Annotated in this window: 31 protein-coding genes and 1 tRNA gene; 10 read left to right on the plus strand and 22 right to left on the minus strand. The window is 66.1% G+C overall.

Features of this window, described 5'->3' with window-relative positions; all coding sequences use genetic code 11:
* The first annotated feature begins 310 nt into the window (after positions 1-310).
* A tRNA-Ser gene (locus AWJ14_RS14880) sits at positions 311-400 on the plus strand.
* Positions 401-629: 229 nt separating this feature from the next.
* Positions 630-920 (plus strand): putative quinol monooxygenase, encoded by a 291-nt coding sequence (locus tag AWJ14_RS14885; RefSeq protein ID WP_066180743.1) that lies wholly within the window; start codon positions 630-632, stop codon positions 918-920.
* A 94-nt stretch (positions 921-1,014) separates the two neighbouring features.
* Here the strand turns inward: AWJ14_RS14885 and AWJ14_RS14890 are convergent, their stop codons facing one another.
* Positions 1,015-2,472, minus strand: coding sequence for an MFS transporter (locus tag AWJ14_RS14890; RefSeq protein WP_083220294.1), 1,458 nt, complete (start codon positions 2,470-2,472; stop codon positions 1,015-1,017).
* A gap of 84 nt (positions 2,473-2,556) precedes the next feature.
* Between AWJ14_RS14890 and AWJ14_RS14895 the strand changes: the two genes are divergently transcribed.
* Positions 2,557-3,432: a helix-turn-helix transcriptional regulator gene (locus tag AWJ14_RS14895; protein ID WP_245304291.1), complete on the plus strand. Its 876-nt coding sequence runs from the start codon at positions 2,557-2,559 to the stop codon at positions 3,430-3,432.
* Positions 3,433-3,525: 93 nt separating this feature from the next.
* On the opposite strand, the gene AWJ14_RS14900 is transcribed toward AWJ14_RS14895, so the two are convergent.
* Positions 3,526-4,434 carry a LysR family transcriptional regulator gene (locus AWJ14_RS14900; protein WP_066180750.1) on the minus strand — a complete coding sequence of 303 codons (909 nt, stop codon included), beginning with the start codon at positions 4,432-4,434 and terminating at the stop codon, positions 3,526-3,528.
* 99 nt (positions 4,435-4,533) lie between these two features.
* On the opposite strand from AWJ14_RS14900, the gene AWJ14_RS14905 reads away from it, so the two are divergent.
* Positions 4,534-5,424, plus strand: coding sequence for an SDR family NAD(P)-dependent oxidoreductase (locus AWJ14_RS14905; RefSeq protein ID WP_210183554.1), 891 nt, complete (start codon positions 4,534-4,536; stop codon positions 5,422-5,424).
* A 126-nt stretch (positions 5,425-5,550) separates the two neighbouring features.
* Here the strand turns inward: AWJ14_RS14905 and AWJ14_RS14910 are convergent, their stop codons facing one another.
* Positions 5,551-6,105 carry a GNAT family N-acetyltransferase gene (locus AWJ14_RS14910; protein ID WP_066180753.1) on the minus strand — a complete coding sequence of 185 codons (555 nt, stop codon included), beginning with the start codon at positions 6,103-6,105 and terminating at the stop codon, positions 5,551-5,553.
* A gap of 22 nt (positions 6,106-6,127) precedes the next feature.
* Positions 6,128-7,648 (minus strand): MFS transporter, encoded by a 1,521-nt coding sequence (locus tag AWJ14_RS14915; protein WP_210183555.1) that lies wholly within the window; start codon positions 7,646-7,648, stop codon positions 6,128-6,130.
* Positions 7,649-7,732: 84 nt separating this feature from the next.
* Between AWJ14_RS14915 and AWJ14_RS14920 the strand changes: the two genes are divergently transcribed.
* The gene (locus AWJ14_RS14920) at positions 7,733-8,275 is read left to right on the plus strand and encodes a TetR/AcrR family transcriptional regulator (protein ID WP_066181696.1); all 543 of its coding nucleotides are present in this window, start codon (positions 7,733-7,735) and stop codon (positions 8,273-8,275) included.
* A gap of 183 nt (positions 8,276-8,458) precedes the next feature.
* Here AWJ14_RS14920 and AWJ14_RS14925 read toward each other — a convergent pair whose 3' ends face one another.
* From AWJ14_RS14925 to AWJ14_RS14935, 3 genes are all read right to left on the minus strand, one after another.
* Complete coding sequence (locus AWJ14_RS14925) at positions 8,459-8,779, minus strand: YciI family protein (RefSeq protein ID WP_066180761.1); 321 nt, start codon at positions 8,777-8,779, stop codon at positions 8,459-8,461.
* 13 nt (positions 8,780-8,792) lie between these two features.
* Positions 8,793-9,374, minus strand: a complete 582-nt coding sequence (locus AWJ14_RS14930; protein ID WP_066180764.1) for a TetR/AcrR family transcriptional regulator — start codon at positions 9,372-9,374, stop codon at positions 8,793-8,795.
* 291 nt (positions 9,375-9,665) lie between these two features.
* A complete protein-coding gene (locus AWJ14_RS14935) occupies positions 9,666-10,064 on the minus strand; it encodes a winged helix-turn-helix transcriptional regulator (RefSeq protein ID WP_066180767.1) in 399 nt (132 codons plus the stop codon).
* Positions 10,065-10,116: 52 nt separating this feature from the next.
* On the opposite strand from AWJ14_RS14935, the gene AWJ14_RS14940 reads away from it, so the two are divergent.
* Positions 10,117-10,710, plus strand: coding sequence for an NADPH-dependent FMN reductase (locus tag AWJ14_RS14940; protein ID WP_066180770.1), 594 nt, complete (start codon positions 10,117-10,119; stop codon positions 10,708-10,710).
* 168 nt (positions 10,711-10,878) lie between these two features.
* On the opposite strand, the gene hutU is transcribed toward AWJ14_RS14940, so the two are convergent.
* From hutU to hutI, 4 genes are read right to left on the minus strand one after another with little or no spacing between them, the layout of a single operon-like run.
* Entirely contained in the window at positions 10,879-12,561 is a 1,683-nt protein-coding gene (hutU, locus tag AWJ14_RS14945; protein ID WP_066180773.1) for a urocanate hydratase, read from the minus strand.
* Positions 12,562-12,578: 17 nt separating this feature from the next.
* Positions 12,579-13,385, minus strand: coding sequence for an N-formylglutamate deformylase (gene hutG, locus AWJ14_RS14950; RefSeq protein WP_066180777.1), 807 nt, complete (start codon positions 13,383-13,385; stop codon positions 12,579-12,581).
* Entirely contained in the window at positions 13,382-14,926 is a 1,545-nt protein-coding gene (gene hutH, locus AWJ14_RS14955) for a histidine ammonia-lyase (protein WP_066180779.1), read from the minus strand. Before hutH ends, hutG begins: the two co-directional genes overlap by 4 nt.
* Positions 14,923-16,086: an imidazolonepropionase gene (hutI, locus tag AWJ14_RS14960; protein WP_210183558.1), complete on the minus strand. Its 1,164-nt coding sequence runs from the start codon at positions 16,084-16,086 to the stop codon at positions 14,923-14,925. The genes hutH and hutI overlap by 4 nt, the downstream gene beginning before the upstream one ends.
* A gap of 106 nt (positions 16,087-16,192) precedes the next feature.
* Here hutI and AWJ14_RS14965 point away from each other — a divergent pair, with 106 nt between their 5' ends.
* Both AWJ14_RS14965 and AWJ14_RS14970 read left to right on the plus strand, forming a co-directional pair.
* Positions 16,193-17,557, plus strand: a complete 1,365-nt coding sequence (locus tag AWJ14_RS14965; RefSeq protein ID WP_066180787.1) for a formimidoylglutamate deiminase — start codon at positions 16,193-16,195, stop codon at positions 17,555-17,557.
* Positions 17,554-18,255, plus strand: coding sequence for a histidine utilization transcriptional repressor HutC (locus tag AWJ14_RS14970; protein WP_066180790.1), 702 nt, complete (start codon positions 17,554-17,556; stop codon positions 18,253-18,255). The genes AWJ14_RS14965 and AWJ14_RS14970 overlap by 4 nt, the downstream gene beginning before the upstream one ends.
* Before the next feature lie 129 nt (positions 18,256-18,384).
* Here AWJ14_RS14970 and AWJ14_RS14975 read toward each other — a convergent pair whose 3' ends face one another.
* Positions 18,385-28,011, minus strand: a complete 9,627-nt coding sequence (locus AWJ14_RS14975; RefSeq protein WP_066180793.1) for a tandem-95 repeat protein — start codon at positions 28,009-28,011, stop codon at positions 18,385-18,387.
* 328 nt (positions 28,012-28,339) lie between these two features.
* On the opposite strand from AWJ14_RS14975, the gene AWJ14_RS14980 reads away from it, so the two are divergent.
* Complete coding sequence (locus AWJ14_RS14980; protein ID WP_066180796.1) at positions 28,340-29,281, plus strand: transglutaminase-like cysteine peptidase; 942 nt, start codon at positions 28,340-28,342, stop codon at positions 29,279-29,281.
* Between the two features lie 22 nt (positions 29,282-29,303).
* Here AWJ14_RS14980 and AWJ14_RS14985 read toward each other — a convergent pair whose 3' ends face one another.
* The 8 genes from AWJ14_RS14985 to chvE form a co-directional block, all read right to left on the minus strand.
* Positions 29,304-29,900: a ribbon-helix-helix domain-containing protein gene (locus AWJ14_RS14985; protein WP_066180800.1), complete on the minus strand. Its 597-nt coding sequence runs from the start codon at positions 29,898-29,900 to the stop codon at positions 29,304-29,306.
* Between the two features lie 631 nt (positions 29,901-30,531).
* Entirely contained in the window at positions 30,532-32,040 is a 1,509-nt protein-coding gene (locus AWJ14_RS14990; RefSeq protein WP_066180803.1) for an aldehyde dehydrogenase (NADP(+)), read from the minus strand.
* 48 nt (positions 32,041-32,088) lie between these two features.
* Positions 32,089-33,006 carry a dihydrodipicolinate synthase family protein gene (locus tag AWJ14_RS14995; RefSeq protein ID WP_066180806.1) on the minus strand — a complete coding sequence of 306 codons (918 nt, stop codon included), beginning with the start codon at positions 33,004-33,006 and terminating at the stop codon, positions 32,089-32,091.
* A gap of 88 nt (positions 33,007-33,094) precedes the next feature.
* Positions 33,095-34,036, minus strand: a complete 942-nt coding sequence (locus AWJ14_RS15000) for a Gfo/Idh/MocA family protein (protein WP_425349649.1) — start codon at positions 34,034-34,036, stop codon at positions 33,095-33,097.
* Positions 34,033-35,775, minus strand: coding sequence for an L-arabinonate dehydratase (gene araD, locus AWJ14_RS15005; protein ID WP_066180813.1), 1,743 nt, complete (start codon positions 35,773-35,775; stop codon positions 34,033-34,035). Before araD ends, AWJ14_RS15000 begins: the two co-directional genes overlap by 4 nt.
* Positions 35,776-35,828: 53 nt before the next feature.
* A complete protein-coding gene (gene mmsB / locus AWJ14_RS15010; RefSeq protein ID WP_066180816.1) occupies positions 35,829-37,052 on the minus strand; it encodes a multiple monosaccharide ABC transporter permease in 1,224 nt (407 codons plus the stop codon).
* A 4-nt stretch (positions 37,053-37,056) separates the two neighbouring features.
* On the minus strand, positions 37,057-38,577 hold the full coding sequence (gene mmsA, locus AWJ14_RS15015; protein WP_066180818.1) for a multiple monosaccharide ABC transporter ATP-binding protein: 1,521 nt from the start codon (positions 38,575-38,577) through the stop codon (positions 37,057-37,059).
* Between the two features lie 94 nt (positions 38,578-38,671).
* Complete coding sequence (gene chvE / locus AWJ14_RS15020) at positions 38,672-39,739, minus strand: multiple monosaccharide ABC transporter substrate-binding protein (RefSeq protein ID WP_066180821.1); 1,068 nt, start codon at positions 39,737-39,739, stop codon at positions 38,672-38,674.
* 164 nt (positions 39,740-39,903) lie between these two features.
* Here chvE and AWJ14_RS15025 point away from each other — a divergent pair, with 164 nt between their 5' ends.
* Entirely contained in the window at positions 39,904-40,842 is a 939-nt protein-coding gene (locus tag AWJ14_RS15025) for a LysR family transcriptional regulator (protein ID WP_066180824.1), read from the plus strand.
* Between the two features lie 27 nt (positions 40,843-40,869).
* Here the strand turns inward: AWJ14_RS15025 and pbpC are convergent, their stop codons facing one another.
* The gene (gene pbpC, locus AWJ14_RS15030; protein ID WP_066180828.1) at positions 40,870-42,981 is read right to left on the minus strand and encodes a penicillin-binding protein 1C; all 2,112 of its coding nucleotides are present in this window, start codon (positions 42,979-42,981) and stop codon (positions 40,870-40,872) included.
* A partial coding sequence (locus AWJ14_RS22870) for an alpha-2-macroglobulin family protein (RefSeq protein WP_245304292.1) occupies positions 42,978-43,167 on the minus strand: 190 nt, incomplete at its 5' end. The genes pbpC and AWJ14_RS22870, both read right to left, overlap by 4 nt.

Consider the following 43,167-nt stretch of genomic DNA (forward strand, 5'->3'; position numbering starts at 1 on the left):
CATCATCCGGGACGAAAAACCATGGCAAAACGCTTGACGAACAAGACAGTCGCTCCCCCTTGCCTCTTCCCGATGTCCCCCGCCTCATCTGCCGCTTGGCATCGACCCTCCGACCCGGCGCCGCAACCGTGCAGTCCTTCCGCTTTCCACCCAAAGCCGGCGGTTTGCCCGACACGCCCGCCCGCCGCTCAAAACAAGTTGACGCTGGCCGCGCCCCGGCGCTAAAACCGCGCAATCCGCATCGGGACCCGATCCATCCGCCGCAAACCCGCCAAAGGGCGCGCACCGGAACCGGATTGCCCGATCGCCCGGAGGGGTGGCCGAGCGGTTTAAGGCACCGGTCTTGAAAACCGGCGTGCGGGAGACCGTACCGTGGGTTCGAATCCCACCCCCTCCGCCATCGCGCCAGTTGTCCGCCCGGGGACAGGGTTTGCTTTTGATGCCGGAGACTGGTTCACACCCTTTTCGATGTTAAGTGGCTGCAGAGCGGTAATTGCCATCGTTCCCTGCCTTGCCGTCGCCACGCTTGACGCCAGACCTTCATGACAGCGGATGTTCCTCTCATTGCCCCATGGACGAGCGGGCATTGAGATCAGAGGCAGCGCTCCAATCGGGAAAGGAATACGCCCATGCTCAAGGTCATCGCCCAGGATTTCATCAAGCCGGAGTCCATCGCGGTCGTCCTGCCGCTCTATCGCGAACTGGTCGACAAGACCCGGCAGGAAGAGCTTTGTATCGCCTATGATCTGTTCATCGACCAGAAGGACCCCGGTCACTTCATCTTCATCGAGGAATGGCCGGATCGGGCGGCGCTGGACGCCCACTGTGCCAGCGAGCATTTCACCCGGCTGGTTCCGCTCATCAACGCTCATCAGCGGCAGGATGCGACGTTCATTCTGATGGATGGCTTTCCGGAATGACCCTGCCAGGACGGTCCCGACGATCGGCGGCAACCGGTGGAAACGCCGGCTGAGCGCGCCTGGATCTTGCCAACCGGACGCAAACGCGGCCCCATCAGGCCCCGCTCCGTCGCGTGATCCAGACAATGAGAGCGGCGGCGGCCAGGACAGCGACGAGGTTGTAGATCATCGCATTCGCAAACGCGTCGGCATAGCGCACCACCTGCGGCACGCCCTGGGCCATGTCGCTGTCCAGGATGCGGACGAAGAAGATGCCGACGATGGAAACGCCGAACGCACCGCCGACCTGCTGCATCGTCGAGATCAGTCCGGCGGCCATGCCGGCATGTCGATCTTCCACGAAGCCGATGACGAGATTGAGCAGCGGTGTCATCGACAGGCCCTGCCCGAAGCCGAACAGGATCAGCGCCGGAAGCAGGGAAAATGCGCCGTCCTTGCCGGAAAGACCGGTTGCCGAGAGGATCAGCCAACCGATGCCGGCCGCATAGGTCAGCGCGCCGCCCGCGATGCCGATCGTACCGAGCCGCGCAACCAGCCGGGGGGCCAGCAAAGACGCCGCGACGAAGCCGACACTCGCGGGCGCGAACAGCAGCCCGGCCTCGAAGGGTGTCAGCCCCAGTCCCGACTGGACGAGCAAGGCAAAGCACAGGAACAGGGAGGTCGACGTCGAATAGATCAGCAGGACCACCAGGGACCCCGCCGAAAAGCCCCCGTTGCGAAACAGGCCGAGGTCGATCGCGGGATGACCTCCGTTGCGGCTTTCGCGGCGTTCCCAGACCAGGAAGGCGCAAAGCAGGGCGGCGGATGCCGCCATGCTGGCCCAGGTCCATGCGGCCCAGCCTACGTTCGGCCCTTCGAGCAGCGGCAGCAGAAGAAGCAAAAGCCCGGCCGTCGCCAGGCCAATGCCCGGCCAATCGACGCGCACCGCATCGGCGGCGCGGGATTCCGGGACGCTCCGGGCCAGGAGTGCCGCGCCGATGCCGATGGGCAGGTTCACCAGGAAGATGATGCGCCAGCCAAGGCCGAAGAGATCGCTTTCGACGATCAGCCCGCCGAGCACCTGGCCGGCGATGGCTGCAAGCCCCAGCGTCATCCCGAGCAGGCCGAAAGCCCGCATCCGGCCCGCCTCGTCATACATCACCCGCAGCAGGGCATAGACTTGCGGGAACAGGATTGCGCCCGCAGCGCCTTGCAGCAGCCGTGCGACGATCAGGCTGGTTGTGTCCGGGGCGATGCCGCAGAGGAAAGATGTCACGGCAAAGCCGAGCATCCCGAGGGAAAACAAGCGGCGGCGTCCGTGCCGGTCGCCCAACCGGCCGCCTGCGATCAGCAGCACGCCGAAGGCCAGTTCGTAACCGGCGATGACGAAGCCGATCTCGGCGAAACTCGCACCGAGATCCGCCTGCATCGACGGTATGGCGACATTGACGACGAACAGATCGAACACGGTCATGAACCCGCCGAGCAGCAGGATGGCGAGGGCAAGCGCGGACGGGCGCTGCGATGCGGTGCAATTTTCCGGTTCGGGAAGCGGTTGGGACATCTGCGACATGACGGCTCCTTTTCTTGATGCCATCGGATATCGCGTGCATAATCCTGTTACTATGGAACAAGTTATGGTGTTACTATGAGCAATATGCAGGCGGCGCGGCTTGATCGGACCCGCACCGAACTCGCGGATTTCCTGCGTCGTCGCCGCGAGGCGGTGTCACCGATGGATGTCGGCCTGCCGGCCGGCAAGCGCCGCCGGACACCGGGCCTGCGTCGCGAGGAAGTGGCGGCGCTCGCGGGCGTCGGCCTCACCTGGTACACCTGGCTCGAACAGGGCCGTGATATTTCGGTATCGTCGGCCTTTCTCGACAATGTGGCCCGCGTCCTCAAGCTCGACGAGACCGAGAGGCGGCACCTGTTCCTGCTCGCCCATCACCGCCCGCCGACGATCGCCGGACGCCAATGGTGCGTCCTGCCGCCGCTGGTGCGTCGCATGATCGACGATCTGGCCGCGCATCCGGCCTATGTGATGAACCTGCGATGGGACGTGATCGGCTGGAACGCGGCGGCGCAAGCGCTGTTCGGCTTCGAGGAACGGGAGGAAACCGAACGCAACATGCTGTGGATGCTGTTTGCCGATGGTCGACTCCAGGACCGGATCGTCGAATGGGAGGCGCAGGCGCCGCAGATCATCGCCAGTTTCCGGCGCGACTACGCCCAGGCGCCGCAGGACGACGACATGACGGGCCTTGTCGAGATGCTGGAGGAGCAGTCCCCTTCGTTCCGGGAGCTCTGGCGCCGCCATGACGTGCACGGGGTATGCGAGGGACGGCGCAGTTTTCGGGTCGATGGCATCGGTCCTGTCGCCTTCGATCATACGACCCTGATCGTCGACGCGGACAAACACCTTCGGCTGGTGTTCTACGCTGCGATGCAAGGCCGTGAAGCCTCGGAGCGTTTCACGGCACATCTTCGGCTCGCGCCTCCGGACGGGGGGCGCGCGTCCAGCCCCGGGTCGTGAAAGATCGAAGCGAGGACCGCGCGCGGCCCTTCCCGCAAGCGGGCCAAATTCCACACCCGGATCGGCGCCCTGCGCTCGTGGTTGCCGGTCGACCTACCCGCGAGGGCTCGTTGCCGATCCATCCCGGGACCGATCGGCCATCTCCAGGAATGCCCTGGCCGCGGGGGTCGGGTCTCGCGCCGCCAGGCACAGTCCGAATGCCGCCTCTTCGGCGTCGATCCGGCGATAGGCGATGCGGTCGCTGCGGAAGCTTGCCATGCTCGCCGGAACGATGGAGACGCCGGCGCCAATGGCGACGAGCGACAACACGGCATGCATGCCGTAGGCCTCCTGAGTAATCCGGGGGGAAAAGCCGGCGCCGGCGCAGAGCCTGACAACCTGCAGGTGGAAACCGCGTCCCTCGGCCACGGGCCAGAGGATGAAGGGTTCGCCTGCGAGATCGGTCACTGTCAGCCCGGGCCTTGCCGCCAGCGGATGATCGGCTGGCAGGGCCATGCAGAGACGGTCCCGGTCGAAGGTGTGCAGCTCAATCCCCGCGGCATCCGGCAAGGGAGGGATCAGAACGCCCAGGTCCAGCGTGCCGTCCCTCAGGCTGGCGACCTGGCTTGCGGTGGTCGCCTCACGCAATTCAAGCCGCACGTCGGGGCGCGCCTTGCGGAAGGCGCCGATCCTATCGGGCAGCCGCCCGTAAAGTGCGCTTCCGACATAGCCGAGCCGGACAAGGCCGGTGCGGCCGGCCGCGGTCTCGCGCGCCACGAAGATCGCGTGATCGGCCTGGCGCAGCGTTTCGCGCGCCTCGCGCAGGAATGCCTGGCCCGCCTCGGTCAAGCCGTTGATGCGGTTGCCGCCGCGGGCAATCAGCGACACGCCGAGATCGTCCTCAAGCCGGCGGATCGCCACCGTCAATGGCGGCAGCGACATGCCGAGGCGCAGCGCCGCCCGGTGGAAGTGCCCTTCCTCGGCAACCGCAACGAACTGCTCGAGTTTGCGCAGGTCGATCATCCCGCGTGCAGGACGCCCCGGCTCTGATACTCCAGACATATCGCAGGCCCTCAACTTTGGTATTGGATGTATCGTAGGCGAACTGCCATCTTCCATGCAATGGAGGATGCCATGACCATCACACAACCGGATTTTACCGGGCGCACGGTGCTGATAACCGGCGCGGGACGAGGCCTCGGCCTCGCTTACGCGCGGGAAACCGGTCGCCTCGGCGCCACCGTTCTTCTGCACGATGTCGGCGCCAATGCGGACGGAGCCGGAACCGATCCGGCCATCGCGGAAAACGCCGTTGCCATGCTTCGCGGGGAGCGGATCGACGCGCACCCGTTTCATTGCCGGATCGATACACGCGATGCCTGTCATGGCCTGGTGAGTGACTGCCTGGCGGTGAACGGTCGCCTGGATGCGGTGATCCACAATGCCGGCTGGGTCGGCTATCAAGGGATCGAAGCGGTGGAGGAGACATCCTTCGATCACATGATGGCGGTCATGGCGAAAGCCCCGCTCTGGATCGCACAGGCCGCCTGGCCTGCCATGCGGGAAGCGGGGTATGGCCGGATCGTGCTGACGACCTCGTGCCGCGCTCTTTATCCGCAATATGTGCAGAAAGGGCTCGCCTCCTACGCGGCCGCCAAGATGGCCGCCGTCGGTATCGTCCATGTGCTGGCGGATGAAGGGACCGAGCATGGAATCATCGTCAACGCTGTCTCCCCCGTGGCCAAGACCCGGATGTGGGGCGTCAAGGGAGAGCCCGACGATCTCAGGCCCGAGGCGGTCGCGCCGGGTGTTGCCTTCCTGGCCTCGAATGCCTGCACGCAAGGCGGCTGGATCCTGCGCGCCGCGAACGGGCAGTTTCACGCCACCCGCGCGGTCGAGGCTGAGGGCGTCGACTATCCTTACGACCTGCGGGCCGTTCCGGTCGGCACGGCTGCGGCGGTGGCTTCGGCCTGGGACCGGATTGCGATCGCCGCGCGTGAAGCTCGGGGATGACCGCCCTGTCCGGGAGGCGTCCAATCCCAAGGCAACCACCGGCGAAGGCGCGGCGCGGAGCGGTCAGGGCGCTGCCCCTCCCCCTTGCGCGGTGAGCCGGGCGGCAGGCCCGGCCCCGCGCCGGCATCAGGGCTTCGGCGCAGCGGAGATCCATTCGCGGCGCAGGATGGCGTATTGCATGGTGTTTTCGTAGATCGGATCGCCCGCCGCGTCCCGGGTGAACGAGATGAACTCGATGAACAGCCCTTCCCTGCGCATGCCGAGCTTTTCGCACAGGCGCTGCGAGGACGTGTTGTGATCCTCGACATAGGCATAGAGCCGCCGAAACCCCATGTCGCGGAACAAATGGTCGAACAGCGCGCGCGCCGCTTCGAAGGCATATCCCTTGCCGCTGAACCGGGGATTGAGGTTCCAGCCGACGGAGGTGGTGCCGTCGTCCTCCTCGTCCTCGCCGCCGCCGAACAGGTCGCCGATGACCTGGCCGGTCTGTTTCAGGCAGATCGCCACGCTGCCCGCGTCCCGGGCGCGCTTTTCGACCTCGGTCTCCGCCGCGGCCAGATCGGCGAGCTTGAGCTCGAGGAAACAGGTGGCGGTGGGCGCGTTGAGATAGGCGAACAGATCGGCTGCGTCGCCTTTCCGGAAGGGTCTCAGGATCAGCCGTTCGGTTTCGATGATCCGCATGGGCGATACTCCGCAATTGTCGTCAGGAATGGGCGCGCGACAGCGCCCGCTGGCCGGCGAGGGTGAAAAACACCAGAACAGCCAGTGCGGCGATCACCGCGGCAGCCGTCATCAGCAGCGCGGTGTGGGTATGGATGAAGGCCGCCTTGCCGGCTTCGAGCAGCGCGGCGGCCTCATCGCCGCCCAGTGCCCGCGCGACGATATGGACATCGCCGATCGACCGGGCCGCCTGTTCGGCCAGGGGCTGCGACAGGCTCGCCGGCAGTTCGATCGCGCGGCTGAACGCGGACGACATGAAGACCCCGAACAGGGTGATGCCGAGGCCGGTGCCGAGTTCATAGCCCGTCGCCTCCAGAGAGCCCGCCGCCCCGCCGCGGCTGGCATCGACGGAGCCCATGATGGCGATCGAGGAGGCCGTCAGCCCGATGCTGAGCGTGAGCCCGAGAACGGCGAGTGCCACGGGGACCGAAAAGCCCGGGTCGCCGAAATCGCTCCGGCCGAGAAACACCAGCGCCGCCGCCGAGACCGCAAGCGAGAGGCTGGCAACCGCCCGCAACCCGAACCGGTTGGACAGATGGCCGGCGACCGGGCCGCCGACGGCCGCGGCTGCCATGATCGGGATCATGAAGATGCCCGCCTGCAGCGGCGTCTTGCCGAGCACATATTGCAGTTCCTGCGCCAGCGTCAGTTCGACGCCGGCCAGCGCGCCGGACGCGATGACGGCCATCATCAGGCCGGCGACGACCGCGGGATGGGACAGCAGCGACAGGTCCAGCATCGGCTCCGGCGCGGTGAGCTGCTTGCGGACGAACAGGGTGAGCGCGCCCACGCCGAAGCCCAGCGTCGCGACGATGGCCGGCAGGCTTTGCCCCGTCCCGAACCCGGCCTTGATCCCGTAGACCAGCGAGATCATGCCGGCGATCAGCAGCAGCGCCTGACCGATCGGCCACCGGCCCGGCGTCACCGCCTCGCCGCGCGGCACCAGGGCGTAGCAGGCCGGTGCCACCACCAGCATCACCGGCACATTGACCAGGAACACCGAGCCCCACCAGAAATGCTCGAGCAGGGCGTCGCCGGCAAGCGGGCCGACGGCAGCGCCGGCGGCCCCGACCATGCCCCACAGGCCGAGCGCCATGGCGCGCTCGCTCTCGTCCTCGAAGGTCTTGCGGATCAGGCCGAGCACGCAGGGCATGATCATCGCGCCGCCGACGGCGAGAAGCAGCCTTGCGGCAATCAGCATGGCGGGGCTTTGCGCGAAGGCGGCCGCCACCGAGGCGAGCGCGAAGATGATGAGGCCGACGAGCAGGATCCTGCGGTTGCCGACCCGGTCGGCGAGCGTGCCCATCGGCACCAGAAGCCCCGCCATCACGAGCGGATAGATGTCGATGATCCACAGCACCTGGGTGCCGGACGCGTTCAGCGCTTGCGTGAGCGTCGGGATCGCGACATGCAGGATCGTCATGTCCAGCACCACCGGCAGGAATGCGAGCATGACAGCGACGAGCACGAGCCAGCGGCGGGCGGGAAGAGAAACGGACGGCATCATTCACCTGAAAGAGATTGCGTCCGTCGATATAAATACATACGTATGGATTTCAATAACAATCCGGAAGGAAGGAGCCAGCAGGTGGGCAGAAAACCGACGATCACGCGCGAGGGGCTGCTCGAAATCGCGGAATCGATCGTCCGCACCGAAGGCGCGGCCGGCCTGACCGTCGATGCCCTTGCGAAGGCGGCGGGCATTTCCAAAGGTGGCGTCCAGTATTCCTTCCCGTCAAAAGAAGATCTGGTGCGTGCCCTGGTCGAGCGGTGGACGGATCAGTTCAATGCGCTGCTGGGCGACCTCGACGAGGTACCGCCGGCCGATCTCGTGCGCAAATACCTCGCGGTCATGCGCCACTCGCACGTGGCCATGAATGCCAAGATGGCCGGGCTGATGATCGGCTACATCCAGAACCCGCAAAACATCGAGGACACCCGCCAGTGGTACCGGTCGATGTTCGAGCGCCTGGGCGGAGAGACGGGCGTGGCGCAGGCGGCGCGCGTCGCCCTGCTGGCGGCCGAGGGCCTGTTTCTGCTGCGCATTGTCGGCATCGATCAGGATGGCGAATGGAGCGCCTTTCTCGACGATGTCGAGCAGGTGTTCGAGCGCCTGCTGGAGACCAGCTGAACCGGTGTCACGGCCGGGCATAGGGCTTAGACGCCCAAGGCAGCGACCGTGAAGTCAGGGATATTTCGGACCTTGGCTCAAGCGCTCCACGATGCGAAAAGTGCTATCACAGACGGCCCACTCGACACCTGCCCGAGCCGGTTTGCGCCATGGCCGATCAACCTCGGCCATAACGCGTCCGGTTCAGCCGGGATTTTGCGTTTCGGCCGCCACCGCTGCCTCCTTGAGAAAGTCGAGGGCGGGCACGGTGCGTTTCGGGTCCACTTCCCATGTTTCGGCCGTGACGATCCGTTCGGACACGAACGGGTCCGCGGCGATCCGCGCGTCGTGATCGGCCCGGCTTTCGGCGCGGGCGAGGATCGCGCCGCCAGCCGCCGGCTGAAGCGAGCCGACACAGAGGAACGCGCCCTCCTCGAAGCCCTGCGCAATCCAGGCATTGTGCGCCGCCATGAAGGCGGGGGCGGCGGCCCTGTTTTCGGCGAATTTCAGGAATGTGACGAACATCGGCGTTGCCTTGTCAGGTGAGAGGAGCAGGATCCGGCACGGTCGACAGCCAGGCTTCGATCCCGGCGACCTCGCTGTGCAGGAAGGTTTCATCGCGGAACGCGGAGGCCATGACGGCCACGCCCTGCGACCAGGACAGCACGTGCAGCGCCAGGGCTTCGGCGCGGTCGCCCGCACCAAGCGCGCGGAACTGCCCGGCAAGCCAGTCGCGAAACAGGCCGAGGATCTCCGCGGCGCGGCCCTGCGCGCCGTGATCGAGCTTGGCGAGTTCAGAACACAGGGTGCCGACCGGACAGCCGAAGGCCATGATCTTGGCGCGGTTGGCGATCAGCATGCGGATGAAGCTGAGGATCCGCGCGCGCGGACCGTCGCCTTCGGCCTCCCAGAGCGCGAGCATGCCGCGGGTCTGCTCGATGCGGCGCGCGATCACCGCATCGAGAATGTCATCCTTGGTCTTGAAGTGGTGGTAGAAATTGCCGCGCGAGATGCCCACGACGGCGGCGATGTCCGCAAAGGACGTGGCCTCGAACCCGCCTTCGTAGAACAGCGTATCGGCCTTTTCGACGATCATGGCGCGGGTGGAACGTTCTGGCATGGGGACTCGCTGTCTGGCTTGGCTGAGCAAGAATTAGGACAATTGACCTAGTCTCGTCAAGGGCTGTCTTCGCGCCTTTTGCCCGGAGCCACGCTGTCCACCCAAAGACGCGGCAGCCGGCCTCCGTGGCTTCCATTGAACAGCAGTGTCGCAGGGATGAGGAGATAGGTTCGGCGGGCTTTCAACCTGCCATCGCGAACCGGAACGTCCCGGCCCGATGCGTGGGCGTTCGCCGCCTGCCCGCTTGCGCTGTGGGCACGGCGGCGCCGCACCGGAGCGGCGTCGGTCGCGTTATTTCAACGCGCGTCGTGCGGCATAGGCGGCGCGCGCGGTTTCGATGCGGTCGGTGTTCTGGATCACCCACTCCGCAAAGGCGTCGACCGGGCGCACGAAGTCGTGGCCGAGATCGGTCAGCTCGTATTCGACCATGGGCGGCATGTCCTGGGTGACCGTGCGCAGCACCAGGCCGTTCTCCTCGAGGCCGCGCAGCGTCGAGGCCAGCATCTTCTGGCTCACGCCGCCCACTTCGCGCCGAAGCGCGTTGAACCTGAGCGGGCCGTTTGCCAGCGTTCGGACCACCAGCAGCGTCCACTTGTCGCTGATCCGCTCCAGCATCCGGCTGATATGCGCGCAGGCCGCGGTTTCGTGCGGGTGACCTGGTTGCTCGAACGTGCCTTCTTGTGCGTCCATTGCGTCCTCCCCTATATGGTTCCCTATCGAAACCAGAATACGAGATGAAACCATGTCGAACAAGCCACGCATCGCCGTCATCATCGGCTCCACACGCCCCACCCGTTTTGCCGACAAGCCGGCCCAGTGGATGCTTGCCCAGGCCCAGGCCCGCGGCGACATTGAGGTCGAACTGATCGACCTGCGCGATCATCCGCTTCCGTTCTTCGACGAGGCCGCCTCCAACATGTGGATGCCGAGCGAAAACCCCGAGGCCGTTCGCTGGCAGGAAACCATTGCCCGGTTCGACGGCTTCATCTTCGTGGTCGCCGAATACAATCACTCGATCACCGGCGTCCTGAAAAACGCGCTCGACCAGGCCTACAAGGAGTGGAACCGGAAGCCGTTCACGGCGATCGGCTATGGCGGCACTGGCGCTGCGCGTGCGGTCGAGCACCTGCGCATGATCGGCATCGAACTGCAGATGGTTTCCACCCATGCCGCCGTCCATATCGGCGGCGGCGATTTCATGACCGTGCATCCGATGGGCAGCAATCAGCCGATGGAGAGCATCGAAGCGCATCTCAAGGCATCGGCCGGCACCGCGCTCGACGAACTGGTCTGGTGGGCAAAGGCGACCATGGCCGCCAAGGCCGTCGAAGCCTGACCGACGATCGATGGCGGCCGGTCGGCTTCGCTCCGGCCAGGACGCATGCCCCGGATCGATGTCGTCGGGGCCATCATCATCATGCGAAAAGGGCAGAGCGGATCTGATCCGCCCTGCCCTTTTTCCTGTCTGGTTACCACCCGCCGCGAGCGGCCTGTGGCTCCGCGCTCAGGCGCCGAGGATACCCGGCAGCTTCAGGCCCTGCTCGCGGGCGCAATCAAGCGCGATCTCGTAGCCTGCGTCCGCATGGCGCATGACGCCGGTGGCCGGGTCGTTCCAGAGCACGCGCGCCAGCCGCTCGTCGGCCTCCGCGCTGCCGTCGCAGCAGATCACCATGCCGGAATGCTGGGAAAAGCCCATGCCGACGCCGCCGCCATGGTGCAGCGACACCCAGGTGGCCCCGCTCGCGGTGTTCAAGAGCGCGTTCAGCAGCGGCCAGTCGGACACGGCGTCGGAGCCGTCCTTCATCGCCTCGGTCTCACGGTTGGGCGAAGCGACGGAGCCGGAATCGAGGTGGTCGCGACCGATCACGATCGGGGCGGACAGTTCGCCGGTGCGGACCATCTCGTTGAAGGCGAGGCCGAGCTTGTGGCGGATGCCGAGGCCCACCCAGCAGATGCGCGCGGGCAGCCCCTGGAACGAAATGCGCTCGCGCGCCATGTCGAGCCAGTTGTGCAAATGCGGGTCATCGACCAGTTCCTTGACCTTGGCGTCGGTCTTGTAGATGTCCTCGGGATCGCCCGAGAGCGCGCACCAGCGGAACGGGCCGATGCCGCGGCAGAACAGCGGACGGATATAGGCCGGCACGAAGCCCGGGAAGGCAAAGGCGTTTTCGAGCCCCTCCTCGAGCGCCATCTGGCGGATATTGTTGCCGTAATCGAGGGTGGGAACGCCGGCGTTCCAGAAATCCACCATCGCCGCCACATGCGCCTTCATCGAAGCACGCGCGGCCTTGCCGACGGCGGCGGGATCGGACTCCTGCTTCTCGCGCCACTCGGCGACGGTCCAGCCCTGCGGCAGGTAGCCGTGGATCGGGTCATGCGCCGAGGTCTGGTCGGTGACGATGTCGGGCCGCATGCCGCCCGATTTCATGCGCTCGACCAGTTCGGGGAAGATGTCGGTGGCATTGCCGATCAGGCCCACGGATTTGGCCTCGCCGGCCTTGGTCCAGGTGTCGATCATCTGAAGCGCTTCGTCGAGCGTGTGGGCTTTCGCGTCGAGATAGCGCGTGCGCAGGCGGAAATCGGCGCGGGTCTCGTCGCATTCGACGGCAAGGCAGCAGGCGCCGGCCATCACCGCGGCGAGCGGCTGGGCGCCGCCCATGCCGCCGAGGCCCGCGGTCAGGATCCACTTGCCGGTGAGATCGCCGCCATAATGCTGCCGCCCGGCCTCGGCGAAGGTCTCGTAGGTGCCCTGGACGATGCCCTGCGTGCCGATATAGATCCAGGAGCCGGCCGTCATCTGGCCGTACATGGCGAGCCCCTTCTTGTCGAGCTCGTTGAAATGCTCCCAGGTGGCCCAGTGCGGCACCAGGTTCGAGTTGGCGATCAGCACCCGCGGCGCGTCGCGGTGGGTGCGGAACACGCCGACCGGCTTACCGGACTGCACGAGCAGCGTCTCGTTGTCCTCGAGTTCCTTGAGCGAGGCGACGATGCGGTCGAAATCCTCCCAGGAGCGCGCGGCCCGGCCGATGCCGCCATAGACCACGAGTTCGTGCGGGTTTTCGGCCACATCGGGGTGCAGGTTGTTCATCAGCATGCGCATCGGCGCTTCCGTGAGCCAGCTTTTCGCCGTGATCTCGGTGCCGGTTGCGGGATAGATGTCGCGGATATTGTGACGGGTGTTCACCATGATGCCTGGTCCTCTTGTCAGCGGGCGAGCGCGCCGGACAGCGCCCGCTCGTTCAGGGTCGTCAGAATGGTCTTGAGATGGACGCGCAGCTTGCCGGCCCGCTCCGGGTCATAGGCAAAGGGCGGCTCTTCGGCAGCCAGGTGCGAGGCCTGCGCCAGTTCCATCTGGATCGCGTGCACGCCGTCGGCCGGTCGTCCGTAATACCGCGTGGTCCAGCCGCCCTTGAAGCGGCCGTTGAGCACCGACGTATAGCCCCCGGCGTCGGCGCAGATGTCCGCGACTGCCTTCTCGATTTCCGGGGCACAGGTGGTGGAGTTGTTGGTGCCGATGTTGAAATCCGGCAACCGGCCCTCGAACAGGAACGGGATCTCCGAGCGGATCGAATGGCAGTCATAAAGCACGGCGACGCCATGGATCGCCTTCACCCGATCGATTTCGGCGGCAAGCGCACGGTGATAGACGGCATGGAACGCATCGTGCCTGCGCTTTATCTCCACCGCATCGGGCTCGCGGCCCGCCTGATAGATCGGCACATTGTCGAAGGTGATGGTCGGGCACAGCCCGGTGGTGTTCTGGCCGGGATAGAGGCTTTCGCCGGAGGGGTCGCGATTGGCATCGATCACATAGCGATGGAACAGCGCCCGCACCGTCGTCACGCCGGGCAGCAGATCGGCATAGAGCTCGTGGATGTGCCAGTCGGTGTCGCGCAGCAGTGCCCCCTCGGCATTGAGCGCCGCGGCGGTGTCGGCATTGAGGTCCGTGCCGGTATGCGGGAAGGCGAGGATCACCGGCCCCTCGCCGCGATTGATCGTGACCGGGTTCATGCAGCGCCTCCCACGACAAAGTCCTCGATGCCCGCGGCGGCAATCAGCGCGCCGGTGCGAACCATGTCGGAGGCGGCGTCGATGTCGGGCGCCATGTAGCGGTCATCACCGAGCGCCGGTACGGCCGCGCGCAACCGGCCGATCACCGCCTGCAGGGTCTGCGAGGTCTTGAGCGGCGCGCGGAACTCGATGCCCTGGGCGGCGCACAGAAGCTCGACGCCCAGAATTACCGACAGGTTGCGGTTCATGCGGATCAGCCGGCGCGCGCCATGGGCGGCCATCGACACATGGTCCTCCTGGTTGGCGGAGGTCGGCGTGGAATCCGTGGTGCAGGGATTGGCGAGATGCTTGTTCTCGCTCATCAGCGCGGCGGTGGTGACTTCCGCGATCATGAACCCGGAATTGAGCCCAGGCTTCGGCGTGAGGAACGGCGGCAGGTCGAAGGAGAGCGAGGGATCGACCATCAGCGCCACGCGGCGCTGGGCGATCGCGCCGATTTCGGCGACCGCGAGCGCGATCTGGTCGGCGGCAAAGCCCACCGGCTCGGCGTGGAAATTGCCGCCCGAAACGATCCGGTCGGCCTCCATAAGCACCAGCGGGTTGTCAGTCACCGCATTGGCCTCGATTTCGAGCGTGCGCCCGGCATAGCGCAGCAGATCGACGGCGGCGCCCACCACCTGCGGCTGGCAGCGGATGCAGTAGGGATCCTGCACGCGACTGTCGCCTTCGCGATGGCTCTCGCGGATCTCGGAGCCCTCCATCAGGCCGCGCATGGCACCCGCCACCTCGATCTGGCCGGGATGGCCGCGCAGCGCATGGATTTCGGGCAGAAGCGGCGCGGTCGAGCCCATGATCGCGTCGGTCGACAGCACGGCGGTGACGATCGAGTTGGCGGCGTTGCGCCAGGCGTCGAACAGGCCGACAAGGGCGAGCGCGGTCGAGAACTGGGTGCCGTTGATCAGCGCCAGGCCCTCCTTGGCACCGAGCACGATCGGCGCGAGCCCCGCCCGGGACAGCGCATCGGCCGAGGGCACCACAGTGCCGTCGACTTCGATTTCGCCTTCGCCGAGCATGGCCGCCGTCATGTGCGCGAGCGGCGCGAGGTCACCCGACGCACCGACCGAACCCTGCGAGGGCACCACCGGCGTGAGCCCCTTTTCGAGCATCGCCTCGATCAGCGCGATCACCTCCCAGCGAACGCCGGAAGCGCCACGGCCGAGGGACAGCAGCTTGAGCACCATCATCAGCCGCGTGGTGGCGCTGTCGAGCGGCTCGCCAACACCGCAGCAATGCGACAGGATCAGGTTGCGCTGCAGCGTGGCCGTGTCCTCGGCGGCGATGCGTACGGAAGCGAGCTTGCCGAAGCCGGTGTTGACGCCATAGACGGCCTCGTTGCCGGCCGCGGCTGCGCGCACCTTGGCCGCAGCCGCCTCCACGCCGGGACGCGCCGACGGGGCTAGCGAGACGGCCAGGCCTTCGCGCCAGATCCTTTCGAGGTCAGACAGCGTGGCATGGCCAGGGGCAAGAACGAGCACGCTCATGCGGCATCTCCAAAATAGCGTTTGTAAAGCGGGTTGAAGCCGATGCGGTAGGCAAGTTCCGCGGGATGCCCGACATCCCAGACGGCGAGATCGGCGCGAAGCCCCGGCGCGATTTGCCCGGCATCGGCAAGCCCGAGCGCGCGGGCGGCATTGACCGTCACGCCGGCCAGCGCCTCTTCGGGCGTGAGCCGGAAACAGGTGCAGGCCATGTTCATGGCGAGCAGAAGTGAGGTCAGCGGCGAGGTCCCGGGATTGGCGTCGGTGGCGACGGCCATCGCCACTTTGTGCGCGCGGAAGGCCGCCACCGGTGGAACCTTGGTTTCGCGCAAGGTGTAGAACGCGCCCGGCAGCAGCACCGCGACGCTTCCGGCTTGCGCGAGTGCGGCCGCATCGGCCTCGTCGGCATATTCCACGTGATCGGCGGACAGGGCTCCGAAAGCGGCCGCCAGCTGCGTGCCGCCGAGATGCGAAAGCTGTTCGGCGTGCAGCTTGACCGGGATGCCGAGCGCGCGCGCCTTGTCGAACACCCGCTCGATCTGGGCCGGCGAAAAGGCGATGCCTTCGCAAAACCCGTCGACCGCATCGGCAAGCCCCGCCGCATGGGCGGCTTCGAGCGCCGGCAGGCAGATCTCGTCGAGATAGGCTTCGGGGCGACCGGCATAGTCGGCCGGCACAGCATGGGCGCCCAAAAACGTGGTCTTCACCCGCACCGGCCGCACCGTTCCGATGGCGCGCGCGGTCCGGAGCATCGCCAGTTCGGTCTCGATGTCGAGGCCGTAGCCGGACTTGATTTCAAGCGTCGTCACGCCCTCGTCGAGCAGCGCATCGACGCGCGGAAGCGCGGTCGCGAGCAAACCCGCTTCGCCCGCCTCCCGGGTGGCGCGCACGGTCGAGACGATGCCGCCCCCTGCCCGGGCCACTTCCTCGTAGCTCGCGCCGTTCAGGCGCATCTCGAATTCGGCGGCGCGGTTGCCGCCATGGACGATGTGGGTGTGGCAATCGATCAGGCCGGGCGTGAGCAACCGTCCCTCGAGATCGATCACCTCCTCGTCGGCGTGTACCGCGGGCAAGGCGCTGCCCGCGCCGACCCACGTGACAAGACCGTTCTCGATGCGGACGGCGCCTTCGGGAACAAGACCGTAGGGTTGGCCCGCAGTCATCGTGGCTATGGTCGCGTTGGTCAGAATCACCGGATCGACACCTGTTGTTATGTTTGCCTTTTTGATTTATATGTCTGCACATTATAGTCTGTCAAGGAACCGGAACATGTTTGTGATTTGGGCGAAATCGGCATTGCTTCAGGACGGCTGGGCTGAAAATGTCCGCATCGCAGTCGGCGCCGATGGCCGTATCGCCGAGGTCAGCCAGGGCGCTGCCGCCGAGGGCCATCGCAGCGACATCCTGTTGCCTGCCCCGGTCAACATCCACAGCCACGCCTTTCAGCGCGCCATGGCCGGGATGACAGAGCGGCGCGGGCCCGACCCGCGCGACACGTTCTGGACCTGGCGACAGCTGATGTTCCGGTTTCTCGACCGTCTGACGCCGGACGACGTGGAAGCCATTGCCGCCTTCGTGCAGATGGAGATGCTCGAGGCGGGCTATGCCACCAATGCGGAATTTCACTATCTCCATCACCAGCCGGGCGGCGTTCCCTATGACGACCTCGCCGAAATGTCCGGCCGGATCGCCGCCGCCGCCGCCCACACCGGCATCGGCCTGACCCTGCTTCCGGTCCATTACCAGTATGGCGGCTGCGACCATCGCCCGCTCGGCCCGGGCCAGATCCGGTTCGGCAATGATTTCGACCGCTTCGCGCGACTTCACGAAGCGGCCCGTCAGCATCTGGCGCTGCTTCCCGCCGACACGGGACTCGGCGTTGCTCCGCACAGCCTGCGCGCCGTCGATCCCGCCGATCTCGCCCGCGCGCGATCGCTCGTCCCCGGCGGCCCGTTCCACATGCACCTGGCCGAGCAGACCGCCGAAGTCGAAGAGGTCGAGGCTGCCTATGGCCGGCGTCCGGTGCAATGGGTGCTCGACCAGATCGCGCCCGATGCGAGCTGCTGCTTCATTCACTGCACCCAGATGCAGCCGCACGAAACCGAAGCGCTCGCCCCCTCGGGCGCCGTGGCAGGGCTCTGCCCGATCACCGAATCGAGCCTCGGCGACGGCATATTCGACGGCGTGCGCTGGATGGAGTCAGGCGGCGCGATCGCGATCGGCTCGGACTCCAATATCCGCATTTCGCTGAGCGAGGAGTTGAGAACCCTGGATTATTCCCAACGGCTGCGCGATGGCTCCCGCGCGGCGCTGGCCACACCCGACAAATCGACCGGGCGACGCCTGTTCGATGCCGCCTGCGCAGGCGGCGCCCAGGCTGCGGGACGAAATTGCGGTGCCATCGAAGTGGGCAGATACGCCGACCTGCTCGCGCTCGACGGCGCGGCGATCGATCTGGAAGACCGGAAGGGCGACGATATTCTCGATAGTTACATCTTCGCGGGTGACGACCGGATGGTCGCCGACGTATGGTCGGCCGGCCGCCACCTCGTCCGGGGCGGACGACATATCAAGGCCGACGCCATCGCGCGGCGGTACCGGGAGACCATGCGTTCGCTCAGGAACCAGTTATGACAATTGCAGACACCAATTCCTGGCGCGGCATTCAAGCCGAGCTTCTGCGCCGGATCAACGAGCGGGAATGGCTGCCGGGAAGCCTGGTGCCGAGCGAGGCCGATCTCGCGATCGAATTCGGCTGTGCCCGCGCCACCGTCAACCGGGCGATGCGCGAGATGGCCGATGCCGGCCTGCTTGATCGCAAGCGCAAGGCCGGCACCCGGGTGGCGCTGCATCCGACCAGCCGCGTGGTTCTCGACATTCCGATCATCCGGCTCGAAGTCGAGCAGCGCGGCGCCGAATGGCGCTACAGCCTGATCGAGAGTTCGGCCGAGCCGGCCTCGCTCGCGCTCACCAGCCGCCTCGGCCTGCCCCGCGACAGCGAAATGCTCCATGTCCGCAGCCTGCACTATGCCGACAACCGGCCGTTCCTGCACGAGGACCGCTGGATCAATCTCGACCTGCTGCCGCATGTCCGCTCGGTCGATTTCTCGGCGATCAGCGCCAATGAGTGGCTGATCCAGAATGCGCCCTACACCGCCGGCGACATCTCGTTTTCGGCGATGGGCGCCGATGCCGGGCTTGCCGACCTGCTCGACGCGCCCGAGGGTGCGGCCTTGTTCGTGATCGACCGCATCACCTGGGACAAGGACAGGCCAGTCACCGCCGTGCGCCTCTCCTATGCGCCAGGCTACCGGATGAACACGAAGATCTGAAGCCCCGCCTGTCCCGACCCGGCCGGGCTGCCCCTTGGGCCGAAAGCGGAAGCATCCTGCGTCAACCGGTGGCGGCCGCGCGCAGGATGCTCGCCGGCAGATCCCGATTGCGGGCGCCGGTGGCGCCCGTCACACGGGGTTCATGGCCGCGGCGCCATCGTCTTCCACCAGGATCTTGAGCACGTCCAACCCGCCGGTGGCGGTGAAGTCCGAAGCGTGATCGAAGATCACCGTGTCGCCGATGCCATCCATGTTCTGCGCGGCAAAGGCCTCCCCGGTCGAGCCCTCGCCGCCGTCTGCCGGCAGCGTTGCGGCGTTCAACAGCTCGGAAAGGTCGACGAGATCCCCCTCGCCCGTCCCATAATCGGCGATCAGGTCGCCGATTCCGCCGTCGAAGGCCTGCGACAGGGCCGCCGCGTCGAACACGAAGGTGTCGGCCGCGTCCCCGCCGGCCGGCGCGCCGCCGCTGGCATCCGTGGCGACGACCGGACCGAGATCGAGGCCGAAATAGCTGCCGGTCGAGCCGTCGACCATCACGAAGTCGCCTTGGGCGAACACGTGCTGGCCGTCGGTGACATAGTCGCGCGCGGCGGCTCCGAGATCGATGGCGGCGATGCCGGCCTCGTCCAGCGAGAGCAGTTCGCCGGCATCGGTCAGGCCGTCGCCATTGCCGTCGACCCACAGCTTGATGTCGCCGAAGCGGAGATCGCCCGCGTCGATCCGGCCGTCGCCGTTGCTGTCGAAACTTGCGAGCGCATCGAGCGAGTCGGCGAAGTCCCCGCCATTGAACCCGGGCGAAAACACTTCGTTGCCGTGTTCGATCGCGCCCGAACCGTCGAGGTCGGCCACCAGCAGCCCGTCGCCGCCCGAAGGCCAGCCGATCCGGTCGGCCACGCCGTCCTGGTCGAGATCGAAGGCGGCATCCGTGAAATGCAACCCGTCGCCGTTGAGATCGAGCACGATCGGATCGGAACTGCAGGCCACGTTGACCACGAGGTCGTCCATCATGAAATAGGTGTTGCCGTTGCCGCCGTTGTTGACTCCTTGGAATTCAATGCGGTCGACGTTCTCGAAGCCGGGCAGGTCCGAGAAATCCACCCAGACAGGCTGTTTCAGCGAGAGCGCCACCGTCATCGTGCCGACCGGCTCGGAGGTTCCGTCGACATAGGCCCGGACCACGAGGTTCATGCTCGTGTTGGTTTGTGCCGAGAACCATCCGCCGACGAGATCCATGGTCCCGCTTACGGCCTCGACCGAGGCCGTGCCGCCATTGAGGTTGTACGCCACGTTCTGGCCCGAGCGCTGGGTGCCGCGCGTGGACAGATCCTCGTCGGTCTCGTTGAAGCGGAAGTTGTGCCATTGCAGGCCTTCATGGACGCCGCCGATATTGCCGTAGGCCTGCCCCGGATGACTGAAGGATTCAAAGCTGATGGTGCGGGTCAGGGTCTCGTGCGGATAGATCGTCACCGCATCGAGGAAGGTGGTGGCATCGTTGCCGCTCACCGCCGGTGTCTGGCCTTCGAAGCGCAAAACATGGGCGCCCGAGGTCGCGACCGTGAACTCGATCCGGTGCTCGTTGAACTGGGTCGCGCTTGACGGCGAGAAGCTGCCGATCTCGACCCCGTCCAGGAAGACCTTGACCGGATTGCCGCCGGTGACCCCTCCGACCGGCTGGGCGCCGCGCGCGGCTGCGGCCAGGCTGAGCGTATAGGTGCCCGCCTCGATGTTGACCTGCTGCTGCAGGAATCCGGCGTTCTGGACGAAGGCCGCCTGCTGTCCCGCCGCGGTCGGTGCTCCGAAGGCCCCGCCGGTCTGCTCGATGCCTGTCCCGTTTCCGCTCGCACCGGTGAACGTCCAGCCGGCATTTGCAGGGTTGTAGACATAGCTCGCCGTATCAGGCGTTTCGAAGCTGGCATTGGCAATGACGGGGGCATCGTAGACGCCCTGCACCTCGACCGTGACCGTGGCGGTCGTGGTGCCGCCGTGACCGTCGCTCATGGTGTAGGTGAACGTGTCCGGCCGGCTCTCTCCGACGCCCATCGTCTGCAGCGACGCCGAGGTCCTGGCGTCGTAGGTGATCTCCCCGGTCGCTGCATTGTAGGTGACGGTGGCCCCCGCGGCACTGTTCGAGACCGACAGGATATGCGCGGGCGCATTGGCGTCATTGGCGAGCAGCCAGCTTTCCGAGAAGGTGAAGGGCGCATCCTCGGTGATGGCGGCATAGGCCGAGGTGTTGAGGCCGCCGGCCTCGATCACATAGCCAAAGGACTGCTGAATGGCACTGTTGCTGGCGTCGATATCGTTCCACAGCTTATCCTTGTCGGTGGCGAGATAGTCCTCGCCGGTGCCAAGGCCCGTGGCATCGCCAGGATTTTCCGCAGACCAGTTGGTATAGGCATCGACCTCGGCACTGCCGGAGGGAGCGGGTCCGCCATTCCAGAAGATCTGGCCTGCTTCCGGACCCGTGACCCATCGCCAGACGCCTTCCTGGGCTTCGTCCGACCCGCCAAGATGGATGCGCGCAGGTGCTATTCCGTTGATGAACGCGTTTTCCGAAGCGCTCGTCACCGTGGCGAGATAGGAGTCTCCCGAAATTGCCGCGGCAGCCGCCGCCTTCGACGCGAACCAGGTCGAGTTGCCCGACACATATTGATAGATATGCCCGTTCTCGGCGTTCCAGTACCAGTTCTCGGGCACGGGGTTGATGTAATCATTGGCGGCGACCGCCAGCGGGGCGTCCGCTTCCGGCGTCACGGTGATCTCGGTGGTGACATCGGTGGTCCCGCCATCGCCATCCGACACGGATATCGTCAGCGTGCGCGTCGCCGTCGGGTTATCCGAAGAGTTGGCGAAGGTCAGGTTCTCGATCAGCTTCTCGACCACTGCCGGCGTGGCAAAGGCATTGAAGCTGACGGAGAACGGCGTCGCTCCCGATCCGCCCGCCAGATTGCCGATATACTGCCCGTTGTAGCTGACCTGGGCGCCCGACACGGTAAAGCCGTTGCCGGAATTGAGCCCGATCGTGTCTTCGCCTGCGACAAATCCAGACACGGTCACGCTGCCGCCGGCGAAATTGGCGGAATCCGGGTCCGTCAGCGTCACATCGGCGTCGATGATCTGCGGCGCGGCATTGACGGTGTTTTCCAGGAACGTGGCATTGTCGAGCCCGGTCAGCCCGGGCGCGTCATTGGAGGCCGTCACGGTGACATTCACCGTGCCCGTATCGGTGCCCTCGCCATTGCTGAGCGTGTAGCCGAAGCTCGCCTGGCCGGAGAAATCCGTGTCCGGGGTGAAGGTGATGACGCCCGCACTGAGTTGGACCGTGCCGTGGGTGGCTCCGAAAACGGCAGTGATGGTCAGCGGCTGGCTGCCTGCCGGATTGGTGTCGTTGGCGATCAGATCGGCAACATTGAAAGTCAATGCCGTGTCTTCGTCGGTGGTCAGCGAATCCGTCACCGCCGTCGGCGCTTCCGCCACGTCCGTCACCGTGACGACGATGTGCTGCACGTCCGTGCCGCCATGGCCGTCCGACACCTGGACGTCGATCTCGTAGCGATTGTCGAGATCGACATCCTGGGGGATTTCGTAGTTCGGCGCTGCGACGAAGCTCACCACGCCGGTGGACGGATCGATGGTGAACCGGGCGAAATCGGTTCCCGCCGTCTGGAGGATCGCATACTGCGGCGTGTCGCCGTCGATATCGCCGGAGGTGACGGTGGTGACCGCGGTCGAATTTTCCGCGACATCGATCGCAGCGGTATCACCGCCGCCATTGGACGTGATCTCCGGCGCGTCGTTGACCGCCGCGATCGAGACAGGAACCGTCAGCGTGCTGGTGGCGGTGTCGCCCCCCACGCCTTCCGTCGCCGTCGCCGTCACCGTGAGATCGAAGGTGCCATGGTAGTTGGCGGGCGGCGTCAGCGTCAGCGTCGCCAGGTTCCAGCCGGTGACATCGACCTCCGTCACGCCGAGCGTCGCGGTGAAGCTGTGGGTTCCGTCGCCGAGCGTCGCGCCGACAGGCACTGCGGAGATCGAAACCGAGAGGGTTTCTGACCCGTCGATATCGACGAGCGTCGCGCGAACCGCGGGCTGTGCCACAGCCGTGTCTTCAGCGCCCTCGGCGGATGTGCCGAGGATGAAATGCTGGACCGACACGCCATTGGCGCCGCCGGCGCCGAGGCCCCATGTCACCACGATCGTGCCGTCGCTGAGTTCAGCAATGGAAGGACCGGTCGAGAGCGTCTCCACCGATCCCACTTCGGTGACCGCGCCGCCCAGGCGGGTTTCGCTGCCCACCGGATCGCCATTGGCATCGTAGCGCTGGCCGTAGAGACCGGTAGACGCACCGCTGTTGCCGTTCGACAGCCACGAGACCAGGAACCCGCCGTCGCTCAAGGCGATGACCGTGCTGTTGTTCTGATTGCCGGTCGTGGTGGTGTTGACCTCGAACTCCGCCTCGACCTTGTTGCCGGCTGCATCGAAGCGTTGCCCGTGAACTTCCTGGTTGGCATCCCCCGTGGTCCAGACCACGACGAAGCCGCCATCGGCGAGCACGGCGACATCGGGCGAGCGCTGATCGCCGGCGGTTTGCGTATTGACCGGGAACTCAGGGCCCACGGGCGTGCCCGAGCCATCGTAGCGCTGGCCGAAAATGCCATAGCCGTCGCCGTCGCCCAGCTGGGAGTCCCAGGTGATGACGAAGCCGCCGCCCGGCAGTGCGGCCACCTCGGGGCTGTCCTGATAGCCTGCGGAGATGGTGTTGACATGGAACTCGTTGCCTGCGGGATTGCCGCCGGCATCGAAGACCCGGGCCTGGATTTCATAGGGATCGCTGCCGCCGGTGGTTGCCCGCCAGGTGATCACGAACCCGCCGCTTTCGAGCGCAGCGACGGAACTCCAGGCCTGCTGCCCCGAGGTGAACAAGTTGTTGACCAGGAATTCGCCGCCGATCTTGCCGCCGTTCGCATCGAAGCGTTGCGCAACAATGTCGTAAGCGTTGCCGTCCGGCCCGAAGGAGGACCATGTGACGACAAAGCCGCCGGTCTCGAGACCTGCCGCCGCACTAAAGCGCTGGAAGCTGCTGGTGAAGGTGTTGACCAGGAACTCCGGCCCCTCGGCCACGTCGTCGGCGGAGTAGATCCGGCCAAAGATGCCGTAATCGCTGCCGTCCGGCGCCTCCCAGGTGACGAGATAGCGTCCGTTGTCGAGCGCCGTGACGGAGCTGCGGGCGCCATTGCCGGTTTGAACCCGGAAGGAATCGTCAAGCGGAGCGATGGCGTCGCTGAAAACGCCCAGCTCCGGCGCATCCGCAATCGGCGCCACGGTTACCAGCACGACGCCGGTGTCGGTGCCGGCACCGTTGCTCAGCGTGTAGTTGAAGCTCGCCTGGCCGGAGAAATGCGCGTCGGGCGTGAAGGTGATGACACCCGCGACCAGCGAGACCGTGCCGTTGACAGCCCCGGAAACGCCGGTGATCGTCAGCGGCTGCGCGCCGGGCGGGTTGGTGTCGTTGCCGGTCAGGTCCGCCACCGAGAAGGTCACCGCCGTGTCTTCGTCCGTGCTGCCCGAATCGGTGACGGCCGTCGGCGCTTCCGGAACGTCGGTGACGGTCACGTTGATGCGCTGCACATCGGATCCGCCGTTGCCGTCGGAAACCTGGACATCGATCCGGTAGACATTGTCGAGGTCGGCATCGGCCGGCGCTTCGTAATCCGGTGCTGCAACAAAGGTCAGCACGCCGGTGGTGGCGTCGATGGTGAAAAACGCGAAATCCGTGCCCGCCGTCTCGAGGATCGCATATTGCGGCGTGTCGCCGTCGACGTCGCTGGCGGCAACGGTGGTCACCGCCGTGGTGTTCTCCGCGACATTGATCGCCGCTGTCGCGCCTCCGCCGTTGGAGATGATCACCGGGTCGTCGTTCACGGCCGTGACGGTGAGGCTCACGGTGTCCGTGGCGGTCGAATAGCCGGTGGTGCCGCCAGTGGTCGAGATGGTCCAGTAGCCGCCATTGCCGCCGCCGTTGCCGTCCCAGGCGCGGAACGTGAGCGCCTCATCGACGGTGCCGCTGTAATCGGCGTTCGGCACGAAGGCGAGACGCGCATCCGGCCCCAGCGTCAGCGCATGGCTGTCCGACACCGGCGTGATCGCGAACCAGTGCGCCCCGTTGTCGACCGTGTAGTACCAGGTTCCATTGGCCGTGTTCTGCCCGGTGATGGCAATGCCGGTGAAGGAATTGTCATCGGTGACATTGTCGAGGCCACCCTCGCCTTCCCGGGCGACCAGATCCGACACCGCGGTGCCACCGCCAATTCCCGGCAAGGCCGCGTCCTCGGAAACAAGGATCGACGGACTCGCCGTCGCGTCAAGCACCGGCGCATCGTTGACGCCCGACACCCGCACCACGAGTTGGCTGGACGCGAACTCCCCGGCGTTGCCGTGCAGGCGGTAGTTGATCTGGATGAACCCAGTCTGGCCATTGGCCATCTGGTTCCATTCATCCCCTAGCAGTTCGACGCGGATCTGGTTGTCGGCCGTCACCGTGACGAGCACGTTGTCCGCGGTCACGCCTGCGGGCAGGAAGTAGAACGAAACCCCGCCGACGACCGTCACGGTGTTGCTCGCGCCCGAATCCGGGTCGAGCGTGTCATTGGCCAGAACGTCGAAGATGCGGAAGCTGTCGTCTTCGCTCATCCGGAAGGCAGCATCGTTGCTGCCGCTGTCCAGTCTCGCGACCGGCGCGTCATTGGTGCCGGTGATGGTAAAGGCGAGCGGCTGCAGCCCCGACGTGGTGGTCGCGTCCGACACGCTGATGCCGTAACGCACCGTCAGCGTCTGGCCCGCGGCCAGGAAGTCGAGATCGGCCGCGGCCGGATCCCAGCTGTAATCGATCGTCTGGGCGCCACCCGTGGCGGTGACCGGGTTGCCGAGCGTCAGCCGGCCCGTCGCCAGCGCCGCCGTCAGGTCGGCGACCTGCTGCGCGCTCAGCGCGCCGCCGCTCCACACCAGAACCGGACCCGCGCCCACCGAGGCCGTCAGGGTATCGCCGATGTCCGGATCGGAAACAGAGAGGCTGCCGCTCACCGGAGCGATGTCCTGGGCATGCGCATCCACCGCTTCGGACACGGCTGCCGGCTGGGTGATCGAGAGAGTTGGCGCGTCGTTGACCGCGGTCACGGTGAGGCTCACGGTGTCGGTCGCCGTCGAATAGCCGGTGGTGCCGCCGGTGGCCGGGATGGGCCAGTAGCCGCCATTGCCACCACCATTGCCGTCCCAGGCGCGGATGGTCAGGCCGTCGGTGACGGCGCCGTTGTAATCTGCGTCGGGAACAAAGGCGATGCGCGCTGTCGACGAGAGCGTCAGCGCATGGGTGTCGGACACGGTCTGGAATGAAATCCAGCTCGCCCCGTTGTTAAGCGAGTAATACCAGGTGCCGTGGTCATTGTTCTGGTCAATGATGGCAATTCCCGTGAAGCTGCCGTCGTCGCTGACATTGTCGAGACTGCCGCCGCGATCGACCAGTTCCGAAACCAGGGTGCCGCCGCCCACTCCCGGAAGCCCGGCGTCCTCTGAAAGCGTCACGGACAAGTCGGCCGCCGGATCGAGCACCGGCGCGTCGTTGACGCCGGAGACCCGCACCATCAGCTGGTTGGTCGAGAACTCGCCATTGTCGCCGTGCAGCCGGTAGCCGATCTGGATGAAGCCGGTCTGGCCATTGACCAGCTGGTCCCATTGCGACCCCTTCAGCTCGACCCGGATCTGGTTGTCCGCCGTCACCGTCACCTCGACATTGGCCTCTGTCATGCCCGGCAGACCCGAGAACGAAACGCCGCCGACCAGCGTGACGGAATTGCTCGCGCCCGAATCCGGGTCGAGCGTGTCGTTGGCGCGCACGTCGAAGATGCGGAAGCCGTCGTCCTCGGTCATCCGGAACGCCGCGTCATTGCCGCCGTAGTCGCGGACGGCGACCGGCGCGTCATTGGTGCCGGTGATCGTGAAGCTCAGCGGCTGCGCCACGGCCGACGCGGTGGCATCCGACACGGTGACGTCGTAGCGCACCGTCAGCGTCTGGCCAGCGGCCAGGAAATCGAGATCGGCCGCGGCCGGATCCCAGCTGTAATCGATCGTCTGCGCGCCACCGTTCGACACAATCGCGCTGCCGAAGCTGAGCCGGCCCGTCGCCAGTGCCGCGGTCAGGTCGGCCACCTGCTGCGCGCTCAGCGTGCCTCCGCTCCAGACGAGCGTCGGGCTGCCCTCGACCGTCGCCGTGAGCGTGTCGCCGATGTCGGCGTCGGTGACCGTGATGGTGCCGGGCACCGCCGCGATGTCCTGCGCATGCGCATCCGCAGCCTCCAGCACCGCCGCCGGCTGCACGATGCTGACCACGGGCGCGTCATTGGTGCCCTGGATCGTCACCGTCACGGTGCGTTCGACCGTGCCGCCATGGCCGTCTTCGAGCGTCAGCGTGAAGGTTTCCACCTTGGTGTCGTTGGCGCCGAGATATTCGACGGCCGAGGCCGCGACCGAATAATTCCAGGTGATCTCGCCGCCCGTGCCGGTGCCGGTCGTGTCCTGGGTGACGCTGGCCGTGAGCGTGCCGAGCGCATTGGCGGAGCTGACGATGGTCGGATTGATGCTGTGCGTGTCGCTGAGATCGACATCGCTGAACGAGATCGTGCCGCTGTCGGTGAGGTTGCCGGTGGGCATCACCAGTTCGGTCACGCCGCCGGTCACGTCGGCGGAGGCCACCACGGGACTATCATTCGTGCCGGTGACGGTGATCGTGACGGTCTGGACCGACGCGAACAGCCCATCGCGGATCTCGACATCGAAGGACAAGGTGATGGTTTCGCCGGCTGCGAGGAAATCCACGGCCCCGTTGCCCAGCGCATAGGTCCAGTCAATCGCGCCGCCTGAGGGCGAGGTCGACTCCACCGTGACGCCGCCCGCCGTATCCAGCGAAAAGCCGTCGAGCAGGTCCTGCACCTGCGCCGCCGTCAAGCTGCCTCCGCCGTTGAGCTGCTGGTCGACCAGGCTACGGGCGGTCACGTCGGCGGTGCGGGTTTCACCGAAATCCGGATCGAAGAAGGTGATCCGGCCCGTTGCGGCCACCGGATCGGCGTCCACGCCGCCGGGATTGTCCACGGTTTCAACGAGCGCGCCCGTGACTGCGCCGCCGGTGAGCCGGGCGGCGATGTTGCCGCCGTCCATGAGCAGTTCACCGCCCGCCGGAGCGTCGGAATCCGCCGACGTATCCCCGAGCAGGCCGATCAGCGCCTGCGGCTCGCCATCCGTCAGGCTCGCGCCGCCCGCACTCTCGAAATCGCCGCCCGATCCGGTCGTCCCCGGCTGGGTCACCACGGTGGTGTTGTCCGGGCCTGCCGCGACGTTGAATCCGCTGGTGGAAAGGGCTGCCACGAGCACGCCCTGCGGCACTTCGATGCCGCCCAGGATGAAGGTGGGGAGATCGATCGCGCCGCCGACAATGCGGATTTCGGATCCGTCCGGCTGTACCAGGATGAGATCGTCGCCATCGAGCTGTATCGCTTCGAGACTGACATCGGCGGCGAGAACGACGGTGTTGTCCTGATCCGGAACAAGCGTAACGACCGCGGGAGCACCCGTTTCAGCCGCTGCCGGCGCCTCTGGCACGCCGACATCGCTGCCTGCCTGGGCCAGGACGAGCGCCTCGCCCGCATTGTCGCTCCGCTCGTCGAGTGCAATGGTTTGCGAAGAGTAAATGCCGCCGTCTGTTGTCATGACTGAACTCCCGGTGATTTTTACCAGGCTTTAACCAGGAGGTATTTCGGCAACAACGCAAAGACCGAGGACGAGCATATCCATTCATGCCGTTTTGCTGAATATTATGGATTGGTAAACGCTTCGGCATATCATTTCATGTCTCCGGAACTATTTCGCCTGGAAACAACCGCCATCAATCAGCCGCACCACCTGACGACTTCAGCCGAATACAGAATATTTGCATAAAATTTGATCGAAATTATGTATTATTCAGTAATTCTGTTTGTTTCCGTGATTTTATTCTCCGTTTCGTATCCTTCCACCATCATCTTCGGAAGGATTACAGATGTTTGCATGTGCAACGCGTCAGTTCGGAAGCAAAACACTCGCCATCGTGCTTTCGCTGTTTTGCGCCACGGCGGCGGCTTCCGGCCCGCTCTCCGAACGCCAAAATCCCCCGGTTTCGGCCCTCGCGGCGCTGTCGTCTGCCCCGGTCATCGAGATATCGGGCGCGCGCCATTCGCCTGCCGGCATCTTGCCGATGATGAAGAACCGCGCGTTCGGCCCCCTGCTCGGCTATGCCGGTCAGATGGGTCCCGCCGTCTTGCGGCAGGCGCCGGTATCGAGCATGACGACGGCGTCGATTGCCCCGGCCGCGCGCGCCCTCTCCCGCAGCGCCGACCTCTTCGGCGCCCACAGGATCCGGTTCGGCGCAATCGGCAGCGGTGCCCGGATCGCGGCCGAGATCCGCGATGCGGCGCGCGGCGACGCCTCGAGCCTGTGCATCGAAGGCTGCGCCACGCTCGCATCACACCTCGCCCGCGACAACGACGAGGCTCGCGAACGTCTTGTCCGCGTATCGGCAGCCGTCAACCGCACGATCCGCTACCGCAGCGACGAAGGCCTGCACGGCGAACTCGATCACTGGTCGATGGGCCACGAAACGGTCGCCCGCGGCGCCGGCGACTGCGAGGATTATGCGATCCTGAAGATGGCGCTGCTTGCGCGACTGGGCGTGCCGCTCGACACCATGGAGATCGTGGTGGTTCGCGACACCGGGCGCCGGCTGTTCCACGCCGTCCTGTCGGTGGCGCTCGACGGCGAGAGCCTGATCCTCGACAACATGACCGACGCGGTGGTGTCCGACCGGGCAAAACCCGATTATGCACCGCTGTTTTCGATCACCGCCCAGGCCAATTACGTGTTCGGCTATCCCGCGGGCCAGCAGCCGCGGCAGGTGGCCTCGATCGGCAATGCGCTTTCGGTTGCGCCGGGCGCGGGGTTCTGATGGGAGCCGCGCGAGCGGCTGCTCAGGCGGAGCCCGAGACGAAAGCGATGGCGGCCGGAGATGTCTCCATGTCCGGGACCGCGGTCATGCTCAGCTTGCCGCGCAGCTTGCGCTCGCCATAGCCGATGGAAAAGCCGACCTGTCGGCTGCGCCCGGCCCCGGTCTTCATGTCCTCGATCACCTGGGCGATCGGCGTTTCCAGGCTCAACCTGATTTCGGCCAGCGCCTCCGCCGTGTCGAGACCGCTGAACCTTGTCTGAAGATACATCAGGAACGCGTTGTTCTGGAAAAGGATTTTCTTGTCGGCCGACAGGATGAAGGCCGGCACCGGACAGGCCGCCACGATGGCGCGCGCGGTGTCGAGGCCGGATCTGGCCCGCAGCTTTTCGTAGCGCTCGAGCAGGCGCTGCATCAACGAGGCGCGCAACCGTGAACTCAGGCCGTTGGTCCCGCTGGTCTGGGTGGCAAGCCGCTCGATATAGTCCGCCGCCGAAATACCATCGCTGCGAGTCAGTTCCTCGAACGCCGTCCAGAAGACCCGCTCGAGACTGAATCCGTGGCGCTTTCCGCCGGAGCGGATCGCCCGGAAATGCGGCGTGAGCGGATCGGGCTGCGTCATGCGGGCGTGCCTCCCGTCCGACCGGTTGGGAGCCATGCCAGCTCCGCGCCCCCGCCCGGCCGGCGCTGCGAGCGGCCCGATGGTCGCAAACACTGGACCGAGCAAGGCGCCGGCATCGGGGTGAAGCGTCGGTCGGCATCAGCCGCACCGGTCCGATCCGTCACGCGGCTGGCAAGGGAGAAGAGGTTTGGCGCATGCAACGGGTGCGGCCCGTCGCCGGGCCTGGCGTGCCCCGACACCACAGGCGGCGTCACGACACCGACCGAAAGACCAAGACCTGAAATGGCACGCACCGCATTGCTGGTGGCCACAGCGCAACCCAGCAAAAAAAATCGTTTCGTGATTAAAAATTTCTTGAGCACGACTGACTGAATAGCGCCCAAAATGGGGCACTACGAGAAATTCCCCTATAATTCGTTAGTAATATGATACCGGTTACAATTGATGTGTTGCACTTGCGCAACGATGCGTTTCACAGGATGATACAAATCAGGGAGCAAAGACCGGCTCGCACAAAAACCAATGGCGCCAGGTCCAGGGAAGATCCCGGGCCTGACGCCATCTTGTCATACGAAGTCCGAAGCTTTTGGCCGGCGCCCCGAACCAGGTCGGGGCGCCGGCGGGCGCGGGGCTACCTCAACTCCTGGGGCAGCAGCTGGTCGGGCATGTTCTGATAGCAGACCGGCCGGAGAAAGCGGCGGATCGCCAGCGTGCCGACCGAGGTCGCACCGAAATTGGTCGATGCCGGATAGGGGCCGCCATGCACCATGGCATCGCTGACTTCCACGCCGGTGGGGAACCCGTTGGCGAGCAACCGGCCGGCCTTGCGCTCAAGGATCGGCGCAAGCTCGCGCGCAAAGTCATGATCGGCCTCGTCCATCTGCAGCGTGCAGGTCAACTGGCCGTGCAGCGCCTTGGCGATCGCCTTCATCTCATCGCGATCCGCAGCCTCGACGATGATGCCGAGCGGACCGAACACTTCCTCGGCAAGCACACGGGCATCGAGCCAGGTCTTGCCGGACACGCGGTAGAGATAGGGCGCGCCGCTGCGGCCTTCGCAAGTTGCGGCCATCAGCTCTTCGACGCCGGCGGTCCCGGCAACCGCCGCACGGCCTGAGCGATAGGATGCGGCGATGCCGTCCGTAAGCATGGTCTGCGGACCGACCTTGGAGAGGGCCGCGGCGGCGGCATCGGCAAAGCCGCGTGCATCCTCGCCGGCCAGCGTCACGACGACGCCGGGATTGGTGCAGAACTGCCCCGCCCCCATGGTCAGCGATCCCGCCCAGCCTTCGGCGATCGCCTGCCCCCGTGCCTTCAGCGCCTGGGGCAGCAGGAAGGTGGGGTTGATGGAGCCGAGTTCGCCGTAGAACGGGATCGGGGTCGGCCGCGCGGCGCAGAGATCGAACAACGACCGGCCGGCGGCGAGCGAGCCGGTGAAGCCGACCGCCTGGATCAAGGGATGCGTGACCAGCGCCTCGCCGGCCTCGCGGCTGTTGGACTGCACCAGCGAAAAGACGCCCGGATGCACGCCACAGCGTTCGATCGCCGCTGCGATCGCCTGGGCGACCAGTTCCGCCGTTCCGGGATGGGCCGGGTGCCCCTTGACCACCACCGGGCAGCCGGCTGCGAGCGCCGAGGCAGTGTCGCCACCAGCGGTCGAGAAGGCCAGCGGAAAGTTCGAGGCGCCGAACACGCCGACCGGCCCTACCGGGCGCTGCACCATCTTCAGGTCCGGCCGCGGCAGCGGCGCACGGTCGGGCAGCGCCTCGTCATGGCGGCGGTCGAGATAGGCACCCTCGAGAATGTGGCTCGCGAACAACCGCAACTGTCCGGTGGTGCGGCCGCGCTCGCCGTTGAGACGCGCTTCCGGCAGGCCGGTTTCGGCCGTGCCGATGGCAGTGAGGTCCGCGCCCCGCGCCTCGATCTCGTCGGCGATCGCGTTCAGGAACGCGGCGCGGGCCTCCGTGCTGGAATAGCCGTAGCTCCAGAAGGCGTCTTCCGCCGCGCTCACCGCGGCATCGACATGGGCGCGCGTTCCCTGCGCGTAGGCGCGCGCCTCACCGGTCACGGGCTGGGAGGCGAAAGTCTCCTCGGCTTCCACCCACTGGCCTGCGATCAAGTGCTTTCCGGTAATATTCATCTTTGTTCCCATTGGTTGCATTGGCACGGACAGGGTGGTCCGCTTCGCTCACTTGCCCCAGCTCAAAGCCATGACGTCCAGCTCGCGGGCGAGCTGCAGCAGCCGTTCGCGCGTGCGCTCCGTCATCGGTTTGAGCGGATGACGCACGTGATCGCTGGCGATCACCCCGCCTTCCTTGAAGACCACTTTTGCGGCGCGAAGTCCACACTGCCGGTTCTCATGATTGATCAGCGGCAGGCATTTTTGCCATTGCGCCAGCGCCGCAGCGGTGTCCCCGGCGCGGTAGGAGGCGACGATCGGCCGGATTTTTTCGGGGAACAGGGCCGATGTCATGGTGCCCGTGGCCCCGGCATCGAGGTCGGCCAGCAGCGTCACCGCTTCCTCGCCGTCAAACGGACCCTTGATGTGTTCGCCCGCGGCCTCGATCAGCGCCGCCAGCTTGTCGGCGGCAAAGGGGCATTCGATCTTGAAATAGGAGACGTTTTCGAGTTCGCGCGCGAGCCGCGCCAGGAGATCGACCGTCATCGTCACGCCCGACAGCGGCGCGTCCTGCACCATGATCGGAATCGAGATCGCATCGTTGACCGCCTGGAAGTGCTCGAAAATTCCCTGCGGCGCGGGAAACAGGCCGGAGCCGTGATAGGGCGGCATCATCATGATCATCGCCGCGCCCATCGACTGGGCAAGCTTGGCACGCGCGGTCGCCACCTGCGTCGAGAAATGGCTGGTGGTGACGATCACCGGCACGCGGCCTGCGGCATGTTCCAGGCTCAGCCGCATCAAAAGCGTGCGCTCCTCGTCGGAGAGCAGGAACTGCTCGGAGTAATTGGCAAGAATGCAGATCGCATCGACACCCTGGTCGATCATGCAATCGATCACCCGGCGCATGCCCTCCTCGTCGACCCGGCCATCGGGATGAAACGGCGTGGGCGCCACGGGCAGGATGTTTTCGATCGGTTTCGTCATGGTCTGGTCCTTTCAGGATGGTCTGTGATGGCCGCACCGGCGGGCTGCCCGACACACGGGCCGGCCACGCCCGGGGCGTGCGGCACACTCATTCGATGAAGGGGTCTACGGTGATCCACCTGCCCAGAAGGAAGGCGTCGGCCACATGCACCAGCGGGGCGAGATCCATGTCCACGCCCCCTGCCCGGACCAGCCGCGCCATGTTGGCGTAAAGCCGCGGATATTCGCCGGTGAGCGCGTCCGTCGCAGGGCCCGCGGTCTGCGCCTTGCCGTCGATCTCAAGCGCTCCGCCCCCTTCCAGGAGCGTGAGCCGGCCTTCGCGCGCCTCAATCTCGATGGTCCAGAACTGGTCGCCCTCCTTGCGGAAATCGAACTCGGCAGTGACCCGCGCGCCGCCGGGATGGGCGAAATCGATGCTGGCGGCGATCGGCGTCTCGCAGTTTTCCGGGATCAGCAGCTCCGAGGCGGTGACATGGATCGGGTCGGGCAGGATCTCGGTGACGATCGAGAGCGCATTGATGCCGGGATCGAACACGCCGAGCCCGCCCGCCTGCCAGATCCAGGTCTGGCCCGGATGCCATTTGCGCACATCCTCCTTCCAGATCACGTGGAGGCTTTCGAGCGTCTTGTCCTTGAGCCAAGCCTTGGCTGTTGCGACCATCGCCGCTTCGCGCGAATGCCAGGTCGCATAAATCGACACGCCCGCCGCGCGCGCCATGGCTTCGAGCGCATGGCATTCGGCGAGGCTCGCGCCGGGCGGCTTTTCGAGCATCACGTGCCGGCCGGCGGCAATGGCGGCCTTGGCATAGTCAAAGCGCGGCACCGGCGGCATGCACAGCGACACCACCTCGATGTCCGGCCGGGCGGCGAGCATCGCACCGAGATCGTCATAGGCCTCGACCCCGTCGACGCTGCCGTGGCGCGAGACCGTGGCCGCGAGGTCCCAATCGGGCGAGGCCGCGATCGCCGGAACATGCTGGTCGCGGGCGATCTTGCCGATCCCTGCCAACGCGATCTTGTACGCCATCAGTGCGAATCCCGTCCGACCGGCGCGCCGCGGCAGCCCACCAGAAAATCGAGATCCGCGCCGGTGTCGGCGCCCTGGACATGGGCATGGTGCAGCCAGGCATAGCCGGCGGCGGGCACTGCCACCGTCGGCTTCCAGGCTTTCAGCCGCGCGGCCAGTTCCTCGTCGGAAATATCGATGCGCAGGCTGCGCGCGGGCACGTCGATCTCGATCATGTCGCCGTTCTGCACCACCGCCAGCGGCCCGCCCTCGGCGGCTTCGGGCGCGGTGTGCAGGATCACGGTGCCATAGGCGGTGCCGGACATGCGCGCATCCGAGATCCGCACCATGTCGGTGATGCCCTTTTTCAGAACCTTTGGCGGCAGGCCCATATTGCCGACTTCGGCCATGCCGGGATAGCCCTTCGGCCCGCAGTTCTTGAGCACCATCACGCAGGTCTCGTCGATGTCGAGCGCCTCGTCGTTGATCTTGGCCTTGTAGTCGTCGATGTCCTCGAACACGACCGCACGGCCGCGATGGGTGAGCAAGTGCGGCGAGGCCGCCGAGGGCTTGAGGACGGCGCCCCTGGGCGCAAGATTGCCGCGCAGCACGGCGATGCCGCCCTGGGACGTCAGCGCCTTCTCGACCGGCAGGATCACGTCCTCGTTGTGGTTGACCACGTCCTTGACCTGCGACCACATGGTTTCGCCCGAAACGGTGAGCGCATCCTTGTGCAACAGCCCTGCCTCGCCCAGGCGCTTGAGCACCACCGGCAGCCCGCCCGCATAGAAGAACTCCTCCATCAGGTATTTGCCCGACGGCATCAGGTTGACGATGGTGGCGACATCGCGGCCGCAGCGGTCCCAGTCGTCGAGCGTGAGATCGATGCCGACCCGGCCGGCAATCGCCAAGAGGTGGATGACGGCGTTGGTGGAGCCGCCGATCGCGCCATTGGTGCGGATCGCGTTCTCGAAGGCCTCGCGGGTCATCACATCGGACGGTTTCAGGTCATCCTTGACCATGTCGACGATGCGCCGGCCCGACATCTGCGCCATCACCCGGCGGCGGCTGTCGACGGCGGGAATGGCCGCATTGCCCGACAGCGCCATGCCGAGCGCCTCGGCCATCGAGGCCATGGTGGAGGCGGTGCCCATGGTGTTGCAGCTTCCAGGCGAGCGCGACATCGAGGCTTCGGCCTCGAGGAAATCCTCGGCCGACATTTCACCCGCCTTCACGGCTTCGGAAAACTTCCACAGATGCGTGCCCGAGCCCACGCGCTCGCCGCGGAAATAGCCGTTGAGCATCGGGCCGCCGGTCACGACGATCGCCGGCAGGTCGGTGGAGGCGGCCCCCATCAACAGGCTCGGCGTGGTCTTGTCGCAGCCGACCAAAAGCACCACGCCGTCCATGGGCTGGCCGCGGATGGCTTCCTCGACCGCAAGCGCAGCCAGGTTGCGGAACATCATGGCGGTGGGGCGGAAGGTGTTTTCGGATGCCGAGAACACCGGCACTTCCACCGGAAAACCGCCCGCCTCGAACACGCCGTTTTTCACCCGCTCGGCGAGATCGCGCAGATGCGCGTTGCAGGGGGTGAGCTCGGACCAGGTGTTGAGGATGCCGATCACCGGGCGTCCGTCGAACATGTCGTGCGGGAAGCCCTGGTTCTTCATCCAGCCACGGTGGTAGATCTGGTCGCGGCCGGTGCCGGCAAACCATTCCTGAGAACGCAGTTTTCGTGGCCATTTGGCGGGTGTGAAGGTCATGTTAACTCCGAAGCGGCGCCTGCACTTCAAGGCGGCCGCCCTTTCCTGTTGGGTCAGCTTTGCTTGTTCTTGTTGTACACATCAAAGATCACTGCCGCGAGCAGCACTAGGCCCTTGATGACCTGCTGGTAATCGATTCCGATCCCCATGATCGACATGCCGTTGTTCATCACGCCCATAATGAAGGCGCCGACCACCGCGCCGACGATCTTGCCGACGCCGCCCGACATCGAGGCGCCACCGATGAACACCGCGGCAATCACGTCGAGTTCGAAGGAGACGCCGGCCTTGGGGGTGGCGGTGTTGAGGCGGGCCGCGAAGATCAGCCCGGCAAGGGCCGCGAGCATGCCCATGTTGACGAAGGTGAGGAAGGTGAGCCGCTCGGTGCGGATACCCGACAGCCTAGCTGCCTTCTCGTTGCCGCCGAGCGCGTAGATCCGGCGGCCGAGCGTGGTCGATTCCGTCAGGAACGCATAGATGATGGTGAGGATGCCCATGGTGATGAGCACGTTGGGCAGGCCGCGGAAGGTGGCGAGCTTGTAGGAGACGAACACGATCGCGCCGGCCACCAGCAGGTTGCGCACCACGAAAAACGCCATCGGCTCGGCCACCATGCCATAGGCGCGGTTGCGCGCCCGCGCGGTGAGGCCGAGCCAGATGATCAGGCCGGCGATCAGGAGCCCGGTGACGATCGCAAAGCCGTTCATGCGCTCGACGCCGAAGAGCCCCTTCAGGAACGGCAACAAATCGGGGATGAAGCCGGTCGACAGCGCCTGGAACTCGCGCGGGAACGGGCCGACCGACTGGCCTTCGAGCAGCCACAGCGAAGCACCGCGGAAGACAAGCATGCCGGCAAGCGTGACGATGAAGGAAGGAATCTTCCAGTAGGCGATCCAGTAGCCTTGGGCGGCGCCAATGGCGATGCCGACGACCAGACAGGCGGGCACCGCCAGATAGATCGACCAGCCCCATTCGACCATCATCACCGCCGCCAGCGCGCCCACGAAGCCGACCACCGAGCCGACCGAAAGGTCGATATGGCCCGCCACGATCACCAAGAGCATGCCGAGCGCCATGATGATGATGTAGCTGTTCTGCAGGAACAGGTTGGTGATGTTGACCGGGCGCAGCAGCGTGCCGTCGGTGGTGAACTGGAAGAACGCCATGATGGCGATCAGCGCCAGAACCATGCCGTAGTCGCGCAAATGGTTGGCGAGATAGTGGCTGACCGAGCGGTCCTGTCCGGCGGCGCCGGGTTCCGTAGTGTCCGTGGCCATGGCCTCAACTCCTCACGATGAAGGACATGATGCGCTCCTGGCTCGCCTCCGCGGCCGCCAGTTCGCCCACCAGGGCGCCTTCGTTCATTACGTAAATCCTGTCACACATGCCCAGCAGCTCCGGAAGTTCCGACGAGATCATCAAGACGCCCCTGCCCTGGGCTACCAGCGCGTTGATGATGCCGTAAATCTCGTATTTGGCGCCGACATCGATGCCGCGGGTGGGCTCGTCGAGGATCAGCACCTTGGGGTCGGCGAACAGCCATTTCGACAGAACCACCTTCTGCTGGTTGCCGCCCGACAGGTTGACCACCTTCTGGAACACGCCCGGCGCGCGGATGTTGATCGCCTTGCGGTAGCCCTCCGCCACGCGGGTTTCCTCGGCTTCCGAGATCACGCCGTAGCGCGACACTTGCGGCAGGTTGGCGAGCGTGATGTTGCGCTGGATGGTTTCGTCGAGCACCAGGCCCAGCGTCTTGCGATCTTCCGTCACATAGGCGAGGCCCGAGGCGATCGCCCGGTCGACGGTCGAGACATCGGCAGCCACGCCGTCGATCAGCACCTCGCCGGAGATGCTGCGGCCATAGCTGCGGCCGAAAATGCTCATGGCGAGTTCGGTGCGGCCCGAGCCCATCAGCCCGGCGATGCCGACCACCTCGCCCGCTCGCACCGTAAGGCCCGCATTGCGGATCACCTGGCGCTCGGTGTGCTCGGGGTGCCAGACATTCCAGTTCTTCACCTCCATCAGCACGTCGCCAGGATTGCTATCGCGCGCGGGAAAGCGCTGCGCCATGTCGCGGCCGACCATGTCGCGGATGATCCGGTCCTCGGTGATCTCGTCGCCCCGGGCATCGAGTGTGGAAATTGTGGCGCCGTCACGGATCACGGTGACACGGTCGGCGATGCTGCGCACCTCGTTCAATTTGTGGCTGATGATGATCGAGGTCACGCCCTGGCGCTTGAGTTCGGTCAGCAGCCCGAGCAGCGCCTGGCTGTCCTTTTCCGACAGCGCCGAGGTGGGCTCGTCGAGGATCAGCAGCCGCACGTCCTTGGACAGCGCCTTGGCGATCTCGACCAGTTGCTGCTTGCCGACGCCGATCCGGTCGACCAGCGTGCCGGGCGCTTCGCTCAGGCCCACCTTCTTCAACAGCGCCTCGGTGCGCTGGAAGGTCTCGCGCCAGTTGATGATGCCGCGCTTGGCGCATTCATTGCCGATGAACAGGTTTTCGGCGATCGAGAGCAACGGCACCAGCGCCAGTTCCTGGTGGATGATGATGATCCCCACCGCCTCGCTCTGGCTGATGCCGGAAAATTCGGCGAGCTCGCCGTCGTAATGGATCTCGCCTTCGTAGGAGCCCGCCGGGTAGACGCCCGACAGCACCTTCATGAGCGTCGACTTGCCGGCGCCGTTCTCGCCGACGAGCGCGTGGATTTCGCCTTCCATCACGGTGAGACTCACCGCGTCCAGCGCCTTGACGCCCGGGAAGGTCTTGGTGATGGAGCGCATCTCCAGAAGAGGCTTCATTGCACGATCTCGGTTTCCGCGGAAGTCGGGCCGGCCCCTCCCCGCGCCCGTTGAAAGGCGCGGGGAGTCCGGCGCACGTCGCGTGCGGACGGGATTACTTGATCTGGTCCATGGTGTAGTAGCCGGAGTCGATCAGGATCTTTTCCCAGTTGGACTTGTCGACGGAAACCGGCTCGAGCAGGTAGGATTCCACCACCTTGACGCCGTTGTCATAGGTCGAGGTGTCGTTGATTTCCGGGGTTCCGCCCTGCAGCAGCGCATCGACCATGCCGACGGTGACGCGCGCGAGTTCGCGGGTGTCCTTGAAGACCGTCGAATACTGCTCGTCCGCCAGGATCGACTTGACAGAAGGCACTTCGGCGTCCTGCCCGGTGACGATCGGCATCTTCAGGTCGCCCGAGCCGTAGCCCACGCCCTTGAGCGAGGACAGGATGCCGATCGACAAGCCGTCATAGGGCGAGAGCACGCCGTGCACCTGCTTGTCGGTGTAGTGGGCCGAAAGCAGGTTATCCATGCGCGCCTGCGCCACCGCGCCGTCCCAGCGCAGCGTGCCGACCGTGTCCATACCCATCTGGCCGGAGACGATGGCGATCTTGCCCTCGTCGATCATCGGCTGCAGCACGCTCATGGCGCCGTTATAGAAGAAGAAGGCGTTGTTGTCGTCGGGCGAGCCGCCGAACAGTTCCACGTTCCAGGGCGAGGTGTCCGGGAAGCGCTCTTCCAGGCCCTTGACCAGCGACGAGGCCTGCTGCACGCCGACCTTGAAATTGTCGAAGGTGGCGTAATAGTCGACATTGCCGCTATCGCGGATCAGCCGGTCATAGGCGATCACCTTGATGCCCGAAGCGGCCGCGTTTTCGAGCGCGTTCGACAGCGTGGTGCCGTCGATGGCCGCGATCACCAGCACGTTCACGCCCTTGGTGATCATGTTCTCGATCTGGGCGAGCTGGTTCGGGATGTCGTCCTCGGCATATTGCAGATCGGTCTCGTAGCCGGCGGCCTTGAACTGCTCGACCATGGAATTGCCGTCGGAAATCCAGCGCGCGGAGGATTTGGTCGGCATGGCGATGCCGACGGTGCCCTTGTCCTGCGCGGATGCGGGCGCCGATGCCAGCCCGACGCCAAGCGCCACGGCGGCCAGAAGTGAAGTCAGTTTTTTCATCATGTCCTCCCAAGACAAGGCCATGCGGGGCGCGGCCGCTCCTCAGAGGCCCAACCCGCAGGCAATCAGGATTCAAATGAACCCGGCGGCCAGTTAAGGTCGGTCCCGCATGCTTTTCAAATGATTAGATTGACAATCTGCATAACAAAAATGATAACCCGGGGATGCAGCAGAAACCGCGCAGCCTTCAGATCAAGGACTTCCGCCTGATCTCGGCCATTCACGAGACCGGCCAGCTTGCGCTCGCCGCCGAGCAACTGTCGATGTCGCAACCGGCGGCCTCGCGCATGCTGGCGGCAATCGAGCGGGCGGTGGGCGGCGCGGTGTTCGAGCGCCATCCGCGGGGCATGACGCCGACCCAGGTCGGACTGATGCTGATCCGCAACGGCTCCAACCTGCTCACGGGGCTCGACCAGACGCTCACGGAGATCCGCTCGCTCAACCAGGGCCGGGCCGGCACCGCACGCGTGGGCTCGGTCACCGACGGCGCGGTCGCCTATGTGGTTCCGGCGATCCAGGAGCTCAAGGCCACCGCCACCGGGGCAGACATCCATGTCGACGTGGCCCCGAGCGACGTGCTCGTGGAGGGGCTGTTCCGGGGCGATTATGATTTCGTGCTGTCGCGGATTCCGCCGGGCTACGACAAGCACCAGCTCGATGTGCGGCGCGGCCGCAACGAAGACATCTGCTTTCTGATGCGGGCCGGACATCCGTTGTCGCGCAGTCCGGCTGCGACGCTGGACGGCCTGGCCGGCTACGAGTGGATCACCCAGGCCGCGCACACGCCGCTCAGGCAGGCGGTGGAGGCGGTGTTCGTGTCCGCCGGCGTGGCGCTGCCGCGCGACATCGTCAACACCACCTCGATGCTGGTGATGATCGCCTATCTCGCCTCGTCGGATGCGATCGCGCCGATCCCGCGCCAGGTCGCCTCGCTGCTGACTTCCGACAGCCATTCTGCGGCCATGGTCACGGTGGATCCCGACGAGAAGATCATCGTCAGCCCCTATTTCCTGATCTCGCACAAATCGACCACCGTCAGCGCCATCGCGCTCAGGCTGCGCGACATGGTGCTGGCGGCCATGACGCGACAATCCGCCCCATAACCACGGCCTGGCAACGGATCGAACGGCTCAGTCGGCGTCGATGAAGACGCTCACGCTGGTTGCCCGCCCCTCGGCATCCATGACCGTGAGCGTGGACGCGCCTTCGCTGTCGGGGTTCCAGTCGATCACCCGCCGGCGGGTGGATTTGTGCTGCGGCTCGCCATTGGCGATCAGCCGGTAAGGCGCGACGCCGCCCTGCAGCTTGATGACGAGCGGCATCATCCGCCCCGCCCCGCCCCCGCCGAGCGCCACGCGCGCGCCTTGCGGCGGATAGACGATCCGCGGCGGCGGCGATCCGCCGGTGCGCGCCAGCGCAACCTCGTCGCCGGATTTGTATTTCCTGAGCGCAAACGGCAGGTCGCGGCGCGCGCGCTCCGCCACGCCATGGGGCGCCGGCGGGAACGGGGTTGTCCCGACGCCGGACCGGGCAAAGGCCTCGAACAGCAGCGGCGCAGCGGTGGTGATCCCCGACAGACCCGGAACGGGGACCGCATCCGGCCGGCCGACCCAGACGCCGAGCACATGGCGGCCGTCGAAGCCCACCGCCCAGGCATCGCGATAACCGTAGGATGTCCCGGTCTTGTAAGCGATCGGAAGCCGCGGCGCGGCCTGCGGCGCCTCGACGCCCGCAAGAATGTCGGCCACGCGCCAGCTTGGGCCGGCTTCGAGCACCGGATGGCCGAAACCGGGCAGCGGATCAGCCTCCGATCCGTCGTGCAGCCGCACCGCCGTGCCGCCATGGACGAAGCCGGTGTAGAGCTGGACCAGGTCGCGCAGCGTCACGCCGGCGCCGCCGAGCCCGATCGCCAGTCCCGGCGCGCCGCCGGGCGGCAGTTCAATCCCCGCCCCGCCCCGCCGCAACCGCGACAGCAACCGTTGCGGACCGACCGCTTCGAGCAACCTGACGGCGGGCACGTTGAGCGAAAACTGCAGCGCCTGGCGGATGCTCACCTCGCCCATGAACTCCCGGTCGAAATTGCGCGGCCGGTAGCCGGAGAAATCGGCGGGCGCGTCGTCGATCAGGGTTTCGGCGGCGACCAGCGCATCCTCGAAGGCAAGCCCGTAGATGAACGGCTTCAATGTCGAGCCGGGCGAACGCACCGCGCGGGTCATGTCGATCGCGCCCGCGCGCGCGGCATCGAGATGACCGGTCGAGCCGACCGCGGCAACGACCTCGCCGCTGCGGCCGTCCGCCAGCACCATGGCCAGAGACTGGCGCGGGCCGAGCCTGGCCGCGGTTTCGCGGGCGAGCTTTTCGAGCCGGGCCTGCACGCCGCCGTCGATCGTCAGCCGCAGCGTCGCCTCGTCCGGATGGGTCCGGACCGCCAGATCGGCGGTGTGGGCGGCGAGATCGGGCAATTCGAGACGGCGTGAAGGCACCTGCGTGCCCGAGGCGCGGTCGATCTCGCTTGCGGGAATGAGCCCGGCATCGCGCATCCGCCCGAGCACGCGATCGCGGGCAATCCGCGCCTCGTCGTGACGCCGGTCGGGACGCCGCGATTCGGGCGACTGCGGCAGCGCCACCAGCAGCGCCGACTGGGCCAGCGTCAGTTTCTTCGGCTCGCGGCCGAACCAGGCGAGGCTGGCCGCACGCACGCCCTCGAGATTGCCGCCATAGGGTGCGAGCGTGAGATAGAGCGTGAGGATCTCGTCCTTGCCGAGCCGGCGTTCGATCTGCAGCGCGCGCGCCATCTGCCTGAGCTTCGCGGACAGCGAGCGTTCCGTCCGCGGCTCGATCAGCCGGGCCACCTGCATGGTGATCGTCGAGCCGCCGGAGACGATGCGACCGCCATTGGCGACGAACTGCCCCGCCGCACGCAGAAGCGCCACCGGATCGACCCCGTGATGACTGCGGAAGCGCCGGTCCTCGTAAGCGAGCAGCATGCGGACATAGTCGGGATCGACCTCGTCCAGCCGGACCGGCAGGCGCCACAGCCCGTCGGGCGTGGTGTAGGCGCGCAGCAAGCCGCCGTCGCGGTCGAGCACCTGGCGCGACAAGGCAAGTGCATCGTCGAGCGGCGGCGGATAGGCCTTGTCGGCCCAGTCGAGCGCGACCCCCGCGCCAACGCCCGCAGCGACGAGCAGCGCGGCTGCGACCGCGGCCCGCCGCAAGGCGCCAATGCCGCGTGGCCGGCTCATGGCTCGCCGAGCACCTCGATCATGCCGGTCGCCGTGCGCGCGGACAGTTCCGGCCGGTACATGTCCTCAACCACGGCGGCGGGCTGCTGATAGACGCCCGGCGTGACCGCGCGCACCACATAGGCGGCCATGAAGTCGCGGCTCGAGGACTGACCCCGGTCGAAAGCCGCCATGAAGCGGTCGGTG

Source organism: Parahoeflea olei (assembly GCF_001703635.1).
GTDB classification, from domain to species: Bacteria; Pseudomonadota; Alphaproteobacteria; order Rhizobiales; family Rhizobiaceae; genus Hoeflea; species Hoeflea olei.

Coding starts and splice junctions, on each gene's coding strand:
- AWJ14_RS14885 (WP_066180743.1), top strand. CDS start 630: ATGCTCAAGGTCATCGCCCAGGATTTCATCAAGCCGGAGTCCATCGCG.
- AWJ14_RS14890 (WP_083220294.1), bottom strand. CDS start 2,472: ATGTCGCAGATGTCCCAACCGCTTCCCGAACCGGAAAATTGCACCGCA.
- AWJ14_RS14895 (WP_245304291.1), top strand. CDS start 2,557: ATGCAGGCGGCGCGGCTTGATCGGACCCGCACCGAACTCGCGGATTTC.
- AWJ14_RS14900 (WP_066180750.1), bottom strand. CDS start 4,434: ATGATCGACCTGCGCAAACTCGAGCAGTTCGTTGCGGTTGCCGAGGAA.
- AWJ14_RS14905 (WP_210183554.1), top strand. CDS start 4,534: ATGGAGGATGCCATGACCATCACACAACCGGATTTTACCGGGCGCACG.
- AWJ14_RS14910 (WP_066180753.1), bottom strand. CDS start 6,105: ATGCGGATCATCGAAACCGAACGGCTGATCCTGAGACCCTTCCGGAAA.
- AWJ14_RS14915 (WP_210183555.1), bottom strand. CDS start 7,648: ATGCCGTCCGTTTCTCTTCCCGCCCGCCGCTGGCTCGTGCTCGTCGCT.
- AWJ14_RS14925 (WP_066180761.1), bottom strand. CDS start 8,779: ATGTTCGTCACATTCCTGAAATTCGCCGAAAACAGGGCCGCCGCCCCC.
- AWJ14_RS14930 (WP_066180764.1), bottom strand. CDS start 9,374: ATGCCAGAACGTTCCACCCGCGCCATGATCGTCGAAAAGGCCGATACG.
- AWJ14_RS14935 (WP_066180767.1), bottom strand. CDS start 10,064: ATGGACGCACAAGAAGGCACGTTCGAGCAACCAGGTCACCCGCACGAA.
- AWJ14_RS14940 (WP_066180770.1), top strand. CDS start 10,117: ATGTCGAACAAGCCACGCATCGCCGTCATCATCGGCTCCACACGCCCC.
- hutU (WP_066180773.1), bottom strand. CDS start 12,561: ATGGTGAACACCCGTCACAATATCCGCGACATCTATCCCGCAACCGGC.
- hutG (WP_066180777.1), bottom strand. CDS start 13,385: ATGAACCCGGTCACGATCAATCGCGGCGAGGGGCCGGTGATCCTCGCC.
- hutH (WP_066180779.1), bottom strand. CDS start 14,926: ATGAGCGTGCTCGTTCTTGCCCCTGGCCATGCCACGCTGTCTGACCTC.
- hutI (WP_210183558.1), bottom strand. CDS start 16,086: ATGACTGCGGGCCAACCCTACGGTCTTGTTCCCGAAGGCGCCGTCCGC.
- AWJ14_RS14965 (WP_066180787.1), top strand. CDS start 16,193: ATGTTTGTGATTTGGGCGAAATCGGCATTGCTTCAGGACGGCTGGGCT.
- AWJ14_RS14970 (WP_066180790.1), top strand. CDS start 17,554: ATGACAATTGCAGACACCAATTCCTGGCGCGGCATTCAAGCCGAGCTT.
- AWJ14_RS14975 (WP_066180793.1), bottom strand. CDS start 28,011: ATGACAACAGACGGCGGCATTTACTCTTCGCAAACCATTGCACTCGAC.
- AWJ14_RS14980 (WP_066180796.1), top strand. CDS start 28,340: ATGTTTGCATGTGCAACGCGTCAGTTCGGAAGCAAAACACTCGCCATC.
- AWJ14_RS14985 (WP_066180800.1), bottom strand. CDS start 29,900: ATGACGCAGCCCGATCCGCTCACGCCGCATTTCCGGGCGATCCGCTCC.
- AWJ14_RS14990 (WP_066180803.1), bottom strand. CDS start 32,040: ATGAATATTACCGGAAAGCACTTGATCGCAGGCCAGTGGGTGGAAGCC.
- AWJ14_RS14995 (WP_066180806.1), bottom strand. CDS start 33,006: ATGACGAAACCGATCGAAAACATCCTGCCCGTGGCGCCCACGCCGTTT.
- araD (WP_066180813.1), bottom strand. CDS start 35,775: ATGACCTTCACACCCGCCAAATGGCCACGAAAACTGCGTTCTCAGGAA.
- mmsB (WP_066180816.1), bottom strand. CDS start 37,052: ATGGCCACGGACACTACGGAACCCGGCGCCGCCGGACAGGACCGCTCG.
- mmsA (WP_066180818.1), bottom strand. CDS start 38,577: ATGAAGCCTCTTCTGGAGATGCGCTCCATCACCAAGACCTTCCCGGGC.
- chvE (WP_066180821.1), bottom strand. CDS start 39,739: ATGAAAAAACTGACTTCACTTCTGGCCGCCGTGGCGCTTGGCGTCGGG.
- AWJ14_RS15025 (WP_066180824.1), top strand. CDS start 39,904: ATGCAGCAGAAACCGCGCAGCCTTCAGATCAAGGACTTCCGCCTGATC.
- pbpC (WP_066180828.1), bottom strand. CDS start 42,981: ATGAGCCGGCCACGCGGCATTGGCGCCTTGCGGCGGGCCGCGGTCGCA.